We start from the raw sequence: 57,671 nt of genomic DNA, 5'->3' as shown, positions 1-57,671 counted from the left end.
GCAGACGCAGGCCCTGCAGACCACCGCGGACGCCGAGGGGCAGGCCGACTCCATGGTCGGAGCGGCCCGCAAGGAGGCCGAGCGGCTGGTCGCCGAGGCGACCGTCGAGGGCAACTCCAGGGTGGAGAAGGCCCGTACGGACGCCGACGAGCTGCTCGTCGGCGCGCGCCGGGACGCGACCGCCATAAGGGAGCGGGCCGAGGAGCTGCGCGACCGCATCACGGCCGAGATCGAGGCGCTGCACACGCGGGCCCGTCGTGAGGCCGCCGAGACGATGAAATCCACCGGTGATCGCTGCGACGCGCTCATCAAGGCCGCCGAGGAGCAGTTGGAGAAGGCGACGGCCAAGGCCAAGGAGATCGTTTCCGAGGCGAACTCCGAGGCGGGCAAGGTGCGTATCGCCGCGGTGAAGAAGGCCGAGGGCCTGCTGAAGGAGGCCGAGCTGAAGAAGTCCACGCTCGTCCGCGAGGCCGAGGAGCTGAAGGCCGAGGCGATCCGCGAGGCCCGCCGGACGGTCGAGGAGGGCAAGCGCGAGCTGGAGGTGCTGGTCCGCCGCCGCGAGGACATCAATGCCGAGATCTCCCGTGTCCAGGACGTCCTGGTGGCGTTGGAGTCTTTTGAGGCCCCGTCGGGCGGCAAGGACGGTGGAGTCAAGACGGGTGCCGCAGCGGGTGCGACTCGTTCGGGTGGCAAGTCGTCAGACGGCTAGCGGTGCCGGGGTGTTGCGGGTATCCTCCCGCCCCACCCTGGCGCTACGGACATCAATTTGTGCTCGTTCTGTGCTTGCCATCTGTGCCGTCTGTGCTTTCAGGGCCATTACGCAAAGTTTCTGGCAAGTATTTCGATGGTCGGCCACTCAAAAGGGGTGTCATTCTCCAGATCAAACGTGCATCTGCTCGATGACACGCCGCTTCGCCCCCTAGGATTCCACCTATCACCTCACCGGTCTCATTCGACAGGAACCCCATGAGCGACACTTCCCCCTACGGCTTCGAGCTTGTGCGGCGTGGATACGACCGCGCTCAGGTGGACGAACGTATCTCCAAGCTCGTCTCCGACCGTGACTCCGCTCTCGCCCGCATCACCGCTCTGGAGAAGCGCATCGAGGAGCTCCACCTCGAGACGCAGAACGCCCAGGCTGCGGTGACCGACGCCGAGCCGTCCTACGCCGGTCTCGGCGCGCGCGTCGAGAAGATCCTCCGCCTCGCCGAGGAGGAGGCGAAGGACCTGCGCGAGGAGGCCCGCCGCGCCGCCGAGCAGCACCGTGAGCTCGCCGAGTCGGCGGCCCAGCAGGTGCGCAACGACGCGGAGTCCTTCTCCGCGGAGCGCAAGGCCAAGGCCGAGGACGAGGGCGTCCGGATCGTCGAGAAGGCCAAGAGCGACGCTTCGCAGCTGCGTGCCGAGGCGCAGAAGGACGCGCAGTCCAAGCGCGAGGAGGCGGACGCCCTCTTCGAGGAGACCCGTGCGAAGGCCGCGCAGGCCGCCGCCGACTTCGAGACGAACCTCGCCAAGCGCCGCGAGCAGTCCGAGCGCGACCTCGCGTCGCGTCAGCAGAAGGCCGAGAAGCGTCTCGCGGAGATCGAGCACCGCGCGGAGCAGCTGCGGCTGGAGGCCGAGAAGCTGCGCACCGACGCCGAGCGCCGTGCCCGCCAGACGGTGGAGACCGCGCAGCGTCAGGCCGAGGACATCGTCGCGGACGCGAACGCCAAGGCGGACCGGATCCGTTCGGAATCCGAGCGCGAGCTGGCGGCGCTCACCAACCGCCGCGACTCGATCAACGCCCAGCTGACGAACGTGCGCGAGATGCTGGCGACCCTCACGGGTGCGGCGGTCGCCGCCGCGGGCACGCCGGTCACCGACGACGAGCCGATCTCCCGCGGGGTTCCGGCCCAGCAGTCCCGGTAACACGGTCGCCTGACGGCCACGGCCGGAAGAGGCACCTTCGGGCCCGCGTCTCCCCTCCGGGGGGCGCGGGCCTTTGGTGTTCGGGGGTGGTGACGGGCGCCGCCCAGCCGTGACGGCGATGCCTACGAGCTCGGGGGCTTCTGTTGTCGCGCGGCTCACGGCCGTACGTGGCTGGTCGCGCAGTTCCCCGCGCCCCTTGTGGGGGCTGGACCGTGGTCACCGGTACTCCGGTGGCAGGGGGTCTGCGGCCGTTCTAGCGTGGCCGCATGATCGAGCTCGACGGGCTGACCAAGCGGTATGGCGAGAAGGTCGCGGTGAACCATCTGACTTTCGCCGTGCGGCCCGGACTCGTGACCGGTTTTCTCGGGCCGAACGGCGCCGGGAAATCGACGACGATGCGCATGATCCTGGGGCTCGACCGCCCGACGGCCGGGGACGTCCGGATCGACGGCACGCACTACGACCGCCTGAGGGACCCGCTGACGTACATCGGCGCGCTCCTGGACGCGAAGGCCATGCACGGCGGCCGCAGCGCCTTCAACCATCTGCTGTGCCTCGCGCAGAGCAACGGGATCCCCAGGGCCCGCGTGCACGAGGTGCTGGACACGGTCGGACTGACGTCGGTGGCGCGGAAGAAGGCGAAGGGGTTCTCGCTGGGGATGGGACAGCGGCTCGGCATCGCCGGCGCGCTGCTCGGCGACCCGCGGATCCTGATGTTCGACGAGCCCGTCAACGGCCTCGACCCCGAGGGCATCCACTGGATCCGCAACCTGATGAAGTCCCTCGCGGCCCAGGGCCGGACCGTGTTCGTGTCGTCGCACCTGATGAGCGAGATGGCGCTGACCGCCGACCACCTCGTGGTGATCGGACAGGGCCGGCTCCTCGCCGACACCTCCATGGCGCTGTTCATCCAGCAGAACTCACGGTCGTACGTGCGGATCCGCACCCCGCAGCGCGAACAGTTGCTCGACGCTCTGCACACCGTCGGTGTCATGGTCGTGCAGACGGGCGACGGAGCCCTGGAGGTGGACGGCGGGAAATCGGAGCAGATCGGCGAGCTGGCCGGCCGGCACGGCATCGTGCTGCACGAGCTGAGCCCCCAACAGGCGTCACTGGAGGAGGCGTTCATGCGGCTGACCGCCGAGTCGGTGGAGTATCACGCGCACGACGGCACCCCGGTGGCGAGCCGGGCGCCCGCCCCCGCCTGGGGTGCCGACTGGAAGCGGGAGGGCTGACCATGGCCGCCGTCCAGGTCGTCCGCTCGGAGTGGACCAAGATCCGTTCGGTGGCGTCCACGGTGTGGACGCTGTCGCTCGCCGGGCTCGTCACCGTCGCGCTCGGCGTGCTGATCTCCCTGCTGTCGAAGAACGAGTTCGACCATCTGAGCCGCGACGACCGGCTCTCGTTCGACCCCACCTTCATCAGCTTCGCGGGCATGTCCCTCGGCCAGCTGGCGATGATCGTGTTCGGCGTGCTGGTGGTGTCGAACGAGTACAGCACCGGCATGATCCGGACCTCGCTCGCCGCCGTGCCGCAGCGCGGCACCTTCCTCTTCGGCAAGATCGCGGTGGCCACCGCACTCGCGTTCGCGGTGGGGCTCGTGACCAGCTTCGTGACGTTCTTCCTGGGACAGGCGATGCTCGGCCCGCACCGGGCCGAGATCGGCGATCCGGGTGTGCTGCGCGCGGTCTTCGGCGGCGGGCTCTACATGACCCTGATCGCGATGTTCTCGATGGGCGTCGCGGCGATGCTGCGCAGCCCGATGCTGTCGCTCGGCATCCTGATGCCGTTCTTCTTCCTGATCTCCAACATCCTCGGCAACGTCGGTGCCACGGAGAAGGTCGGCCGCTACCTCCCCGACCAGGCCGGCAGCAAGATCATGCAGGTGGTCACCCCGGTGGACGACGACACCCCGTACGGGCCCTGGGGCGGTCTCGCCGTCATGGCGCTGTGGGTGGCCGCGGCCCTGCTCGGCGGATATCTGACGCTGAAGCGACGCGACGCGTGATCGAGCGATCAAGCAATCAGGCGGTCAGGCGGTCAGGCGCCTGACCAGCGGTTACGTACATGCCAAAGCGACCGGCCCGTGACCTGCGAGGTTTTACTTCCTCTTGGGCGGAACCGTCAGCGTCCCGATAAGCTCCTAATCCTTACGGGGGCGTGCGCCCCGACGTCCTGAGACGAGTCCGAGACGTCACGAAACCGTTCGATGGGTGCGGAGCATGATCGAGGCAGTCGGCCTGACAAAGCGCTATGGCGCCAAGACGGCCGTGTACAACCTTTCCTTCCAGGTGCGGCCGGGGGCCGTCACCGGCTTCCTGGGCCCCAACGGCTCGGGCAAGTCGACGACGATGCGCATGATCCTCGGCCTGGACAATCCCACCTCCGGGCAGGTGACGATCGGCGGCTACCCGTACCGCAAGCTGCCGAACGCGGCCCGCCAGGTCGGCGCGCTCCTCGACGCCAAGGCGGTGCACGGCGGCCGGCACGCCCGCAACCACCTGCTGTCCCTGGCCCAGCTGTCGGGCATCCCGGCCCGCCGGGTGGACGAGGTGCTCGGGGTCGTCGGCCTCCAGGACGTGGCCAAGAAGCGCTCCAACGGCTTCTCCCTCGGCATGGGCCAGCGGCTCGGCATCGCCGCCGCCCTGCTCGGCGACCCCCAGGTACTGCTCTTCGACGAGCCGGTCAACGGCCTCGACCCCGAGGGCATCCTCTGGGTGCGCAACCTGATGAAGGCGCTCGCCGCCGAGGGCCGCACGGTCTTCGTCTCCTCGCACCTGATGAGCGAGATGGCCCTGACCGCCGACCACCTGATCGTGATCGGGCGCGGGCAGCTGCTGTCCGACCTGAGCATCAAGGACTTCATCTCGGCGAACTCCGCCGACTTCGCGCGCGTCCGCACCCCGGACAGCGAACCGCAGCAGCGCGAGAAGCTGACGGCGGCGCTGACCGAGGCGGGGGGCCAGGTGCTGCCCGAGCAGGACGGGGCACTGCGTGTCATGGGTCTGCCGCTCCCCCGGATCAGCGACCTCGCGCACGGCTCCGACGTACGGCTGTGGGAGCTGTCGCCGCACCAGGCCTCGCTGGAGGAGGCGTACATGCGGATGACGCAGGGCGCCGTCGACTACCGCTCGACGACCGACCAGAAGGCCGGCCTGCAGCAGCCCGTGCCGCCCGGCGCGCAGCCGCCGATGCCGGTGCCCGGGCAGGGCCAGCCTGGCTGGTACGCGCCTCCGGCACCGCAGCAGGGCGGCCAGCCGTACGCGCCGCAGGGCCAGCCCCCGGCCGGTCCCTACGGTGCTCCGACGCCCGGGGCGCCCGCTCCGGCGCCCGCGCAGCCCCAGCCGAACCCGTACGCCCAGTCCGCGCCCCAGTCCGCGCCCCAGGCACCCGCGCAGCCCGCCGCCGCACCGGCGCCGCCCCCGCCCTCCCCGCACCCGCGGCCCCGCGCCCGCCGCCGACCTGACGAAGTCCGAGGACGCCCGATGAGCACGCCCCAGCCGCACCTGGCCCAGCAGCCGCCCGCCCCCACCTGGCAGGGCGCGCCGGGCACTTCGTACACCTCGCCGATCCCGATCGTGCGCACCCACCTCGGGCACGCGATCTCCTCCGAGTGGACGAAGATCAAGTCGGTCCGCTCGACGCTGTGGACGCTGGGCGTCTTCGTCGTCCTGGTGGTCGGCCTCGGTCTGCTCTTCGCCATGATCGCCGCTTCCACGGACATGAACCTGGAGGGCGAGTCCCCGCTGGGCCTCGGTCTGTTCGGGCTGATGATCGGCAGCGTCTGCGTCATCACGCTCGGGGTACTGACGACCGCGTCCGAGTACGGCACGGGGATGATCCGGACTACGATGACGGCCTGCCCGAGCCGGGGCCGGGTGCTGTTCGCGAAGGCGATCGTGTTCTTCGCGCTCACCTTCACCGTCACCCTGGTCACCACCGCGTTCGTCGGCTTCGCCCAGGTGGCGATCCTGGAGGGCAGCGGCGTGGCGAGCCCCGACGGCGAGGAGTGGTTCAAGGCCACGGTCGGCGTGAGTCTCTTCCTCGCGCTCTTCGGGCTGCTGTCGCTGCTGATGGGCTCGCTGATCCGGCACTCCGCCGGCGCGATCACCATCATGCTCGGTGTCTTCCTCGCGCCGCTGGTCATCGCGATCTTCATGTTCTCGGAGTCGCTGAGGGACGTGCAGGAGTTCCTGCTGGAGTACTCGATCCCGAGTCAGCTCAGCGTCTTCTACGGTGCGGAGCTCAGCCAGTCCGGCCCGTCGGGCTGGGACCCGCTGTGGATCATGCTCGTCCTGGTGGCGGCCGGGTTCGTCGGCGCGTACGCCCTGCTGGAGAAGCGGGACGTCTGACCGAGGACGACGACGGGAGTCCGCGAGGTGTCAGAACCTCGGCGCGTTACGGGACCGCTGCACCCGCGAGGTGCGGCGGTCCTTCGCGTTCCAGCAGGCCTTGTGCCAGTGCCGACGCTCGTCGACGCCCGAGTGCTCGGGCCAGGCGACGACGTGCGGCACCCCGGAGGGGATCATCTGGTCGCAGCCGGGGCAGCGGTAGGTCTTGCCGGCCGCGCTCGCGCCCGCCACATGGCGCACGCTCCACTCCTCGCCTCGCCAGGGCTCGCTGGTCTGCCAGCCGCCGTACCGGTTCGCCCGGTCCTCCTCCGCACTGCGGCCTGACGGACCCGACAGCCCCGACGAGGCATTGTCCTTGGGGCGGTTGCGACGCGGGGACACGGGACACCTCACGGGGCTATACAGGGAGCAGGGTTGGTGTCCAGCCTACGCGGGCCCGGTGGGGGTACGCGTACGTCGCCAATCCCCTCAGAACGCCCTCCGTCCGGCGCATTCTGCAGACAATCCGCAAATCTCGTCGCCAGGCCGTGTCTTCGGCACGTGTCACGGGGTTATGCCGGTGGGGGAGCTCCCGAGTCGGAGCCGAGGAAGCAGGAAGAGCGATGCACGTAGGAACATTTGTACTGGGCGCCCAGTTCCCCGGCCAGGGCCAGGGGGAGGCGCTCCACCGGGCGGTACGGACCGCGGAAGTGGCCGACGAGGCGGGCCTGGACGCGGTCTGGCTGGCCGAGCACCACTTCGTGCCGTACGGCACCTGTCCGTCGGCGATCACCCTCGCCGCGTTACTGCTGGGGCGCACCCGGCGCATCCGGGTCGGCACGGCGGTCAGCGTGCTGCCCACCACGCACCCCGTGGCCCTGGGCGAACAGGCCGCGCTGCTGCACGTGACCTCCGGGGGGCGCTTCTCCCTGGGCGTCGGGCGCGGCGGGCCGTGGGTCGATCTGGAGGTGTTCGGCTCCGGTCTCGAGGCGTACGAGCAGGGCTTCCCGGAATCACTCGACCTGCTCATGCGCTGGCTGCGTGAGCCCTTGGTGTCGGCATCGGGGGAACGATTCAGCTTCCGCGAGGTCCCGGTCGTCCCGAGGCCCGCGGAGGACCTGGACGAGACCCCGGGTCCGGAGGTCGTCGTCGCCTGCACCTCACCGACAAGCGTGAAACTGGCGGCCGAGCGCGGCCTTTCGATGCTCCTCGGCATGCACGTCGGGGACGAGGAGAAGGCGGAGATGGTCGCGCTGTGGCGCAGTTGCGCCCGGGCGGCGGGCCGTTCGCCGGAGGAGATCTCCGGCGCGGCCCATGTCTCGGCCGGCGTCTGCCAGATCGCGGACCGGCGCACCGACGCCGTGGAGGCGCTCACCAAGGCGATGCCGGGCTGGCTGAAGCAGGGCCTCGACGCGCATGTGACCGTCGACGGCCGCGCCCGCGCGATGCGGGACCCGCTGGCCTACACCGAACTCCTCTGCGGGCTGCACCCGGTGGGCACCCCGCGGCTGTGTGCCGACCGGCTCGCGGCGACGAGCGAGCGGACGGGCATCTCCCGCTTCGCCCTGCTCGTCGAGGGCTCCGGCGATCTGGCGGCGACGGAGGAGAACGTACGGCGACTCGGTGCCGAGGTGCTGCCTCACCTCGGCTGAGCCACTGCGGAGAGCTTGCCGCCCCGGTTACCGATGCACCTCCCGCGATGGGAGCGGCAAGCTGTGGCGCGTCATGCCCTCAGCAGTCCCGGAGTTCCGGGGACTGGTTGAGGAGTTGGCCGCGGATCGAGGTGAAGCGGGCCAGCCTGTCGTCCACGGACGGGTCCAGTGGGAACACCGCCACCCGGTGGCAGTTCTGGAAGGCCAGCCGTACACCGAAGTGCCGCTGCAGCGCGCCGCGAATCGCGTCACTGGCGAGCGCGCGCAGCAACTGCCCGCGCGCCTGCTCGTCCGGCGGGGGCGTCTGGTTGTCGGCGAACTCTCCGCCGTCGACCTTCAGCTGGGCCACCAGGGAGCTGATCATCTCCCACGCGTAAGGCAGGGAGGTCCGGACGCAGTCGACGAAGGCGGCTTCGTCGACCTCGCCTCGCTCGGCCTGTTCGAGTAGGGCCGGTGAGACGTCGAGCGACATGGGTACTCCTCTCGCACCCCCACGACAACAGGGGTTGACGGACAAGGGCGGAGATCGGGTCGGCGAACACGCAGAGTGCACGCTTCGCGACCTCCAGTTTCTACGGTAGGCAACCGAACGTGACCGCACCAGGAGATTGCGCGCACCGACTGGGCGTGTGACGCACACAATCAGCCAATGCCGAACAGGAGTTGACAGCGGCACATGCCGGGGGACGACGAAGGCCCACGTGAGAGACGGGAGGACGTGACGGTGCGCGACAGGCGCCGGGCGGGGGCGCCGGGCCTGTCGAGCGGTGCCCGCCGTGGCGCGCCGGCAAAGGAGGGAACTCGGGCGCGGGCTGTTGCGGCGGTCGAATCGCGCGCACCCGCCGACGTCGAGTAGCGTTGCCGACCATGCGTCTCGTCATTGCCCGCTGCTCCGTCGACTACGCGGGCCGGCTCACCGCCCATCTCCCCTCGGCCCCCCGCCTGATCCTGGTGAAGGCGGACGGCAGCGTCTCGATCCACGCGGACGACCGGGCCTACAAGCCCCTCAACTGGATGTCGCCGCCCTGCACCCTGAAGGAGGGTTCCGGGGACGAGCAGGGCGTCTGGACCGTCATCAACAAGGCGGGCGAGAAGCTCATCATCACGATGGAGGAGGTCCTCCACGACTCCTCGCACGAGCTGGGTGTCGACCCCGGGCTGATCAAGGACGGCGTCGAGGCGCACCTCCAGGAACTCCTCGCCGACCGCATCGAGACCCTCGGCGAGGGCTACACGCTCATCCGCCGCGAGTACATGACGGCCATCGGCCCCGTCGACATCCTGTGCCGGGACGCCGACGGCGCGACCGTGGCGGTGGAGATCAAGCGGCGCGGTGAGATCGACGGCGTGGAGCAACTCACGCGCTATCTGGAGCTGTTGAACCGCGACCCGCATCTGGCGCCGGTCCGCGGCATCTTCGCCGCCCAGGAGATCAAGCCCCAGGCCCGCGTCCTCGCCACCGACCGCGGCATCGGCTGCGCGGTCCTCGACTACGACGCCCTGCGCGGCATCGAGGACGACAAACTGCGTCTGTTCTAGGGGCGGTCGCCGCCGCCGCCCGAGGAACGGCCGACGGGCCCTGAGGCCCCCGTCGGGGCCCACGTCGGCCCCGGGTGAAGCTGTGCGGCGGGTACTTCCACTCCGAGCAGCAGTTCCACGACCAGATCGGCCCGCACGGGGCCGGGCTCCCCTCCGGCCAGGAGCCGGCGCCCAACCGCTCCGCGGGCTGGGGGTCTAGTCGCCGGCGTACCGGCGGGCCGACTCGTTCTCCTGGGCCATGCGCCGTAGCGCCAGCAGCGCGGGCTCCAGGAGGACGGTCAGCAGCAGGGCGCGCTCGGCGGCCTCCAACGGGTCCTCGATCCCGTCGAGTTGGTCGAGGTCGAGGGTCGCCGTGCGCTCCGCGAGGCGGGCGTACGGCAGCAGCACCTGCCAGTCGAGCGGGGCGCCCAGGGTGCGCAGCGTGGACAGGGTCTCGGCGAGGACCGCGCGGGCGGGGGCGGCCTCGTGCACGTTCCACCCCAGTTCCTCGACCAGGGCGTCGACGTTCCCGGTCTCGGAGGGGGCCTCGGCGGGCTCCTCCGCGAGCCTGATGGCCCCGAGGGCGAGCCCGAGTTGGAGGTGGGTGTCCCCGGTGTGCTCCGCCAGGGCGCCCAGGAGCTCCCGGGTGGTGCTGACGGACAGCCCCCGGACCCCGATCAGCGCACGGATCAGCCGAAGCCTGCGCACATGGCTCTCGTCGTACTCGGCCTGCGTCGCCGAGATCTGCCGCCCGGCCGGGAGCAACCCCTCACGGAGGTAGTACTTGATCGTCGCGACGGAGACTCCGCTGCGGCGGCTCAGCTCGGAGATACGCATCGGTCGCCCCCCGCACTAGAAGTCGGATACCTTCACTGTCTAACATAGATAGTGAAGGTATCCAACATCTCCCCGGAGAGGGCCACAGCCATGCCCACCCTGCGCTGGACCACGGTCAGCACCCCCGCACCGGACACCGAGGCGTTCGTCATGGCCTCCCGGCTGGAGGTCCGCTCGTTCAAGGACGTACCGCGCTTCTTCCTCCACTCCCTGTCCGCGTGGAAGCAGGTCTCCCGCGCCCCCGGTGCCTACGGCGCCTCCCTGATAGCCGAGCCCCTGAAGCGCACGTTCTGGACCCTGTCGGCGTGGGAGGACAAGGACGCACTCTACGAGTACGCGAGGACCGAACCGCACCGGTCGATCATGATCGGCCTCCGGCCCACGATGAAGGACTCGGTCTTCACCTTCTGGCAGGCTCCCGCGGCCGAGCTGCCCATCGCCTGGTCGGACGCCCGCCGCCGCCTCGCCGAGGAGCAGGCGCGGAGCCGTTCCTGATCCCCGGCGCCTGATCCGTGGGAGACGGCCGAAGCCGTCAGGCCATCGTGTCGGCCGGAGGACCGGGGTCGCTCGCCGAGGTGCCGGCCCCCGTGGGAGCGGTCGCGGTGTCGGTGGTGCCGGGCGGCGGCGGGTCGCCGGTCGGATCGCCCGTCGGGTCGCCCGTGGGATCGCCCGTCGGGTCACCGGTGGGGTCGCCGGTCGGATCGCCCGTCGGGTCGCCCGTGGGATCGCCCGTCGGGTCACCGGTGGGGTCGTCGGACGGCGTCGGCTTCGGCGAGGTCTTCGACGGGGACGGCGTCGGCTTGCCCGACGGTCCCTTCGTCCCGCTCGGGTCGTCCGACGGCCCCGCCGTGTCGGTCGGTGTCGGGTCGTCCGACGTGCCGTAGGTGCCGTCGGGGCCCGGGTCCGTCGGTTCGGGCAGGGCGCCCGGGGTGTCGTCCTCGTCCCCGTCCTTGGGGCGGTCCGCGACGAGACCGCCGTCGTCGGCGCCCTCGCTGGCGGACGGGTTGACGCCGACCCGCTCGGCCGGGGTGTCGCCGTTGCGGTCGGAGGTCGCGCCGAGGGTCACGACGGTGCCGAGCACGGCCGCGAGGAGCGCACCGGCACCCGCCGCGACCATGTTGCGCCGGGCACCGCCGACAAGGCCCTTGAGGCTGCTCAGCCGGTGCGCGGGCGACGTGGAGCCGCCCCGCTGGGTGACGAGCGTCGTGTCCTTGGCCGCCGGCGCCGAGGCGGCTCCGCCGTTCCCGGCCGCGCCCGATCCCCACGCCCCCGATCCGGTCGGCGTACCGAAACCGGTCCCGTTCGACGCCGTGGCCCCGTAGCCGACCGCGCCGAGGCCCGTACCGAGTCCCGCGCCGGTCGAGCCGGGCGGCGGGTACGCGGACGGCACGCCCCCGGGCGGTGAGGCCGACTCCTCGTGACGGGCGTCCGGCACCTCCTCCCCCGCCGCCGTGCGCCCGCCGGGCGGTGTCGCCCCGGAGCGGTCGGCGACCAGGGCGAGGGCCCGGCGTCCGGCGACGGTGCCGCGCTTGTCGGCGAGGACGTTGCGCAGCCCGATGGAGGCCTCCAGCTCCGCCCGGGCCCGCTCCAGCTGCCCGGAGCAGAGCGCGAGGACGCCCAGCTCGTGGTGGAAGTAGGCCTGCTCGCCGGTCTCACCGGCGAGACCGGCGGCCTCGGCGCCGGCCCGCAGCGAACGCTCCCAGGCGTTCCAGCGCAGCCCGGCGGCGAACGCGGGCGCCGCCTGCCGGGCCAGCGCCACGGCGGCGCTCTCCTCGTCCTCGCCGGGCGGCACCGTCGTCGGCACGAGCGCGGTGAGGGCGGCCAGGACGGCGTCCGCCTCGGCCGAGACCCGCTCGGGGGTGACCGAGGGGTGCCCGGCCCACCAGGCGTAGTGCTGGGCGGCGGTGTGGGCGCGCGCCTCCGTGTCGTCGGCGTACCCGGCGGCCTCCAGCTGCGTCCGCACCCCGGCGGCGAGCCGGTAGCGGGCGCCGACAGGTGTCACCAGGGCGCAGCCGACCAGCTCGCCGAGAGCGGCGTCGGCGTGGGTGTCGCCCACCAGGGCCGGCAGGTGGGCCTGGTGCGGGATCTCGCCGCCGAGCGCGACGGCGAACCTGAGGGTCTCGCGGGCCGAGGCGCTCAGCCGGGAGGCGAGCAGCGCGGCGGGCGCGGCCCCCTCGGCGAGCGACGGCAGGGGCAGGTCGTGTCCGTCCGGGACGGCGTCGACGGGCAGGTCGACGGGCGGTGCCTCCTGGAAGACCCCGAACTCGTCGACGGCGTCCGCGCCGGCCCGCTGCCGGTCCCGCTGCCTGAGCAGCGCCCCGGCCTGGGTGAAGCGCAGCGGCAGGCCCTCGGACTCGAACCAGAGGTCACCGGCCCAGTTCGCCTCGTCCTCGGTGAGCGGCCGTCCGACAACACGCTCCAGGAGCTGTTCGCTGCCGGCGCGGTCGAAGCCGCCGAGGAGGATCTCCTCCAGGGGCGCGTCGTTGGAGGGCAGCGGGATGCCGGGGGTGGCAGCGATCAGGAAGGCGCACTCGGGGGTGGCGTCGAGCAGTTCGTCGAGCGCGATCCCGCCGAACTCCAGGTCGTCCAGGACGACGACCGCGCCGATGTCCTTCACGATGTCGAGGATCTGCTGCCGGGCGGGCCGGAACAGGGGTGTGCTGTACACGGCTGCGAACAGTTCGTACAGCAGGTCGTCGACCGTGCGCCGGAAACCGCTCAGCCGGACGACGCCGTCGGGGGCCAGATCCGCGCAGTCCTCGGCGACCGCGTCGAGGAGCGTGGTGCGACCGGAGCCGGGGGCTCCGGTGAGGCGCACGGAGCGGCCGCGCGCGAGCAGCCGTACGAGCCGTGCTCTCTCCTCGTCGCGGTGGAGCAGGGGCAGCTGGGGCAGCGAGGGGCCCGGGGGCACCGGCGGCCGGGCGGCGCGGTCGAGGGCGGCACGCTCGGCGGGTGTGTGTTTCACGGGCTGACCAGGCAGTTCGCCCGGTGGGTAGTTCTCTATCTCGCTGCCGTCGACGGGGTTGACGGTGAGCAGGAAGTCGCCCGAGACGAGCTGGACGGTGCGGGCGAGCGCCGGCGCGTGCCGGTCGAAGTCCTGCGTCAGCGCGTCCCGTGGTGGACGCTTGCTCGGCGTCTGTCCGTCGTCATGGCCGTGCTCTGCGGGTCCCCGGTTGTTCGGGTCCATTGGTCCTAGCCCCCCAAAAGCGTCTCGTGTGCTGGAGCCCCTCCCGGCCGTGTCGCACACCGCGCTGTCGCTTCTGGTCCGGAACCCGCTCGAGGGTAGCTGGCTACGGGCAGCCGAACCCTAAACCTTCGCACAGTATCTCCGACAGTCCGGGGTCCCGCGCCGTCCGAGACATCACAGTCTCGTGAGGATTGCGAGCGTGGTGCGTTTCGCCCTCATGGTCCACACTGGTCCACCAGGTCTCATGACCCCCATGACGACCGGAGGAGTCAGGCCGACCGGGTGTCCCGCACACACGGAGCCATACGTACGAACCCGCACGCGCGTTCACACGCGGGGCAATGACTCCAGACCGATTCCGCCCTCGATCGCGAGGATGCGGTGCAGCCGGGTGGCCACGAGCAGCCGCTGCATCTGCGGCGGCACATCGCGCAGCACGAGCCGCCGTCCGCACCGTCCCGCCCGCCGGTGGGCTCCCATGATCACCCCGAGTCCGGTGGCGTCCCAGGAGTCCAGCTCTGACAGGTCGAGCACCAGGTCGCCGGCTCCGTCGTCGACGGCCGAGTGCAGGACCGTACGGGCGTCCGCCGCGCTGCGTACGTCGAGGCGGCCCCCGACGACCAGCTCGGCGTGGTCGCCCCTGATGTACATAAGCGCTCCCCGTGAGTGCGTCTCGTACTCCGTGATGTGGGTGATGCAACGTCTGACGGCGTTTGACACCGACAGGTTGCCGTCTGTGAGCGAACCGATACCGAATTCACCTCAAGGGGTGAACCCGGAGAGGCTCATGCGTTCACATGCGTGGGAGGGGCCGCCCGTGACGCGTGGGCCGGCGTCAGCCGGATCCGCGTCAGTAGGTGTAGAAGCCCTGCCCGCTCTTGCGTCCGATGTCACCGGCGTCCACCATCCGGCGCATCAGCTCCGGAGGGGCGAACTTCTCGTCCTGCGACTCGGTGTAGATGTTGCTGGTGGCGTGCAACAGGATGTCGACGCCCGTCAGATCGGCCGTGGCCAGGGGCCCCATCGCGTGGCCGAAGCCCAGCTTGCAGGCGAGGTCGATGTCCTCGGCGGTGGCGACACCCGACTCGTACAGCTTCGCCGCCTCGACCACGAGGGCGGAGATGAGACGGGTCGTCACGAACCCGGCGACGTCACGGTTGACGACGATGCAGGTCTTGCCGACCGACTCGGCGAACTCCCGCGCGCTGGCGAGCGTCTCGTCACTCGTCTTGTAGCCGCGCACCAGTTCGCAGAGCTGCATCATCGGCACCGGCGAGAAGAAGTGGACGCCGACGACCCGCTCGGGCCGCTCGGTGGCCGCCGCGATCTTGGTGATCGGGATGGCGGAGGTGTTCGAGGCGAGCACGGTGTCCTCGCGGACGACCTTGTCGAGCGCCCGGAAGATCTCGTGCTTCACCTCCAGCTTCTCGAAGACGGCTTCGACGACGATGTCCGCGTCGGCCGCCGCGTCGAGGTCGGTGGTGGCGGTGATCCGCCCCAGCGCCGCCTCGGCGTCCCCGGCCGCCAACTTCCCCTTGCTCACGAACTTGTCGTAGGACGCCTCGATGCCGCCGATGCCACGGTTGAGCGCCTCGTCGGTGACGTCGCGCAGGACGACGTCCCAGCCCGCCTGTGCGGACACCTGGGCGATCCCGGACCCCATGAGTCCGGCTCCGATCACGGCGAGCTTCCGTGCCACTGTGCGACTCCCCTGGTACGCGCTGTTGATGTGTTGCCTCTCCGGCGGACACTAGCGCCCGTGAGGGGCCGTGTGACCGCTTAGTAACGCGAGTCACGTCTCAACAGACGGACATCACACCGGCGGCACGCACGCGAGGGCCCGCACGGCGCAGTTGGGCACCTCCTGGCCCAACAGGCCCTCTCCGCCCTCCAGGAGAAGAGGCACCTCTCGTGACACTTCGCCCGAATTGCACCCGGGGTGGGTCTCGCTCCCCATGACGGCCGTCACCGTCCGGTGAACCGAGCCGATCTGACCGGCGATCAGCGAGGGAGAGCAGTCGTGGCGGACGACATCCCGAGCGCGCTTCCGCCGCGGCACGGCGACGATGTCCCGGCGGCCCTCTCTCCCCCGCCACGACGACCTCCGTGACAGTGGGCACACAGGTCGTCCGCACGGCCCGGGCGTAACTACGCTGGTCACATGGTCAATCTGACGCGCATCTACACCAGGACCGGCGACCAGGGCACCACCAACCTCGGCGACATGAGCCGGGTGCCCAAGACCGATCCGCGGATCTCGGCGTACGCGGACGCCAACGAGGCCAACGCGGCGATCGGGACGGCGATCGCGCTGGGCGGGCTGGACGAGGAGGTCGTCAAGGTCCTCGTACGGGTGCAGAACGATCTGTTCGACGTGGGCGCCGACCTCTCCACGCCCGTCGTCGAGAACCCCGAGTTCCCGCCCCTGCGGGTCGAGCAGTTCTACATCGACAAGCTGGAGGCGGACTGCGACCGCTTCAACGGGGAGCTGGAGAAGCTGCGCTCCTTCATCCTGCCCGGCGGCACCCCCGGCGCGGCCCTACTGCACCAGGCCTGCACGGTGGTCCGGCGCGCCGAGCGTTCGACCTGGGCCGCGCTGGAGGATCACGCCGACGCGATGAACCCCCTCACCGCGACCTACCTCAACCGCCTCTCCGACCTCCTGTTCATCCTCGCGAGGACGGCGAACAAGGAGGTCGGAGACGTGCTGTGGGTCCCGGGCGGCGACCGGTAGCCACTCCCGGGCCGCGCAGGCGCGAAGCGGCAGCGGCGCGCGGAGCGGCCGCGGTCCCCACGGAACGGCAACGGCTTCGCGGAGCGGTCACCCGCCGCCCGTCGCTCCGCGAGCCCGTTGGCAGAGGCCCGTGGCGACGAGGACGCCTCCCACGCACATCATCACCACGCCGACCTTGGTCAGGGTGACCATCGGGACCTCAACCCCCTCGGTGAAGAGCCACAGCACCAGGCCGATCGCGAAGGTGGCGGCCCCTTCCACCAGGTTCCTCGTCGCCCGGCCGACCGTCCTGCCCGGCGTGCCGCTCATCGCCCGATCCTCTCCTTCGCGTACCCGGAGTCGCGGCCCTCCTCGGAGTCCCGGTTCCCGCCCCCCCGCACGTCCGGCTCCTTCTTCGGCCAGATCGTGTAGGCGAGGGCGATCAGGCCGTGGATGCCGGCGGCCCGCAGGGCGACCCACTGGAACGACCTCAGCGAATCGACGTTCCCGTCGTCGCCGACGTACCAGACGGCCAGCTGGAGCAGGGCCAGCGCCACCCCGGTCGCCACCAGCGTCCGGGTCCAGAGCCTGCCCTCGTGGCGGGCCCTGGCCAGGCCGTACTTCGGCGGCCCCGCCGGCTTCGGCCCGCCGGCCAGGCGATGCGCCGCGTGGCCGTCCAGCCACCGGATCATGTAGTGGCCGTAGCCCACGGTGAAGCCGATGTAGAGCGCCGCCACCCCGTGCTCCCAGCTCGGCTCGGCCCCGTTCTTCAGGTCGATCGCGGTGACGACGAACAGCACCAGCTCCAGCACGGGCTCGCACAGCAGCAGCACGACACTGGTCCGGCGCTTGTTCAGTAGGTAGCGGACGGCTAGGGCCAGGGCCAGCAGCACCCAGAAGCCGACCTCGCAGGCGATGATCAACGCGACGATCACGATGCGCTCCTCTCGTTCACCCTTCCAGGCTCCCGGCCGTCGCCCCCGGAATCGTCGTCGGCGGTGACGAGGTCGCGGTACATCGAAAGATGCAGTCCAGGACCGTTCGCGAGCACCAGGCGACGGGGGCGCGTGCCGTGTTGGATGGAGGGCATGGCCGTACGACCGCCCCGCCCGCACCGCGTGGACCTGTACATCGCCGCCGCCGGACTCCTCGGCGGTCTGCTGCTGTGGGGCCTCGGCCTCGACACCCGCACGCCCCAGGACGGCCTCGTGGTGCTCGAGAGCCCCTGGTGGGTGCTGCCGCCCCTCGTCGTGACGGCGGGCTGCGAGGCGCTGCGCCGCGTGATGCCCCGCACGGTTCTGCTGGTGGGATGGGCCGCGCTGACCCTGGACACCGTCACCCAGGGCAGCCTGATCACGGTCCTGATGTTCACCGACCTGGTCTACGCGGCCGTGCTGTACGGCCCACCCGCCACGGCCCGCCGGGTGCCCTGGGTCTCCGGGCTGGTGACCGTGGCCTTCACCGTGGTCCCGATCGCGGTCTTCCGGAAACCGGAGGCGCTGCTGATCGGGGTGGTGGTCGGCCTGGTCTCCCTCATGCCCGCCGCCACCGGCTGGATCGTGCGCAACCACCGCGACGCCGCCGAGGCCGCCCGGCTGCGCGCCGAGCAGACGGCCCTGCTGGCGGAGATGGACCGGGCCCAGGCCGTCGTCTCCGAACGGGCGCGGATGGCGCGGGAGTTGCACGACATGGTCGCCAACCATCTCTCGGCGATCGCGATCCACTCCACCGCCGCCCTCTCCCTCGACGACCCGGGCACATCCAAGGAGGCCCTCGGGGTCATCCGCGAGAACAGCGTCGCGGGACTCGCCGAGATGCGTCGGCTGATCGGCATCCTGCGGGATTCGAGCGACGACACCGAGCCGTCCGCAGCGCCCACGCTCGACGGCCTCGGCTCCCTGGTCGAGGGCGCCCGCACCAACGGTCTCGACGTCACCCTGGACGCCGACCACGCCGGCACCCTCCCCGCCCCCGTCGAGCTGGCGGCCTACCGCATCGTCCAGGAGTCGCTCACCAACGCCCTCAAACACGCCTCCCCCGGCCGGGTCTCGGTAGTCCTGCGACAACCGGACGGCTCCCTCGACATCTGCGTGACCAGCCCGTACGGCGACCGTGACGGGCCGAGCGCACCCGGTTCCGGCGCCGGTCTGGTCGGGATGCGGGAGCGGGTCGCCCTGCTGGGCGGCACCTTCGAGGCGGGCCCCGAGAGCTCGGTGCACGGCAAGATCTGGAGCGTCCGCGCCACCCTCCCCGTCGCCCAAGGAGAACCCGCATGATCCGTGTGCTCGTCGCCGAGGACCAGTCCGCCGTACGGGCCGGGCTGGTGCTCATCCTGCGCAGCGCGCCGGACATCGAGGTGGTCGGCGAGGCGGCGGACGGCGAACGGGCGGTGGCCCTGGCCCGGGAACTGCGGCCCGACCTGGTGCTGATGGATGTCCAGATGCCGCGCCTGGACGGGGTGTCGGCGACCCGGCAGGTGGTCGCCGAGGGGCTGGCCGACGTCCTCGTGCTGACCACTTTCGACCTCGACGAGTACGTCTTCGGGGCGCTGCGGGCCGGGGCCGCCGGGTTCCTGCTGAAGAACACGGAGGCGAGGGACCTCATCGAGGCCGTACGGGCGGTGGGGCGCGGCGAGGGTCTGATCGCCCCGGCGGTCACCCGGCGGCTGATCGCGGAGTTCGCCGCCAAGCCCGTACGGGAGCCGGCGGTCGATCCGTCCGTCCTCGACTCCCTCACCCGGCGGGAGCGGGAGGTCCTCTCCTGCCTGGGCGAGGGGCTGTCCAACGCGGAGATCGCCGGGCGGCTGGACATGGCCGAGGCGACGGTGAAGACGCACGTCAGCCGACTGCTGGGGAAGCTCGATCTGCGCAGCCGTGTGCAAGCGGCGGTACTGGCGCAGGAGTTGGGTGTCTGAGCCCGGCGGCCTCGCCCGGGGGTGTCCGGCGTGGGCGCAGTGGTCCAGACCCATTGACCTATGGTCCAGACCTTTCTATTCTCGGCCCACTGCGCCACGTCATGCTCATGCAACAAGACACCCCACAAGGAGGCGCACATGCGCTTCAGGCACAGAGCCACAGCGGGTCTCGCGACCCTGCTCCTCCCCCTCGCCGGCCTGGTCGGTCTCGCCACCCCCGCGCAGGCGGCCACGGAGGCGACCGCCACCTACGCCAAGCCCCAGGACTGGGGCTCCGGCTTCGAAGGCAAATGGACGGTGAAGAACACCGGCACCACGACCATCAGCTCCTGGACCGTCGAGTGGGACTTTCCCTCCGGCACGTCGGTCACCTCCGCCTGGGACGCGGACGTCACCTCGTCCGGCACCCACTGGACCGCCAAGAACAAGTCCTGGAACGGCACCCTCGCCCCCGGCGCCTCCGTCTCCTTCGGTTTCAACGGGAGCGGCTCAGGCTCCCCGGCCAACTGCAAGCTCAACGGCGGAAGTTGTGACGGCGGCCCCAGCGTCCCCGGCGACGCGGCGCCCTCCGCCCCGGCACCCCGACCGCCTCGGACGTCACCGACACCTCGGTGAAACTGAGCTGGCGCGCCGCCACCGACGACAAGGGCGTCAAGAACTACGACGTCCTGCGCGGCGGCACCAAGGTCGCCACCGTCACCGGCACCACCTACACGGACACCGGCCTGACCGCCGGCACCGACTACTCGTACACCGTCCAGGCCCGTGACACCGCCGACCAGACCGGCCCGGTCAGCGGCGCGGCGGCCGTCCGGACCACCGGCGGCGGCACGAACCCGAACCCCGGCTCGAAGATCAACCTCGGCTACTTCACCGAGTGGGGCGTCTACGGCCGCAACTACCACGTGAAGAACCTGGTCACCTCGGGCTCCGCCGCCAAGATCACCCACATCAACTACGCGTTCGGCAACGTCAAGAACGGTCAGTGCACCGTCGACGACACCTACGCCGCCTACGACAAGGCGTACACCGCCGACCAGTCCGTCAGCGGCGTCGCCGACACCTGGGACCAGCCGCTGCGTGGCAACTTCAACCAGCTCCGCCGGCTCAAGGCCAAGTACCCGCACATCAAGGTGCTGTACTCCTTCGGCGGCTGGACCTACTCCGGCGGATTCGGCCAGGCCGCGCAGAACCCGGCCGCGTTCGCCAAGTCCTGCAAGGCCGTCGTGGAGGACCCGCGCTGGGCCGACGTCTTCGACGGCATCGACATCGACTGGGAGTACCCGAACGCTTGCGGTCTGACCTGCGACACCTCGGGCTCGGCGGCCTTCCGCAATCTCTCCCAGGCACTGCGTGCCGAGTTCGGCTCGAACTACCTGGTCACCGCGGCCATCACCGCCGACGGCTCCTCCGGCGGCAAGATCGACGCGGCCGACTACGGCGGCGCCGCCCAGTACCTCGACTGGTACAACGTGATGACGTACGACTACTTCGGCGCCTTCGACAAGGACGGCCCGACCGCCCCGCACTCCCCGCTGACCTCGTACTCCGGGATCCCGCAGGCCGGCTTCAACTCGGCAGACGCCATCGCCAAGCTGAAGTCGAAGGGCGTCCCGTCCGCCAAGCTGCTGCTCGGCATCGGTTTCTACGGCCGCGGCTGGACCGGCGTCACCCAGTCCGCCCCCGGCGGCACGGCGACCGGGGCGGCCCCCGGCACCTACGAGGCGGGCATCGAGGACTACAAGATCCTGAAGAACTCCTGCCCGGTCACCGGCACCATCGCGGGCACGGCGTACGCCCACTGCGGCAGCAACTGGTGGAGCTACGACACCCCGTCCACCATCGCCGGAAAAATGACCTGGGCGAAGAACCAGGGCCTGGGCGGCGCCTTCTTCTGGGAGTTCAGCGGCGACACGAGCAACGGAGAGCTGGTGAACGCGATCAGCAACGGGCTGAAGTAAAAGCTAGGCCACGTTGACGCTCCCCCAGACTTCGTCCGGGGGACCCCCACCCAGCGAGTGAAAGTGGCTACGCCACATTCACTCGCTGGCCGGGCGGGGCTGCCTCCAGCCACGCGAGGAAACCGGTCAGCGCGTCCTCGCTCATCGCCAGTTCCAGCCGGGTCCCGCGGTGCAGACACGCGAGGATCACGGCGTCGGAGAGCAGCGCCAGCTCCTCCTCGCCCTCGGGGGTGCGGCGCCCGGCCACCTCGATCGAGGCCCGCTCCAGGACACGGCGGGGACGGAACGAGTACGAGAAGACGCGGTACCACTCGATGCGGTCGCCGTTGTAGCGGGCGACGCCGTACCCCCAGCCCTTGCCGTTCTCGTCGCCGCCGGGTTTCTCCGGGGCGTCCCAGCGGAGGCTGCAGTCGAAGGTGCCCCCGGAGCGCTGGATGAGTCGGCGGCGCAGTCCGAAGACGAAGAGCCCGACCACCACGAGCGCGATCACCGACCCGCACACAGTCAGAGCGAGGACCATCGACACCGACCTCCTCGTCTCCTAGGTAACGGAACGTAAAAAACACCCATATTCGCCTCAGCCGCGGCCGGGTCGGGATGAAGACATCCGGACCCGGCCGCGGCTGGGGTACAGCATCACACGGCGTCTGCGCTCAGCGCGCACCCGCCGTACGCAGTCGTACATCCGCGCGGCGCTCGGCGGCGGCGTCGCCCTCCGCCTTCGCGCGCTCCAGCTCCCGCTGGGCGCCCTGGACGTCGATCTCGTCGGCCAGCTCGGCGACCTCGGCCAGCAGGGACAGCTTGTTGTCCGCGAACGAGATGAAACCGCCGTGCACGGCGACGACGACCGTGCCGCCCTCACTCGTACGGATGGTCACCGGGCCCGACTCCAGCACACCGAGCAGCGGCTGGTGACCGGGCATGACGCCGATGTCGCCGGACGTGGTACGCGCGACGACCAGAGTGGCCTCGCCCGACCAGACCTCTCGGTCGGCCGCGACCAGCGCGACGTGCAGCTCAGCAGCCAAGGTGGCTCCTCGGGTCACCACCCGGCGCCTCGGCCGGGTGTTGGGTCAATTCTAGAGGGAGTACAGAGGGGGGCGGGACGCACCCCATCAGGTGTGGCCTCGCCCCCCGCTGTTCACGAGTCGCCGGGCGTCAGCTGACGCCGAGCTCCTTCGCGTTCTTCTTCAGGTCCTCGATACCACCGCACAGGAAGAAGGCCTGCTCGGGGAAGTGGTCGTACTCGCCGTCGATGATCGCGTTGAACGCGGTGATCGACTCGTCCAGCGGGACGTCCGACCCGTCGACGCCCGTGAACTGCTTGGCGACGTGGGTGTTCTGGGACAGGAAGCGCTCGACGCGACGGGCACGGTGGACGGTGAGCTTGTCCTCCTCGCCCAGCTCGTCGATACCGAGGATCGCGATGATGTCCTGGAGGTCCTTGTACTTCTGCAGGACCGTCTTGACGCGCATCGCGGTGTTGTAGTGGTCCGCCGCGATGTAGCGGGGGTCCAGGATGCGGGACGTGGAGTCCAGCGGGTCCACGGCCGGGTAGATGCCCTTCTCGGAGATCGGACGGGAGAGAACCGTCGTCGCGTCGAGGTGGGCGAAGGTGGTGGCCGGGGCCGGGTCGGTCAGGTCGTCCGCGGGGACGTAGATCGCCTGCATCGAGGTGATCGAGTGACCACGGGTCGAGGTGATGCGCTCCTGGAGGAGACCCATCTCGTCGGCCAGGTTCGGCTGGTAGCCCACCGCGGAGGGCATACGGCCGAGCAGGGTCGACACCTCGGAACCGGCCTGGGTGAAGCGGAAGATGTTGTCGATGAAGAACAGCACGTCCTGCTTCTGCACATCGCGGAAGTACTCCGCCATGGTCAGACCGGCCAGGGCCACGCGCAGACGGGTGCCCGGGGGCTCGTCCATCTGACCGAAGACCAGGGCGGTCTTGTCGATGACGCCCGAGTCGGCCATCTCCTCGATGAGGTCGTTGCCCTCACGGGTGCGCTCACCGACGCCGGCGAACACGGAGACACCGTCGTGGTTGTTGGCGACGCGGTAGATCATCTCCTGGATGAGCACCGTCTTGCCGACGCCGGCACCACCGAACAGACCGATCTTTCCACCCTTGACGTACGGGGTGAGAAGGTCGATGACCTTGACGCCGGTCTCGAACATCTCGGTCTTCGACTCGAGCTCGTCGAAGTTCGGAGCCTTGCGGTGGATGCCCCAGCGCTCGCCCGTGTACTGCTCGTCGGTGTTCAGCACCTCACCGAGGGTGTTGAACACCTTGCCCTTGGTGAAGTCGCCGACGGGCACGGTGATGGAGGCACCGCTGTCGGTGACCGGGGCCTGGCGGACCAGACCGTCGGTGGGCTGCATGGAGATCGTGCGGACCAGGCCGTCACCCAGGTGCTGGGCGACCTCAAGGGTCAGCGTCTTCTTCGCGCCGTCCTGGGCCGGGTCGGCCACCTCGACGTGAAGGGCGTTGTAGATGTCGGGCATGGCGTCGACGGGGAACTCCACGTCGACGACCGGGCCGATGACCCGGGCGACGCGGCCCGTGGCAGCGGCCGTCTCAACTGTCGTCGTCATTACTTGTCACTCCCCGCGTTCGCGTCGGCCAGGGCTGCGGAGCCACCGACGATCTCGCTGATTTCCTGGGTGATTTCGGCCTGGCGGGCCGCGTTGGCAAGGCGGGAGAGCGTGTTGATCAGCTCGCCCGCGTTGTCGGTGGCCGACTTCATCGCGCGGCGGGTGGCGGCGTGCTTGGAAGCGGCCGACTGGAGCATCGCGTTGTAGATACGGCTCTCGACGTAGCGCGGCAGCAGGGCGTCGAGGACGTCCTCCGCCGACGGCTCGAAGTCGTACAGCGGAAGGATCTCGCCCTTCGGCGTGGCCTCCGCCGCCACCTCGTCGAGGCTGAGCGGCAGCAGCCGGTCGTCGAGCGCCGTCTGCGTCATCATCGAGACGAACTCGGTGAAGACGATGTGGAGTTCGTCCACCCCGCCGTCCGCCGTGTCCTTCTCGATCGCCTCGATCAGCGGAGCAGCGACCTTCTTGGCGTCCGCGTAGCTGGGCTCGTCGGTGAAGCCCGACCACGACTCCACGACCTTGCGCTCGCGGAAGTTGTAGTGGGCCAGACCGCGGCGGCCGACGATGTACGTGTCGACCTCCTTGCCCTCCGCCTCAAGGCGCGCCGTCAGCTGCTCGGCGACCTTGATGGCGTTGGAGTTGAAGGCGCCGGCCAGTCCGCGGTCGCTCGTGAGGAGCAGCACCGCGGAACGGGTCGCCGTCTCCGCCTCCGTGGTCAGCGGGTGCTTGGTGTTCGAACCGGTACCGACCGCCGTGACCGCGCGGGTGAGCTCGGTCGCGTACGGCGTGGAGGCCGCCACCTTGCGCTGCGCCTTGACGACGCGCGAGGCGGCGATCATCTCCATCGCCTTGGTGATCTTCTTGGTCGCGGTGACGGATCGGATGCGACGCTTGTAGACCCGGAGCTGGGCTCCCATGAGTCAGGTCCCTTCCTTACGTCACTTGGAGACGTTGACGGCCGGGGCGTCCTCGCCGAGCAGCTTGCCGTCCGAGGTCTCGAACTGCTTCTTGAACTCGGCGATCGCGTCGGCGACAGCGGTCAGGGTGTCGTCGGACATCTTGCCGCCCTCCTTGATGGAGGTCATGAGGCCCTGCTCCTTGCGGTGCAGGTACTCCAGCAGCTCCTTCTCGAAGCGGCGGACGTCGGCGACGGGGACGTCGTCCATCTTGCCGGTGGTACCGGCCCACACGGAGACGACCTGGTCCTCGGTCGGCATCGGCTGGTACTGCGGCTGCTTCAGCAGCTCGACCAGACGCATACCGCGCTCCAGCTGCGCCTTCGACGCGGCGTCCAGGTCGGAACCGAAGGCGGCGAACGCCTCCAGCTCGCGGTACTGGGCGAGGTCGAGACGCAGACGACCGGAGACCTGCTTCATCGCCTTGTGCTGCGCGGAACCACCGACTCGGGAGACGGAGATACCGACGTTCAGCGCGGGGCGCTGACCGGCGTTGAAGAGGTCCGACTCCAGGAAGCACTGGCCGTCGGTGATGGAGATGACGTTGGTCGGGATGAACGCCGAGACGTCGTTGGCCTTCGTCTCGACGATCGGCAGACCGGTCATCGAGCCCGCGCCGAGGTCGTCGGAGAGCTTCGCGCAGCGCTCCAGCAGACGGGAGTGCAGGTAGAAGACGTCACCCGGGTAGGCCTCACGGCCCGGCGGGCGGCGCAGCAGCAGCGACACGGCGCGGTAGGCGTCGGCCTGCTTGGAGAGGTCGTCGAAGATGATGAGGACGTGCTTGCCCTCGTACATCCACTGCTGACCGATGGCCGAACCGGTGTACGGCGCCAGGTACTTGAAGCCGGCCGGGTCGGACGCCGGGGCGGCGACGATGGTCGTGTACTCCAGCGCGCCGGCCTCTTCGAGGGCGCCACGCACGGAGGCGATGGTCGAGCCCTTCTGGCCGATGGCGACGTAGACGCAGCGGACCTGCTTGTTCACGTCACCGGAGCGCCAGTTGTCGCGCTGGTTGATGATCGTGTCGACGGCCAGGGCGGTCTTGCCGGTCTGGCGGTCACCGATGATCAGCTGGCGCTGGCCGCGGCCGACCGGGGTCATGGCGTCGACGGCCTTGTAACCGGTCTCCATCGGCTCGTGCACCGACTTACGGGCCATGACGCCGGGAGCCTGCAGCTCCAGGGCGCGGCGGCCGGTGGTCTCGATCTCGCCGAGGCCGTCGATCGGGTTGCCGAGCGGGTCGACGACGCGGCCGAGGTAGCCCTCGCCCACGGCGACCGACAGCACCTCGCCGGTACGGCTGACCGGCTGGCCCTCCTCGATACCGCTGAACTCACCGAGGACGATGGCGCCGATCTCGCGCTCTTCCAGGTTGAGCGCGAGGCCGAGGGTGCCGTCCTCGAACTTCAGCAGTTCGTTGGCCATGGCCGAGGGAAGACCCTCGACCTTCGCGATGCCGTCGCCGGCAAGCGTGACCGTACCGACCTCTTCGCGCGAGGCCGCGTCCGGCTGGTACGACTGGACGAAGTTCTCCAGCGCGTCCCGGATCTCCTCCGGCCGGATCGTGAGCTCCGCCATCTGGGTTCCCTGCTCTCCTTGTTGGGCCCGAAGTTTCACTTTGGGGGGATGGGGACTCCCCCCTGAAAGAGGTGAATCCTCTGCACGGCCCAACCGGGCCGCAGACATACGTACGTACTGCTATGAAGTTGGTGCTAGCTCGCCAGGCGGCGGCCGGCGTCCTCGAGTCGGTCCGCGATCGAGCCGTTGATGACCTCGTCGCCGACCTGCACCCGGATCCCGCCGAGGACGCCGGGGTCCACGTCGAGGTTGAGGTGCATGGGACGGCCGTAGAGCTTCGCCAGGGCGGCGCCGAGGCGTCGCTTCTGGGGGTCGCTCAGCGGGACCGCGGAGGTGACGACGGCGACCATGCGGTCCCGGCGCTCGGCGGCGAGCTTGGACAGGGACTCGAGTCCCCCCTCCAGGCTACGTCCACGCGGCGCGGTCACGAGGCGTGTCACCAGACGCTCGGTGGTGGCCTTGGCGCGGCCGCCGAGCAGGCTGCGCAGCAGCTCGCGCTTGGCGGAGGTACCGGCGGCACGGTCGGTCAGCGCGGACCGCAGCTCCGTGTTCGAGGCGACGATCCGGCCGAAGCGGAACAGCTCGTCCTCGACGTCGTCGAGCGTGGCCGACTGCTGCGCGGCCGTGAGGTCGGCGACATCGGCCAGCTGCTCCAGCGCGTCCACAAGGTCGCGGGGCTGCGACCAGCGGGAACGCACCAGGCCCGACACCAGGTCGGCGGTGGTCGAGCCGACCTGCCCGCCGAGGATGCGGACGACCAGCTCGGCCTTGGCCTCGCCGGGCTGCGCCGGGTCGGTCAGGACCCGACGCAGCGACACCTCGCGGTGGAGCAGAGCGGTGACGGCGGCCAGCTCGTCGGCGAGCCGCGCCGCGTCCACGGACGTGGAGTCCGTCAGCGCGTCGAGACGCGTCCGTGCGGCTGCCAGGGCCTCGCGGCTCGCTCCGTTCATCGCGTGGCCTCGGCCTTCTCCTCGAGGTCGTCGAGGAAGCGGTCGATCACACGGCTCTGCCGGGCGTGGTCCTCGAGGGACTCGCCGACGAGCTTGCCGGCCAGGTCGGTGGCGAGCTTGCCCACGTCCTGACGCAGCGCGGAAGAGGCGGCCTTGCGGTCGGCCTCGAGCTGCGAGTGACCGGCGGCGATGATCTCCTCGCGCTGACGCTGGCCCTCGGCCCGCATCTCGGCGATGAGCGTGGCGCCCTGCTCCTGCGCCTCCTGGCGCAGACGCGCGGCCTCGTGCCGAGCTTCGGCGAGCTGAGCCTTGTACTGCTCGAGCACGCTCTGGGCCTCGATCTTGGCGGCCTCGGCCTTCTCCATCCCGCCCTCGATCGCCTCGCGGCGCTCCTCCAGAACCTTGTTGATGTTCGGGAGGAGCTTCTTGGCGAGGAAGCCGAAGACGATGACGAAGGCGAGCAGGCCGATGACGAGCTCGGGAATCGGCGGGATGAGGGGGTTCTGCAATTCCTCCTCAGCCGCGATAGTGAGCAGTGGGCTCATATCAGAGGGCCTTTCGTCTGGTGGTCTGGTCGTGAGTCAGATGATCACAGGCCGTAGACGAACGGCATGACCAGGCCGATGAGGGCGAGCGCCTCGCAGAAGGCGAAGCCGAGGATCTGGTTGGCGCGGATCAGGCCGGCGGCCTCGGGCTGACGGGCGAGGGCCTCGGTGCCCTTGCCGAAGATGATGCCGACTCCGATGCCGGGGCCGAACGCGGCGATGCCGTAGCCGATGGACGCGATCGAGCCGGTGACGGCGGCAAGGGTCTGGGACATGCCAGTTCTTCCTTTTCTTCACGGACCGGTGGGGGTTGGCCACCGGGCGACTGGGGGGTGAAGGGCACTCAGTGGTGCTCGGCGAGTGCGCCCTGGATGTAGGTGCAGGTCAGCAGTACGAAGACATACGCCTGCAGGGCCTGGATGAAGAGCTCGAAGGCGGTCATCACGATGACCATCAGGAACGAGACACCGGCGTAGGCGATGCCGATGCCGTTCAGCAGGTACCAGCTCGCGATGGTGAACAGCAGCAGCAGGATGTGGCCCGCGAACATGTTCGCGAAGAGTCGCACCGCGTGGGTGAAGGGCCGCACGAGCAGGTTCGAGAATGCCTCGATCAGCATGACGACGGGCAGCGCCCCGCCGAGTGACTTGTCGTAGCCGGTGAAGTTCTTCAGGGCACCGACGAAGCCGTGCCGCCTGAAGGTCAGCGAGACCCACAGGACGTAGACGATCAGCGCGAGTGCCATCGGGTACGCGACGATCGACGTCACCGGGAACTGGGCGACCGGAACGATCGACCAGATGTTCATCATCCAGACGAAGAAGAACAGAGACACCACGAGCGGGACGTACTTGTCACCCTCGCGCTTGCCCATCGTCTCGTAGACGATGCCGCGCCTGACGAAGTCGTAACCCGCCTCGGCGACCATCTGGAGCTTGCCCGGAACGACCTGGGGCCGGCGGAAGGCCGCCCAGAAGAAGCCGATCACGATGAGCGAGCCGAGCAGCGCCAGAAGCATCGGCTTGTTGAAGTACACGCTGCTGTCCGCGTCGCCCAGGAGAGGCTCGTACAGGAACGAGTGCAGCCCGGGGGACGGGAAGCCACAGCCGTCGAAGATGTGGCAGTCGATCTCGAAGGCGAGCACCTGCGTGTGGTCAGCACTCACCGCGGGCTCCTTCAGCGTGGCGCATGGATTCGGCAACCTCGTGGTGTCGGCGCGGCGCGGAGCCGCGGATCGGCACGGGACTGGTGTTACGGATGTGGGGTCGAGTGGGGGGCATCTCGCCCGGCGGTACGGCAGGCGTCAGAACAGATGCCCGCGCCCGCGATGCCGCAGTTGACACCGGACGGTAGCAGGGTCTGCCATGCGCCTTTATTCCGGCCCTACGCCTCACGCCGAATGCCCCGATTTTTCGTTCTTCGCATCCGTCGTCGACTCGGGGTCGACGTAAAGGATCTTGGCCTTCATCTGAGCACGCGCCTGCGCGGCGACCCAGGTGAGAGTGCCGGCGACCAGCGTGAGCGCGAAGACCTTCGGGTCGAACAGTGTCGTGTCCTTGAAGAGCGCGATGAACATGAACATCAGCAGGATCTGCGCCAGGTACAGCATCAGACCCATCGCCTGGAAAAGGTGCGGAAGTGATTTGGCGGTCCACTGCAGGACATACAGGCCGATCCCCATGAACAGGAGCACGACCAGGATGGCGATGCCCGCCCCGATCGCACCCTTCCCACCGACGACGAGCCCGCCGACGACAGCGGCGATCGCGCCGACGGCAGCCGTGGGCGCGGCGGCCTGAAGGAGGATCCGGACGTCATTGGACGGCATGGCGGCAACTCCGCTTTCACAGGGGGGAGGGGTGTCGTCATGGACGAGCGTAGACCCCGGGAACGAGCGGAAAACTCACGCCAATGGACCGTCGCACTGCGGTCCTTCGACTCTGCCCCGGGTTCTCGTGAACCGTATCACAAACTATTTGATGAGGACTTTACCTGAACGCCGTGCCAGACGTCACACATGAGAGTGAACCGGCCCACCTGCGCGGAATCAGTGCCGAGTTGTCTGCTATAAGGCCGTTTGCTCCGTCAGGCTCTTGTATGGCATCGGCAAAGTGTTAGTCAGATTCTTACCTTGCCGTCAGCGCGACGCCCGCCCCTCCGCCCTCGCGACGGACAGCCGGAGGCCGTGTGCGGCGTACCGCACACGGCCTCCGGCCCGGTTTCTGGAGCAGTGCGACGAGGGCCCTGAAGACGGCCCCGGTTCAGCGGCGCGCGCCCGCCGGGCTGCGTTCCGCTTCGTGGTGACGGCCGCCGATCGCCGTCGCGCCGTCGAGGGACGGCGTCCAGTCGGGGACGGGCTCCGCGGCGACGGCCGGGACCGCCCGGCGGCGGTAGCGGGGCGGTACGAAGCGCTGCGCCCAGCGCGGCGCACGCGGCGTGAAGCGGGGCAGCAGCAGCAGGAAGAGACCCACCGCGCTGAACATGGCGATGGCGAGGACGATCCACATGGACGCCGAGTTCACCGTGTACGCCAGGGTGCCGAACGCGATCACCGCGGACCAGAAGTACATGATCAGCACGGCCCGGCTGTGCGAGTGCCCGACCTCCAGGAGCCGGTGGTGCAGATGCCCCCGGTCGGCGGCGAACGGCGACTGTCCGCGCCAGGTGCGGCGCACGATCGCGAGGATCAGGTCGGCCGCCGGGATCGCGATGATGGTCAGCGGCATCAGCAGCGGGATGTAGACCGGGACCATTGCGTAGACCGTGCTGCGCTCGGAGCCGTACAGGCCCATCACGTCCGGGTCGACCTGCCCCGTGATGGAGATCGCGGCGGCCGCCAGCACCAGGCCGATCATCATCGAACCCGAGTCGCCCATGAAGATCCGCGCCGGATGCATGTTGTGCGGCAGGAAGCCCAGGCACATGCCCATCAGGACGGCCGCGAACAGGGTGGCCGGGGCCGCGGCCTCGATGCCGTAGCTGTACCAGAGGCGGTAGGCGTACATGAAGAACGCGGCGGAGGCGATGCAGACCATGCCGGCCGCGAGACCGTCGAGTCCGTCGACGAAGTTGACCGCGTTGATGGTGATGACGACCAGGGCGACCGTGAGCAGGGTGCCCTGCCACTGGGTCAGCGCGACGATCCCCACGCTGGGGATGGGCAGCCACAGGATCGTCAGACCCTGCATGACCATCACACCGGCGGCGATCATCTGGCCGCCGAGCTTGATCAGGGCGTCGATCTCGAACTTGTCGTCCAGGACGCCGATGAGCCAGATCAGCGCGGCCCCGGAGAGCAGGGCGCGCGGTTCGTTGGACTCGGCGAAGACCTGGCTGAGATTGGTCAGGTGGTCGGCGACCAGCAGACCGGCGCACAGCCCGAAGAACATCGCGATGCCGCCGAGGCGGGGCGTGGGTTCACGGTGGACGTCACGCGCACGGATCTCCGGCATGGCTCCGGCCACGATCGCGAACTTCCGCACCGGCCCTGTCAGCAGGTACGTCACCGCGGCCGTGATGCAGAGCGTCAGGAGGTATTCACGCACGGGCTTCCCCACAGGTCTCGCTGGCCATCACAGCCTCACACCCTAGCGATGCGCGGAGCGATACACGCATACGGTGGAGGACATCCGGGTAGCGACGATGGTTGCACGTGATGCTGTGCCTGGTGGTGCGCCTACCCCACCTCAGCGCGGATACGGCGGAAATCTTCCAGCCAGGTCCCGCACTTCTTCACGGGTCCGCTTGCCGTCGCCGCCGTCCCGCAGGACCCCGGCGAACAGCGCCGCGAGCCGCGCCATCTCCGGCTCGCCCATGCCCTGGGTGGTCAGCGCGGCCGTGCCGAGCCGCAGGCCACGGGCGTCCCCGTGCGGAAGCGCGCAGCAGTCCAGGACCATCCCGGCCGCCGCGAGCAGCCCCTTGGCCGTGCGGCCGTCGACACCGAGTGGCGCGGGATCGACGGTCAGCAGGTGCGTGTCGGTGCCGCCGGTGACGACCACGAGCCCCTCCTCGGCCAGCCCCCGGGCCAGCACGCGGGCGTTCGCGACCACCTGATGGGCGTACGCGGTGAACGCCGGGGTTGCCGCCTCCCCGAACGCGACGGCCTTCGCGGCGATGGTGTGCATCTGCGCGCCGCCCTGGGTGAACGGGAACACCGCCCGGTCCACCCGCTCGGCCAGCTCGCTCCCGCACAGCAGCATCCCGCCGCGCGGGCCCCGCAGCACCTTGTGCGTGGTGGCGCACACGATGTCGGCGTACGGCACCGGGTTGGGCGCCGCTCCCCCGGCGACCAGCCCGATCGGATGGGCCGCGTCGGCGATGAGATAGGCGCCCACCTCGTCGGCGACCTCGCGGAAGAAGGCGTAGTCGAGGTGCCGGGGGTAGGAGATGGATCCGCACACGATGGCCTTGGGGCGGTGGGTGCGGGCCAGGGTGCGCACCTGCTCGCGGTCGACCAGCCCCGACTCGGCCTCCACGCCGTACCCGACGAAGTCGAACCAGCGGCCGGAGAAGTTGGCGGGTGAGCCGTGGGTGAGATGGCCGCCGAAGTGCAGGCCCATCGCGAGGACGGTGTCGCCGGGGCGCAGCAGGGCGGCGTAGGCGGCCAGGACGGCCGAGGAACCCGAGTGCGACTGGACGTTGGCGTGCTCGGCCCCGAACAGTGCCTTGGCGCGCTCCACGGCGAGCCGTTCGGCGACGTCCACCATCTCGCAGCCGCCGTGGTGCCGGGCCCCCGGATACCCCTCCGCGTACTTGTTCGCGAGCGATGATCCCAGCGCGGCCAGTACCGCCGGCGAGGTGAAGTTCTCCGCGGCGACGAGCTGCAGCGTCGTCGCCTGCCGATCCCGCTCCCCGAGCAGGATGTCGGCCAGCTCGGGGTCCTGCCGCCGCAGGACATCCGCCTCGAGAACAGGGGTGACCGACATGATGCGCTCCGGGGCGTCGACGATGACGTAGCACCAATGTAGGCCCGGGACGCCCGGGATGCCCGGTGTCGTGCCGTACGGACCGGAGCCCGGCGCCGGCTACGCCCTGGCCGGCACCCCCGTAAGCGCCGTCACCACCGGATCCAGCGCCTGGTGTATCTCGTCGCCCACCGACCGGAAGAACGGCAGGGGCGCGCCGTACGGGTCGTAGACCTCGTCGGCCTCGGCGGTCGGAGCGAGGAGCCACCCGCGTAGAGCCGCCGCCGCGCGGACCAGCGCACGCGCGCGGACGACCATGCCCTCCTCCAGGGGAGGCAGCGTGGTCGGGTCGATCGCGCGGACCAGGCGGGTGAACTCCTTCAGGGTGAAGGTGCGCAGCCCCGCGGAGTGCCCCATGGAGATGACCTGCGCCCGGTGGTCGCGGGTGGCCGTCAGCACCAGGTCGGCGCGGATGACGTGCTCGTCCAGCAGCTCACGCCCCGTGAAGCCGGAGGCGTCCGCGCCGAAGTCCGCGAGGACCGCCTCAGCGTTCGCCTCCATCGGCGCCCCCTCGTGCCCCACGTCCCCGCGCTCTCGACGACCAGCCCGCCCCACAGCGGGTCCCCGAGCCGGTCCGCCAGGGCATGCCGGGTCAGCCGCTCGGTGATCGGCGAGCGGCACACGTTGCCGGTGCTGACGTGGAGGATGCGGAAGGTGTCCCGCGGCAGCCCCGTGAAGGTCCGCGTCTCTTCCCCGTCCCATATGCCACGCCCCGCGTCAGGGGCCGTCAATTCGCCACCTCAAGGTCGGGTACGACCTTGCGGAGCTCCTCCGCCGACAGGGCCCCGGCACGCAGCAGCACCGGCACCTTGCCCGTGACGTCGACGATCGACGACGGCTCGTTGCTCGGGGTCGGGCCGCCGTCCAGGTAGACGGAGACGGAGTCGCCGAGCATCGCCTCGGCGGCGTCGCAGTTCTCCGGCGCCGGGTGACCGGTCAGGTTGGCCGAGGAGACCGCCATGGGGCCGACCTCGGTCAGCAGCTCGATCGCGACCGGGTGCAGCGGCATGCGCACGGCGACGGTGCCCCGGGTGTCGCCGAGGTCCCACTGGAGCGACGGCTGGTGCTTGGCGACGAGCGTGAGCGCGCCCGGCCAGAACGCGTCGACGAGCTCCCAGGCCATCTCGGAGAAGTCCGTGACGAGGCCGTGCAGGGTGTTCGGGGAGCCGATGAGCACGGGCGTGGGCATGTTGCGCCCCCGGCCCTTGGCCTCCAGCAGGTCGGCCACGGCCTCCGACGTGAACGCGTCCGCGCCGATGCCGTACACGGTGTCCGTCGGCAGCACCACGAGCTCGCCCCGGCGAATGGCGGACGCGGCCTCGCGCAGACCGGTGGCGCGGTCGGTCGCGTCGTTGGTGTCGTATCGCCGTGCCATCTAGCGGGCCTCCTCGTACACGTACTGCTGCTGGGGGGTTGTCGTCGGGCGCGTGCTCATCAGGGCAGCGCCTTGCGGGCGGTCGCGAACCGCGGCCGGTTGTTGAGGTCCGGGTGGTCGGCCGCGTCGGCCCAGCCCCGCTCCTCGGTGAAGATCCAGGGCACCTGGCCGCCCTGGGTGTCGGCGTGCTCGATGACGACGACACCGCCGGGACGGAGGAGCCTGTGCGCCGTGCGTTCGAGGCCTCGGATCAGATCCAGGCCGTCCTCCCCTGAGAACAGGGCGAGTTGGGGATCGTAGTCGCGTGCCTCGGGTGCCACGTACTCCCACTCGGTGAGCGGGATGTACGGCGGGTTGGAGACGACGAGGTCGACCTGGCCGTCGAGGTCGCGGAAGGCGTCCAGGGCGTTGCCCTGGCGCAGGTCGACACGGGAGCCCTCCATGTTCTTGCGGGTCCACGTCAGCGCGTCCTCGGACAGCTCCACGGCGTGCACGCGCGAGCGCGGCACCTCCTGGGCGAGGGCGAGGGCGATGGCACCGGAGCCGGTGCACAGATCGACGATCAGCGGCTCGACGACATCCATCGCGCGGACGGCGTCTATGGCCCAGCCGACCACCGACTCGGTCTCCGGCCGGGGCACGAACACTCCGGGCCCGACCTGAAGTTCGAGGTAGCGGAAGTAGGCCAGCCCGGTGATGTGCTGGAGCGGCTCGCGCTGCTCGCGCCGGGCGATGACCTCCCAGTACCGGGCGTCGAAGTCGGCGTCCTTGACGGTGTGCAGCTCGCCCCGCTTGACGCCGTGCACGAACGCGGCGAGCTCCTCCGCGTCGTTGCGCGGCGAGGGCACGCCGGCGTCGGCCAGGCGCTGGGTGGCCTGGGCCACTTCCGCGAGCAGCAGGCCGCGGGGGTTTGGGGGTCGCCCCCCAAGATGATGCTGCACGCAAGTCCTCCGTCGTACTCTTCGTGCCCGTAACGGCCCTACGCGGCTGCCAGCTTCGCGGCCGAGTCCGCGTCGACACAGGCCTGGATCACCGCGTCGAGTTCCCCGTCCAGCACCTGGTCCAGGTTGTAGGCCTTGAAGCCGACGCGGTGGTCCGAGATGCGGTTCTCCGGGAAGTTGTACGTGCGGATCTTCTCGGAGCGGTCGACGGTACGGACCTGGCTGCGGCGGGCGTCGGCGGCTTCCTTCTCCGCCTCCTCCTGTGCCGCGGCGAGCAGCCTGGAGCGCAGGATACGCATCGCCTGCTCCTTGTTCTGCAGCTGACTCTTCTCGTTCTGGCAGGAGGCGACGACTCCGGTGGGAATGTGCGTGATGCGCACGGCGGAGTCGGTGGTGTTGACGGACTGGCCGCCGGGCCCGGAGGAGCGGTAGACGTCGATCCGCAGGTCGTTCATGTTGATCTCGACGTCGACCTCCTCGGCCTCGGGCGTGACCAGCACACCGGCGGCGGAGGTGTGGATACGGCCCTGGGACTCGGTGGCCGGCACGCGCTGGACGCGGTGCACGCCGCCCTCGTACTTCAGCCGGGCCCAGACGCCCTGCCCGGGCTCGGTGGCGCCCTGGCCGCCCTTGGTCTTCACGGCGACCTGGACGTCCTTGTAGCCGCCCAGCTCGGACTCGGTGGAGTCGATGATCTCGGTCTTCCAGCCGACGCGCTCGGCGTACCGCAGGTACATGCGCAGGAGGTCACCGGCGAACAGGGCGGACTCGTCGCCGCCCGCGCCGGCCTTGATCTCCAGGATGACGTCCTTGTCGTCGCTGGGGTCGCGCGGGACGAGGAGCAGCCGCAGCTTCTCCGTCAGTTCCTCGCGCTGCTTCTCCAGCTCCTTGACCTCGGCGATGAAGTCCGGGTCGTCCGCGGCGAACTCGCGGGCCGTGTCGATGTCGTCGCCGGTCTGCTTCCAGGTGCGGTACGTGCCGACGATCGGGGTCAGCTCCGCGTAGCGCTTGTTCAGCTTGCGCGCGTTGGCCTGGTCCGCGTGGACCGACGGGTCGGCGAGCTTCTTCTCCAGGTCGGCGTGTTCCCCGACCAGTTCCTCGACCGCCTCGAACATCTTCTCCGGCTCCCTGTACGACGTACGACGTTGTGAGTGGGCTGCACTCCTGGGCTGCGCAGCTGTGTGCCGCACCGCAAAGCGCCGGTCCCGACGCCCCCGATGGGGGCGCCGCGGACCGGCGCTGGGGGCTCGCTACTTCTTGGCAGCGGCAGCCTTGCCGAAGCGGGCCTCGAAGCGGGCCACACGGCCACCGGTGTCGAGGATCTTCTGCTTGCCCGTGTAGAACGGGTGGCACTCGGAGCAGACCTCGGCACGGATGGTGCCGCTCTCGATCGTGCTGCGGGTGGTGAACGACGCGCCACAGGTGCAGCTGACCTGCGTCTCGACGTACTCGGGGTGGATGTCGCGCTTCAAGGTGTCTCCTAGTTTCGGGAGGGCGCCGGGTCGCGTCCGCGGGGTGCGAGCGCGTGAACCGGAGCCGACGTACCAGTCTGCCAGCACTGGCGCCATCTCCCAAAACCAGGGGGTGGCGCCAGGTATTCCCCCGGGGCTTCATCGGCTGCGGGCAGCCGTGCCGCTGGGGCGATGGGGGCACCTCCCGCTCGAGCGAAGCCGAGAGTGGGGGAGGGTGGGCGCAGGCGGCACCCCGTAAGCGCCGGGCCGTGCGACTTGACTGCGGTCGGCACGCGCCAGGGCTGCCTCGTAACCGCCGTACGCGACCGCAGGGCCGTACGGGGCTGGTCGCGCAGTTCCCCGCGCCCCCAAAAACCAAAGACCCGCAGGCACCCTCAGGAGGAAGCCACGACCCCGTCGGCCGAACCCGTCGCCGTCCCCTTCGTCGCCGACTTCGGGATCGCCTTGTCGGCCTTCAGCGCCGCCCACACCCGCTTCGCCTTCGCCTCGTCCACCAGCACCCGGTTCAAGTCGTCGGGGTCGTACTGCACCGGCATCGTGACCATGGTCATGTTCTTGGAGCTGATGCCCTTCAGACCGTTCGCGAAGGACGCGAGGTCCTTGACGTCCTTCAGCTCGGAGTCGGTGGTCACCGCGTCGGTCGCGGTGTCGGCGAGATCGTAGAGCTTCGTCGGGTTGCTGAAGATCCCGACCGACTTGACCTGCTCGATCAGCGCCTTGATGAACGCCTGCTGGAGCTGGATGCGCCCCAGGTCCGACCCGTCGCCCACCCCGTGCCGCGTCCGCACGAGCCCGAGCGCCTGCTTGCCCGTGAGCGTGTGCTCCCCGGCCTTCAGGTTCAGATGGCTGTCGGGGTCCTTGATGTCCTTGGTGGTGGTGATGGGCACCCCGCCGAGGACGTCGATCAGCTTCTCGAAGCCCGCGAAGTCCACCTCGATGTAGTGGTCCATCCGGATCCCGGTCATGGACTCGACGGTCTTCACCGCACACGCCGCGCCGCCCGTCGAGTACGCGGAGTTGAACATCGCGTACGAGGCCGCCGGGTGCGCCGTACCCTTCGCGTCCGTGCACTCGGGCCGCTCGACGAGCGTGTCGCGGGGGATGGAGACCACGCTGGCCCGCTTGTGGCCCTCGTAGACGTGCACGACCATCGCCGTGTCGGAGCGGGCGCTGCCGTCGTCGACGCCGCCGCCGAGCTTCTTGTTGCTGCCCGAACGGGTGTCGGAGCCGAGGACCAGGATGTCCTGCGAGCCGTTGTCGACGTCGAGGGGCCGGTCGGTGCCGAGGGCCTGGTTGATGTCGACGCTCTTGATGTTGCCGTTGAGCTTGAAGTAGAGGTAGCCGATCCCGGTGCCACCCAGCACCAGGACGCCCGCTGCGGTCCAGACGACGGCGAGCGCCGCTCTGCTGTGCCCCTCGCGTGTCTTGCGGCGGCGGCCCTTGGCCGCGCGGTGGCGCGGGCCGGTGGTGCCGGTCTTCCCCGGTATGCCGGCGTCCGGCGTGCTGTCGGCGGACATCTGCTCCTCGTTCTCTCTCCGGTCGGTTACCCCCTGCGCTCAGGCCCAGGCCTGTCAGGTCGGACACGGCCATGACACGACGTCGACGCCCCATGGCCGCTCCGCCCGGTCAGACGGGATATGCCGGGAAAGGGTTGCACAACCAACGCCCGACGAACGGTGCCCACCGCGTGAAGCGCGATGGGCACCGTGTGTGACGGATGAGCCCGGCGGGACCGGGCTCATCTGGTGTTTCAGCCGAGCAGGTCGTACTGGGCGTAGCTGGTGCCGACCGAGACCCGTGTGCTGAAGATCTCGCTCGTGGCCTTGCCGGTGCCCTTGTAGAGGTACATCGTGCCGGACGGCTTCCGGGCCAGCAGGTCCGCCCTGCCGTCGCCGTTCACGTCACCGGGAGTGATGAGCGTGTTGTAGGCGCTCCAGTTCGAGCGGACCTTGATCCGGGTGGCGAAGGCGCCCGTGCCGGACTTGCCGGTGCCCTTGTAGAGGTAGACGTTCGAGCCGGTCTTGGTGCGCGCGATCAGGTCGGCCTTGCCGTCACCGGTGAAGTCGCCGTGACCGAGCACCGCGTTGTACGTGTTCCAGCCCGTGCCGACCTTGACGCGGGTACTGAAGGAACCCGTGCCCTTGCCGGGGTAGATCCACAGGGCGCCCGCCGAGTCGACCGAGAGCAGGTCGGGCAGCGCGTCGCCGGTGACGTCACCGGGGGTGAGGATCCGGGTGCGGGTCTTCCAGTTGTCGAAGATCTGCGTGGTCGACCAGGTCTTGGACGAGGGCACGTACCGCCGCCAGAAGACGTCACCGTCGGAGGAGCGGCGCAGGACGTAGTCCTGGTAGCCGTCCCGGTTCAGGTCGGTCTGCTGGACCAGGTTGTAGCCCTTCCAGCTGCCCTCGGCGGTCAGGGCCTTGCGGTCACCGAGCTTGGAGCCCGTGGAGGCGCGGACGTAGCCCTTGCCGGTCTCCTTGTTGCGCAGGAAGACGTCGGCCTTGCCGTCCCGGGTGATGGCGGCGTCGTCGACCCTCGGGGAGACCGCGCCGACGTAGGTGCTGACCTTGGCGAAGACCGGGTAGGCGCCCTTGTACACGCAGTCCTCGACGCCCCATGAGACGACGCCGACGACCTTGCTGTTCACGACGAGCGGGCCACCGGAGTCACCGTTGCAGGTGGCGGTGGTCGTGGCGTCGGTGCCGCCGGCGGGCTTGCCCGCGCAGACCATGTGCCCCTTGACGAACCAGGGGCTCCAGGTGTTCGCGCAGGTCGTGTCGCTGACGATCGGCAGGGTGGCCGTCTTCAGCGTCTGCGAGATGTCCTGGTTGGTGGAGCTGGTACGGCCCCAGCCGTAGGCCCTGGCGCTGGTGCCCGCCGCGTACGAGGCCGTGTCGCCGGACGTCGTCATCTTGATCGGCGTGGCCTTGACGGGGGCGGACAGCGTGAGGACCGCGACGTCGTTGTCGATCGCCTCCTCGTCCCACGAGGAGTGGTTCCACTGGCGCGAGACCTTGCTGGGGGTGCCGCCGTGGTAGTCGAGGTGGTCGAGGCTGCCGTCGGACTTGTAGACGGCCGTGGGCAGCTGGTCGGTGCCGGTGACGACCTCGCCGTACTTGACCCAGTTGTAGTGGTTCTTGTCGACGCAGTGCGCGGCGGTGAGGATCTTCGTCGGCGAGACGACCGTACCGCCGCAGAAGAAGCCGAGGTCCTGCGTCTCGTCGTAGTACCAGAGCTGCGCCATCCAGGGCGCGTTGGCGATGGTCGTCTCCGAGCCTCCGATGATCTGGGCGGACGGCTTCAGGCCGCTGTCGCTGTCGGTGTCCGCGCTCTCGGTCGAGGACGGCTCCCGCGTCACGGCCACGGTGTCGTCCGCCGCCATCGCCTTGGCGATCCGTACATCCGCCTCGTCCGGTGAGGAGGTGCTGTCGGCGCCGGCCGCGCTCGCGGACGACATCAGCAGCGTCCCGGCTATCGCGGCGGCTATGGCTCCGGACAAAGGTCTGGCCACTCAATTCCCCCCTGGGAGTGCATGGATCAAACAGATTGATCAGATTGCTTCAGATCATGCAGAAGCTGATCGTGGAAGACCGTGATCGTACACGTGTCGCATACAGAAAACTGGGGCCACCCTCACAAAGAGGGTGGCCCCAGTGCTTGCAGAGGTACGAGACCTAGTCGCCGTTACCGGGCGTCGGCGTCGTCTTCTGGATCTGCATCAGGAACTCGATGTTCGACTTGGTCTGCTTCATCTTGTCGAGGAGCAGCTCGATGGCCTGCTGCTGGTCGAGCGCGTGCAGCACCCGGCGCAGCTTCCAGACGACCGCCAGCTCCTCGTTGCCGAGCAGGATCTCTTCCTTACGGGTACCGGACGCGTCCACGTCCACCGCCGGGAAGATGCGCTTGTCGGCGAGCTTGCGGTCGAGCTTGAGCTCCATGTTGCCGGTGCCCTTGAACTCCTCGAAGATCACCTCGTCCATGCGGGATCCGGTGTCCACCAGGGCGGTGGCGAGGATGGTCAGCGAGCCGCCGTCCTCGATGTTCCGGGCCGCACCGAAGAAGCGCTTCGGCGGGTACAGGGCGGTCGAGTCGACACCACCGGACAGGATGCGGCCGGAGGCCGGCGCCGCCAGGTTGTAGGCACGGCCCAGACGCGTGATCGAGTCGAGGAGCACGACCACGTCGTGACCCAGCTCGACAAGGCGCTTGGCACGCTCGATGGCGAGCTCGGCGACCGTCGTGTGGTCCTCGGCCGGGCGGTCGAAGGTCGAGGAGATGACCTCGCCCTTCACCGACCGCTGCATGTCGGTGACCTCTTCCGGACGCTCGTCGACGAGGACGACCATCAGGTGGCACTCGGGGTTGTTGTGCGTGATCGCGTTGGCGATCGCCTGCATGATCATGGTCTTACCGGTCTTCGGCGGGGCCACGATCAGACCGCGCTGCCCCTTACCGATGGGCGAGACCAGGTCAATGATGCGGGTGGTGAGCACGCCCGGGTCCGTCTCCAGACGGAGGCGGTCCTGCGGGTACAGCGGCGTCAGCTTGTTGAACTCGGGGCGGCCGCGCCCGGAGTCGGGCGCCATGCCGTTCTGGGAGTCCAGGCGGACCAGCGCGTTGAACTTCTCGCGGCGCTCGCCCTCCTTGGGCTGACGCACGGCACCGGTGACGTGGTCGCCCTTGCGCAGGCCGTTCTTGCGGACCTGGGCGAGGGAGACGTAGACGTCGTTCGGGCCGGGCAGGTAGCCCGAGGTGCGGATGAAGGCGTAGTTGTCGAGGATGTCCAGGATGCCCGCGACGGGGATCAGGACGTCGTCGTCGGCGAGCTGCGGCTCGGGGGCGCCCATCTCGTCACGGCCACGGCGGCCACGACGGTCTCGGTAGCGGCCGCGACGGCCACGGCGTCCGCCGTCGAAGTCGTCGTCGTCCTGCGGGCCGTTGTCACGCTGACGGTCCTGACGGCCGCCACTCTGCTGCTGGCCCTGCTGCTGGCCGCGGTCGCGCTGCTGCTGGCCGCCGCCCTGCTGCTCGTCGCCCTTGCCGCGGCGGCCGCGGTCGCCGCGCTCACCGCGGTCCCCACGCTCGCCCCGGTCACGGCCACGCTCGCGGCGGCCCTGACGGCCCTCGCCACCCTGGTCACCGGCGTCGGCCCTGGTCTCGGCAGGCGCGGCCGGGGTCTCGGCCTTGGGCTCGCTCTTCGCCTCGGCGGCGACCGTCTCGGGGCTGCCCGCGTCGGCGGTGGCACGGCGCCGACGGCGCTCGGTGGGCGCCTCGTCGCCACCGGCCGGCTGGCCGGGGATCTCGATCTGCTGCTGTGCCACGGCCTTCTCGGCCTTCTCGGCCGACGCAGCGGTCTTCTTGGCGGTGGCGGTGGCCTTCTCGGCCGGGGCGGCGTCGTCGCCCGTGCGCGCCTTTGAGGTGGCGCGGCGCTTCGGCTTGGTCTCGGCGGCGGCCTCGGCCTTCGCCGGGGCGCCCCCTCCCGCCTGCGCCTCCTTGATGACCTCGATCAGCTGGCTCTTGCGCATCCGCGCGGTGCCCCTGATGCCGAGGCCGGATGCGACCTGCTGCAGCTCGGCCAGCACCATGCCCTCGAGGCCGGTGCCACGGCGCCGCCGGGAGCCGGCACCGCTGGCAGGCGCGGCGTCCGTGGCGGGCGCGGCAGCGGTGTCCTCGACACGTGCGCCCATCAGATCGGTGGTGTCGCTCACGAAGGGTCCTTCCCTGGAGCGGACGTCGGCCTTCTGGCTCGGCGACCGTTTGTGCTGTCCGGCTTCGGTCCTGTTCGGGTGGACCGTGCCGGGGCGGTGGTCCGCCAAAGGCGGCGGAGGGGAATTTCTGGTGATTCGGCGCTTTCCGGGCCGTGGCACTGAATGTCTGTGTCACGCGGCTCGGCAACGCCGGTTCCGGAGCCTGCTCGGCAGACCGCTCAGTGCCTGCGTACGGCGTACAGCTTGACGTACGAAGCACAGTGCGGCTTGGGAGACTCCCGGAAGAATGGTTGTCCCGGACGGGGACGATAAGCACCTCGCCATGGCTGGGGCAGGTGCAGACTTGAGGTTAACACTACCGGATCCAACAAACATTCCCCCTCTCGAAATCCGGCAACCGCGCCCCTACGCGTCGCCGGTGTCGACGCCGCGTTCGGCGACGGTGGTGGTGAGCGGCAGGACGCACGCCCCTCGGGCGTCGAGGTCCAGCCGGTTCGCGGCCCATCCCGCACCCGCGAGATCGGCCACCTTGTCGGCACTGGCCTCGTCGGCCAGGGCCAGGACGGTGGGTCCGGCGCCGGAGATGACCGCCGGGACGCCGTCGGCCCGCAGTCGCTCGACCAGGGCCGCGCTCTCCGGCATGGCGGGCGCCCGGTACTCCTGGTGCAGCCGGTCCTCGGTCGCGGGCAGCAGCAGTTCGGGGCGCCTGGTCAGGGCCTCCACGAGGAGGGCCGCCCGGCCCGCGTTGGTGGCAGCGTCGACGTGCGGGACGTTGCGCGGGAGCAGTCCGCGCGCTGTCTCCGTCAGAACCGGCTTCCCGGGCACGAAAACCACCGGAACGATGGAATCCGCGGGGTCCATCCTGATCGCCCGCGCGGCGCCGCCCTCCATCCAGGAGAGGGTGAAACCACCGAGGAGGCAGGCCGCGACGTTGTCGGGGTGGCCCTCGATCTCCGTGGCCAGTTCGAGCAGCGCGGCGTCGTCGAGCCGGTTGTCCCCGCCTATGGTCACGGCACGGGCGGCGACGATGCCGGCGCAGATGGCGGCGGAGGAGGAGCCGAGACCGCGGCCGTGCGGGATGCGGTTGGCGCAGACGATCTCCAGGCCCCGGGGCTGTCCGCCGAGCAGGTCGAAGGCGGTGCGCAGGGAGCGGACGAGCAGATGCCGCTCGTCGCGCGGGAGCGTCTCGCTGCCCTCCCCCGCGATGTCGACGTGCAGGCCGGAGTCGGCCACCCGGACGACCACGTCGTCGTAGAGCCCCAGCGACAGACCCAGGGCGTCGAAGCCCGGACCGAGGTTGGCGCTGGTGGCGGGGACGCGCACCCGTACGGCGGCGGCGCGGAACGCTGGACCGGCCATCGCTCGATGACTCTCCTTGAGCTGCGAGATTGACGATTGTCGAATGACATTCGATTGGCGTTCGACAGGTACCTGGAACCCTGCGGCCGCTCAGGACGGCGCGGCGCCGCACCCTTGCGGGGCATATGCAGCGGGCGGGTTCACCACAGCCTATCGAAGGAAGGTTCTGTGGCGACATAGGGCGCACAGGAGGCGCACGATGCGTGTCGTAAGCCCCCTGTGCACCCCCTGTCGGGTCCTGTCAGGGTTATCCCCCGAGAATCGACGTCTACGCGCGACTCCCAGGTCTTTTCGAACGGCTGGGCGAGAGGATACGCGAGCAGCCGTCCGTGTCGTTACGCGAGGCCGAGGCGCTCGGCCGCCGTCGCCGCGTCCACCGGGACCGTGACGGGCTGCGGGGCGCCCGCGACGGCCCAGTCGGGGTCCTTCAGGCCGTTGCCGGTGACCGTGCAGACGATGGTCTGGCCCGGGTCGACCTTGCCGGCCTCGGCGGCCTTCAACAGACCGGCCACGGAGGCGGCGGAGGCAGGCTCCACGAACACACCCTCCTGAGCGGCCAACAGCCGGTAGGCGCGCAGGATCTCACGGTCCGTCACCTCGTCGATGAAGCCGCCGGACTCGTCCCGCGCGGCCAGGGCGTACTGCCAGGACGCGGGGTTGCCGATCCGGATCGCGGTGGCGATCGTCGACGGGTCCTTGACGACCTCGCCGCGCACGATCGGCGCGGAACCGGAGGCCTGGAAGCCCCACATCCGTGGCGTCTTCGCGGCGATGCCGTCGGCGGCGTACTCCTTGTAGCCCCTCCAGTACGCCGTGATGTTGCCCGCGTTGCCCACCGGCAGGACATGGATGTCGGGGGCGTCGCCGAGCATGTCCACGATCTCGAACGCGGCGGTCTTCTGGCCCTCGATCCGCACCGGGTTGACTGAATTGACCAGCGCCACCGGGTAGTTGTCGCTCAGTTCACGCGCGAGGGTGAGGCAGTCGTCGAAGTTGCCGTCGACCTGGAGGATCTTCGCGCCGTGCACCAGGGCCTGGCCCATCTTGCCCAGCGCGATCTTGCCCTGCGGGACGAGCACGGCCGAGACCATGCCCGCGCGGACGGCGTAGGCGGCCGCGGAGGCAGAGGTGTTGCCCGTGGAGGCACAGATGACGGCCTTCGCGCCCTCTTCCTTCGCACGCGAGATGGCCATGGTCATACCGCGGTCCTTGAAGGATCCGGTGGGGTTCGCGCCCTCCACCTTGAGGTGGACCTCGCAGCCCGTGCGCTCGGAGAGCACCTGCGCGGGTACGAGGGGCGTGCCGCCCTCGCGGAGCGTCACGACCGGCGTGCTGTCGGAGACGGGCAGCCGGTCCCGGTACTCCTCGATGATTCCGCGCCATTGGTGGGTCATTGCTGGTTACTCTCCTTCAACCCGCATGATGCTGGCGACACCCCGCACGGTGTCGAGGTTGCGCAGCGCCTCGACGGTCCCGGTGAGGGAGGCGTCGGAGGCGCGGTGGGTGACGACGACGAGAGAGGCCTCGCCGTCCTTGCCCGTCTGCCGAACCGTATCGATCGACACACCGTGCTCCGCGAACACGGTCGCCACCTGGGCGAGAACTCCCGGTTTGTCGGCGACGTCGAGGCTGATGTGGTAGCGCGTGACGACCTCGCCCATCGGCGAGACCGGCAGGGCGGCATAGGCGGACTCGCCGGGTCCGGTGGAGCCGGCGAGGCGGTTGCGGCATACGGCCACGAGGTCACCGAGCACGGCGGAGGCGGTGGGGGCACCGCCCGCGCCCGGCCCGTAGAACATCAGCTGACCTGCGGCGTCCGACTCCACGAACACCGCGTTGTAGGCGCCGCGCACGGAGGCCAGCGGGTGGGTCAGCGGGATCATCGCGGGGTGCACGCGCGCGGTGACGGACCCGCCGTCCGCGGCCCGCTCGCAGATGGCGAGCAGCTTGATGGTGCAGCCCATGTTCTTGGCGGAGGCGAAGTCGGCCGCCGTGACCTCGGTCATGCCCTCGCGGTACACGTCGTCGAGCCGCACGCGCGAGTGGAAGGCGATACCGGCGAGGATCGCGGCCTTCGCGGCGGCGTCGAACCCCTCCACGTCCGCGGTCGGGTCGGCTTCCGCGTACCCGAGGGCGGTGGCCTCGTCGAGGGCCTCCTGATAACCGGCCCCGGTGGTGTCCATCTTGTCGAGGATGAAGTTGGTCGTCCCGTTGACGATGCCCATCACCCGGTTGATCTTGTCGCCGGCGAGGGACTCGCGCAGCGGCCGGATCAGCGGGATGGCACCGGCGACGGCGGCCTCGTAGTAGAGGTCCGCGTCGTGGTCCCCGGCGGCGGCGTGCAGGGCGGCGCCGTCCTGGGCGAGGAGGGCCTTGTTGGCGGAGACGACGGAGGCGCCGTACTCGAACGCGGTGGTGATGAGGGAGCGGGCGGGCTCGATACCGCCGATGACCTCGACGACGACGTCGATGTCCCCCCGTTTGACCAGGGCGGTCGCGTCGGTGGTGACGAGCGCCGGGTCGATGCCCTCACGCACCCGCGAGGGCCGCCGGACCGCCACGCCCGCGAGCTCCACCGGGGCGCCGATGCGCGCGGCGAGATCGTCGGCGTGCGTCGTCATGATGCGCGCCACCTCTGAGCCGACAACCCCACAGCCCAGCAGCGCCACCTTCAGCGGACGCGTACGCATCATCCGACCTCGTTTCCTCACATACCGACATACCGAACACGGTGGGACCAGTCTCACTCACCGGACGGGAGTTTCTATCCCTGGTCCGGATCGTGAGACATCTATTTCATTTTCTCAGCGCCGGAGGACGGAGATCTTCCGGCTCTGAGGTTCTTCATCCTCTATTGCCGCCGCGCTTCAGCCGACGTCGAGCCGGAGAAGATCCTCCTCCGTCTCGCGGCGGACGATGACACGGGCCTCTCCATCATTGACGGCGACGACCGGCGGGCGCAGGACGTGGTTGTAATTGCTCGCCATGGAACGGCAGTACGCGCCCGTCGCCGGCACGGCGATCAGGTCACCCGGTGCCAGGTCCGCAGGCAGGAACGCGTCCCTCACCACGATGTCACCGCTCTCGCAGTGCTTGCCGACCACACGCGCGAGCATCGGCTCGGCGTCGGAGGTCCGGGACACCAGCGCGACGCTGTACTCGGCGTCGTAGAGCGCGGTCCTGATGTTGTCCGACATTCCCCCGTCGACGGACACGTACGTCCGCAGCCCGTCCAGCGGCTTGATGGTCCCGACCTCGTAGAGCGTGAAGGCGGTGGGCCCGACGATGGCCCGCCCCGGCTCGACGGAGATGCGCGGGGCGCGCAGCTTGGCGGTGTCGCACTCCCGGTTGACGATCTCGGTCAACGCCTTGGCGATCTCGTGGGGCTCACGGGGGTCGTCGTCGCTGGTGTAGGCGATGCCGAGCCCGCCGCCGAGGTCGATCTCGGGCAGCTCGACGCCGTGCTCGTCACGGATCTGCTTGAGCAGCCCGACGACACGGTGGGCGGCGACCTCGAACCCGGAGGTGTCGAAGATCTGCGAACCGATGTGGCTGTGGATGCCGATGAGTTCGAGCCCGTCGAGCTTGAGCGCCCGCCGCACGGCTTCGGCGGCCTGCCCGCCTGCGAGCGGAATCCCGAACTTCTGGTCCTCGTGGGCGGTGGCGATGAACTCGTGGGTGTGGGCCTCGACGCCGACGGTGACGCGGATCTGCACCCGCTGCCGCGTGCCGAGCGACTGGGCGATGTGCGCGACGCGCACGATCTCCTGGAAGGAGTCGAGCACGATCCGCCCGACGCCGGCCTCGACGGCCCGGCGGATCTCGCTCTCGGACTTGTTGTTGCCGTGGAAGGCGATGCGGTCGGCGGGCATACCGGCGGAGAGCGCGGTGGCCAGCTCGCCGCCGGAGCAGACGTCGAGGTTGAGCCCCTCCTCGTGCAGCCAGCGCACGACGGCCCGGGACAGGAACGCCTTGCCCGCGTAGAACACGTCGGCGTCCTGCCCGAACGCGGTGCGCCAGGCGCGCGCCCGCGCGCGGAAGTCGGCCTCGTCGACGAAGTACGCGGGCGTACCGAACTCCTCCGCGAGCGCCTTCACATCGATCCCGCCGACGCTGACGACTCCGTCGGGGGTACGGGTGACGGTCTGCGCCCACACCTTCGGGTCCAGCGTGTTCAGGTCGGCAGGCGGGGCGGAATAGTGCCCCTCGGGAAGCACGTCGGCGTGACGGGGCCCGGCGGGGTGTGCGGAACGACTCATTTTCCTACGGCTTTCTGTGTGCTCTCTGGGCGGGCGGCGCGGGGGCTTTGGCCGGGTGCGGTGTGGTGCGGGCGGATGGGCGGGCGGGCGGCGGTGACTGTCGGCTCGACTGCGCTTCGCTTAGCTCGCTTGCGGCTTGCGGTCGGCGGCTCGGCTTGCGGTTCGGGCTCGGACCTGGCTTGGACCTTGGTTGGACCTGGGCTTGGGCTATGGCCTCCGGCTCGCTCGCTCCTCGCTCCTGGCTTGCTCCCTCGCTCGCTCAGAGATATTCGGGTGCGTCGATGCCGAGCAGGGACAGGCCGCCGGCCAGCACCGTCCCGGCGGCTTCGGCAAGGGCCAGCCGGGCCCGGTGGGCGGCCGAGGGTTTCTCGTCGCCGCGCGGCAGCACCGTGTGCTGGAAGGCGAGCAGGGCGTCGGCGAGGACGACCAGGTGCCGGGCGAGACGATCGGGAGCGCGGTGCGTGGCCGCTCGGGCGAGGACGGAGGGGTACTCGGTGAGGGCGCTGACGAGGGGGTGGCCACGTCTGGGGCGGTGACGTCGGGGTGGTGACGTCGCCTGTGAACCCGAGGCCCGCGGCGTTGCGGGTGAGCGCGCGGGCCCGGGCGTGGGCGTAACGGACCCGGGGTTGGCGGCCCGCTGCACGAGGAGGTCCGCCGTGATCCGGGGCCGGTCGTGGGCGGCCGGTGCAGCAGGGCCCAACGGAGGGCGTCGGGGCCGAGGGGGTGGGGTCCTCCGGGGCGGGGACGGGGCGGAGGTCGATGGGGTGGAGGAGGTGAGCGCGCTGGTGAGGGCCGTTTCCGGAGCGCCGAGCGGCGTGGCCCGGCTCCGGTCATCGGCACCAGGCTTCAGAAGTGGACCGGACACGTGATCGACCTCGACCCGACCACCCTGACTGGCGATGATCCGTACGAGCGCGTCGGCGACGACCTCGGCGCGGATGTCGTACGGGATGCGCAGCCGGACGACGTGCCCGGCGAGGGTGTCGCTGTGACCGTAGGGAAGAGCACTCGTCGTGTCCGGAGCACCCCCGTTGCCCTGGATCCGGCGCACGAGGGCGGTGACGGCGGCCCGGTCGAGGTGGATGTTGAGGAAGCCGGGGCCGGTGATCTCGACGGCGGCGACTCCGTCGGTGCGGCTGAGGTGGGGTCGCAGTATCTCGGCGACTTGCAGGGGAGGCCGACCGGCGGGCCGGGCCAGCTGCAGGGCGATGTTCGTGGCGTAGTCCCCGCGCCCGCCGGGCCCCGGCGGGGTGACGACGGCGCGTGCGGGCACGGCCACGCTCAGCTCCCCGTCGTCGACAGCACGACGCACCGCGCGCAGCACGGTACGGGAGAGCTCGACGGGGGTCACGGGGACAAGCGTATGGGAGGAGGGAGGTGGGTATGCGAGCCGGTTTACCTCGGGGTCCGCGATGTGGACGGGCGGGGCTTCTGGCGAGGCCGAAGCACAAAGAGAAGGAGAAGGAGTCCGTGGAGACACCTGACACCTGACGCGTCACGCGTCACGCGTCAGGTGTCAGGTGTCACGCGTCAGGTGTCAGACGTCAGGTGTCGCGCCCTCGAATCAACTTCCGGTACGGCCTGCGCGCTGGGCACGCTCGGGTTGGTCGCTCCCGTTGCCCGAGCCGCCAGCCGTGGACCCGGCGGTGGAGGAGGGAGCGATGGCAGCGTTGGGGGCGGTGGTGGACGTGGCGGTGCCGGAGCCGAGGGTGGTGGCGGAGGCGACTGGACCGTCGGCTGCGACGCCGCCGCCCCCGTCAGACGCGGCCACACCGCTCCCGAGCCGCGCCTGCTCGACCAACTGCCGGACCAAGGAGACGAGTTCGCTCGGTTCGAAGGGCTTGGCGAGGAACGCGTCGACGCCGACGTCGAGCCCGGCCTCGACCTCGTGTTGGGTACAGGCGCTGACGATGGCGAGTGGCAGACGCCGTGTGCGCGGGTCGCCGCGGAGCTGGGCGGCGGTACGGAGACCGTCGAGCCGAGGCATGACGACGTCGAGGGTGATGAGGTCGGGCCGCACCTGATGAACGACGTCCAGGCATTCGGCACCATCAGCCGCGGTCACCACCTCGAAGCCCTCCAGCTCGAGGTTGACCCTGATCAGCTGCCGGATGACCTTGTTGTCGTCCACAACAAGCACCCGGCCGGACGCGCCTGGCACAACTCGAGAGTAGGTCGACACCCACCGCCGCGTCCGGGTTTTCCCCACTTCCACCCCCTGCGGGCGGTCCTGGGCCGCTCAACCCCACTCCCTCCCCCACGAAAACCGTTCATGATCTCCCTCGGGGAGCTGGTAGGGTTCTACCCGTCGCCGCCAAACAAGGCGCCCGGCACGCCCCCGTAGCTCAGGGGATAGAGCAACGGCCTCCGGAGCCGTGTGCGCAGGTTCGAATCCTGCCGGGGGCACCCTGCATGAGGTGCCCAAAGACCCCGTCACCAGCGGAAACGCTGAGGCCGGGGTCTTCGCGTATGTGCAGCCGTGTGCCGCTCGGAGCGGCTGTATGTCGGGTGCTGTGGACTATGTGTGGACTGGCCGCAGAGCACGAACCCGCAGGTGGGACCCGGGAAACGACGAGGCCCCCGGACCTGAGTCCAGGGGCCATCATGCCGCAGGTGTGCGTGAGGAGCGCGTGGATCAGGGCCCGGCGCCGGGCCCGTTCTCCTGGTCGTCATCCTCGCCGAGGAGTTCGGCGATCCGCCGATTGGCGACGTCCTGCCGACCGTCGAGGCACTTGGCGTACCGGCTCAGGAGCACCTCAACGCTGTTGCCCGCCCGCTCGGCAACCTCGGTGGGGTCCACACCAGCGTTGAGCCAGGAGGAGAGCGCGGCGTGCCGCAGGTCGTACGGTCGAGCCGCCAACGGCGAGGCCACCTGCTCCGGCGTGAGCGCCAGGTGTCGAGCCTCGTCCCAGACACGCCAGTAGGTGGTAGAGGCGACCACTCCCCCGCGTTCGTTGGCGAACATCCGTCCGTCCTTGGCGGTGCCGAATTCCTTGATGTGGGCGAGGAGTACGCGGACGAGGCGAGGCGGGATGGGGACGATCCGGGTTTCGTTCGCGGGGCGGTTCTTGAGGCCCCGGTTGTCGTGCACTTCCCCCGTTCCGGTCCAGCGCTTTCCGACGGTCGGGCGGGTCTTCTCCAGAATCAGCGAACCCCAACCCGCCTCCGGCAACGTGCAGTCCAGGCGTCGCAGACCCACAGCTTCCGCCGGCCGCAGCCCACCGAAGTACATACAGGCGAAGAGGGCGACGAGGCGGCGTCCACGGGCCCGGCGGTAGCCGCCCACGTACGAGACCGCAGCGAGGAGATCCCGGGCTTGCTGAGGGTTCACCACAACCCGGCGGTCCACTTCCTTGGTGACCTTGGGCAGCTTCCACTTCACGAGCGTCACGGGGTTCTCAGGCAGCTCCCCCAGTTCGACCGCGTAGGCCAGGGCGTTGAAGAGGACCGCCCGCTTTCGCCTCACCGTCTCGGCAGCCGCCGGATCCCCGGAAAGCCTGAGCTTGAGCGAGTCGAGGACACGGCGAATGTCCGCCGGATTCTTGAGCGTGGCCAGCGGCAGCGAGGCTTTGGCCACCCAGCGAAGAGCGTTTCCGATGTCCACCGGGGGTTCGTTCCCGTCCCCGGTCTGGACGACGAAGGCCCAGCCGCGCAGAGCACGCCGCAAGATGTCGTCGGCCGGGCGCCCAGACCGATCACCCAGGAGTTCAGTCGTGACGAGGGTCATGGTCTCGTTCAGACTGTCGCGGGAGTTCGGAGCGGCGTGCGGCCACTTCATGGCGACGTACGCCCGCGCGAAGTCGTACCAGGTACGAGACTCCTTGGCAGGTGCCATGGAGTCTGGCAGCCCGGTTTCCATGTCGAACGCCTCCCCCTTCTGAGCAGCCCGGAGAAGCTTCGCGCGGAAGTTGTCGGCGAGCGCCCATCAACGGTGCTACCGGCGCTCGGAGTTGTGCCCGCTGCTTGTTGATCAGCGCCCGGAGCGGCCATCACGGCGTACAGCAGCTCACGGACCTCACGAGCGGTCGACTCATCGAGGCCGAGGGCCCGCGAGAGCCGGTCGAGCACATCAATGCTCGGAACCATGCGCCCGGTCTCTACCTTGGACACGGTCGGCTGCCCCACCCCAGCGCGCTGCGCCAGCACAGCACCGGTCAACCCGGTTTCTGCCCGCAGTTCCCGAAGACGCGCACCAAGCGCCCGCATCCGCTCCCGCCGCTCACTCCCCATGCTCAGGGTTCTACACCACAGGGCAGCACGATGTCGGATCCCAGTTGATGCCTGACGTTCTGGTCCCAGCAGTCGTTTGACGGTGGGCCTAGACAACATGGGAAGCCCTCCGGTGCGTCCGTGCGGCCGCTCCGTGGGCCCTCTTCACCGCCGGGGATGCCAACGGCTCAGGGGCGAAGTAGGGCCCGTCGGGCGGATGCTGCCGCAACGAGCATGCCCGGCAGCTAGAGGTTGTCCCGTAACCGGTGGGGCAGTTGGTGCGTTGCCTGGGCATGGGTGGGGCGATCTCAGCGGATGATCCGAAGCGCGGCCGTCCCTGGCGGCTGCCGCTGGAGAACCGGGTGTTGCTGGTCGCTACTGGCGCACGAACCTGACGTTGCGGCAGGTGGCGCCGTTGTTCGGGGTCTCGAAGCCTGCGGCCGACCGCATCCTCGATCACTTGGCGCCCTTGCTGGCCATCTCGCCGGCCCGCCGACCGCGCAAAGACACCGTCTACATCGTCGACGGGACTCTGGTGCCCACCCGTGATCGCAGCGTGGCCGCGTCCAGTAAGAACTATCGGTACTCGACGAACGTGCAGGTCGTGATCGATGCCAACAGCCGCTTGGTAGTGGCGATCGGCCTGCCGCTGCCCGGCAGCCGCAACGACTGCCGGGCTTTCACGGAGTCCGGCGTCGACCGGGCCTGCCGCGGCGCACCGACCATCGCCGACGGTGGACACCAGGGCACCGGCCTGCTCATCCCGCACCGCAAACGACGAGGTCAGACGCACCTCAGCCCGCAGCAGGAAGCGGAGAATGCCGTCCACCGACGGGCGCGAGCCCGGGTGGAACCCGCCCTGTCGCGGTTGAAGAACTGGAAGATCCTGCGGGACTGCCGGCTCAAGGGCAACGGCGTTAACCAGGCCATGCTGGGCATCGCCCGGCTCCACAACCTCTCCCTCGCCGGATAACTCACACCTCATACGGGACAACCGTTAGGAGTGGTTCCCGCTGTTCGAGTTGTGCGACCAGGTCGCCACCCCGGCGACCGTCGAGTAACCAGCGACGGACACAACTCCGTGGCGAGCGGTCCAAGAACTACCGGTACCACGCAGTGGCGGGATCACGGATCCCCCTCCCGCCGCCCGCCGGTTCGTCCCGTCGAGGGGCCACGGCTACGCGTAGACGTAGTGGCCCGCGGTGCAGACCTCCTCCGAGCCCTTCACCAGGCAGCCCGTGAGTATCAGCTTGGTCCACTCATCGAGGTTGCCGGTCTTCCACGGAGTCGTGTAGGGGGACGGGTATCCCTGGGTGGAAGCCGTACGGGACCAGCCGAGCGTGACCGTACGGACCGTCGCCTCGACGCCCCACCCGTCTGCCGTGCTGTCACGCGCCCGCAGCGCGTCACCAGGGGTGGAGCCCACCGGGTCAGCGTGCCATTCCACGAATCCGGCGTAGGCACCGTTGGCGTAGAGGTAGTAGATCGCCGATTTGTTGGTCTGAGACCAGCTCACGTCGTAGGTCAGCGTGGGAGCAGCCGCGGCTGTGCCCGCGCCGGAACCAAGGGAGATGCTGACTGCCATACCGGTCGCGGCCAGAAGCGTGGCGGTCCGTTTCGCGAAAATCGACACCGTAATCCCGTCTGTAGCAAGAATGATCATGGGCGGACGCGATTCTAGAGCCATCGTGAGGCAGGCGAACCCACATCGACGGGTTGTCCGCAGTCCGCTGCGGCTGGAAGGCCACCCAGCGACGTTCGGCCGCACCGCGCGAAAGGCGCGGCGGCACTCCCGAACGGCCCCGGGTCGTTCGCACCGATCGACCCGACCCTTCCAGCCGGCCGACTTGCTCGCCGACGCTGGCCACACCCTTCCCCCGTCCCTGTTCGCCGGCTGGGCAATGGCTCGCGCCCGTCGGTGGACGGCATTCTCCGCTTCCTGCTGCGGGCTGAGGTGCGTCTGACCTCGTCGTTTGCGGTGCGGGATGAGCAGGCCGGTGCCCTGGTGTCCACCGTCGGCGATGGTCGGTGCGCCGCGGCAGGCCCGGTCGACGCCGGACTCCGTGAAAGCCCGGCAGTCGTTGCGGCTGCCGGGCAGCGGCAGGCCGATCGCCACTACCAAGCGGCTGTTGGCATCGATCACGACCTGCACGTTCGTCGAGTACCGATAGTTCTTACTGGACGCGGCCACGCTGCGATCACGGGTGGGCACCAGAGTCCCGTCGACGATGTAGACGGTGTCTTTGCGCGGTCGGCGGGCCGGCGAGATGGCCAGCAAGGGCGCCAAGTGATCGAGGATGCGGTCGGCCGCAGGCTTCGAGACCCCGAACAACGGCGCCACCTGCCGCAACGTCAGGCAGCAAAGTCCTGCTGGACTCCTGGATCAGACAAGGGAGTTCTTGTAGAACAAGTTTGAGCGGCGGTCGCCCGACGAACCCGAGGCGAAGCCGAGGAAGAGACGGACCTCGCCGGCGGCCGTCTGGTAGACAGCCAGGCCCTCCGGCTCCCGGAAGTCGAGGGACTCGCCGGCCTTGGTGAGTTCCGGCCCCTGCTTGATCGCACCGGTGTTCATGTCGATGCTGGTGATCTCGGAGTCGACGACGCCGCCGTTCGCCTCGTAGGAGGTCCCGGTCATGGCGTAAAGGTACTGGCCGTACGCGGCGTAGCCCTGGAAGGTCGGCGACAGTGTGGGCAGGCTCGGCTGCTTGAAGTTCGCGAGAGGCGAGCTGAAGTCGCCGTTCGACGCCGCCGAGAGGCCGTAGACCGCTATGTGCTTGCCGTCACTCAGGTGGTAGCGGACGATCAGGCGGTTGTTGACGGGGTCGATGCAGCAGGTGTGCTCTGTAGCCGCCGACACCGGGGTGTACTTCGTCAGCGCGGATGACGTGTTCGCCAGTGTCGTACCGCTGGTGAACTTGAACCGGGCGAGCCGCCTGCCGTAGCCGCCCGCGTTCGCCTCCACTTCGGTCCAGAGGTACGTCGACGAGCCCACGCCCTGCGCTCCGAAGGCGACCCCGTGTCCGAAGCCCGTCAGGTACATGTGTCCGACGTAGTTGCCGGAGAAGTCGAGCTGCGTGACGCAGAGATCGCCGGCCGTCTCGGACGTGCCGTTGCGGCGCTGCGCGACGAACAGCCGCCGGTTGACGTTGTCGAACGCGAAGCCCTGCTGAACCGTCGCGTCGCGCAGCGACTTGCCGCGGTACAGGTCGTGCGAGGGTTGCGTCAGGTCGAAGCGCTGCGACACCGGCACCGCGGCCGCCGCAGTCCCCGCACCGTAACCGAGACCCACTGCGGCGATGCCGAGTCCGGTGCCCACGCGCAGCAGTCCCCGCCTGGTCAGGATGGTCTGCGGCTCTTGTGACATGGGTACTCCTGTAGCGACTAGGGACGACCGGATCGCGGGGCACACTGCGCTCCGATCGAACGATCAACGTACAGCGACCCTATGCGAAGAACCCCGGAGAATGATCACGGGTCCGACCGGCAGCAGACGTCCGCGCTCTGGCGGAATCCTCGTCCTACATCTCTGGCTCGAGCTTGTTCTCGGCGTCCTCAGAACTGAGAGGACCTTTCGGGGTGGTGAGGAGGTCGTACGCGTAGGCCTCCAGGGCTGTGGGGGTGGGTTGGGCGGTTCCCCGGCCCGTCGTATGCCAAGTGCTCATCCCGGCTGCGCCGGCAGGGGGCACACAGGCGAGTCCATGAGCGTGGGCCCGGCCTACTAAGACGTCGTTTCAAATGGTGAGGTGAGAGTGATCGCTGGTGTCATGCGTCGGTCCACCCAGCAGTGTTGGAATACGACTCGTAGCTGTATCGGGTGTTGCGGTCCCATTCGTCACCGGTGAGGTGCCTGTAAGTGTTGTCGGGCACGTAGAGCAGGGCCTCGGCCCAGATGAGGTCGTTGGCGTACGGCGTGAACCTCTGTGGGTCGCGAAGTACGCTCTCGTACTCCTCACGTCCAGCTGCGACGACCGCCGCTCGGGTGTAGAGGAACTGGTCGCTCGACAGGTCATCGCCGTATTCCCTACGGTCCAGCCTGTACAGGGCCCAGGAGAGCTGCTCAGCGAAACCGATCACGTCGGATACCGAGCCGTTCGTCAGGTGGGCTGTCAGGGCAGCGGCAAGCTCATCCCCCTCGGGGTCGGGGATGGAGGAGCTACACGCTTCGATGAGCTGCCAGAAGGCGTTTTCGTTCATGCTGGCGAGCATGGCGGATGGGTGTGACACACCAAGCCGTCAAACGCCTGCCCCCGCTAGCCTCCGGTATCCGATGAGAGCCCGGCTCTCCAGTGATCACGGCGTGGGTGATCTGGCCGTTCGTGCCTCGTGGATACGGTCATGGCAGGCAGCGCAGGCCACAAGGGTCTTGCGCCGCCGGTCGAGCATGACGCGCGCCCAGTCGGACGGCGGCCATCCGGCACGGGCGAGATCGGCAAGGGCTCGGACGTGATGCACCTGGACATCACCGGTGGCCCCGCAGACCTCGCACGTGTCCGCCAGGAGCCGGGTGATCAGCTCCTTCTGCGGATAGTCCACCCAGACAGGCCGACGGTCGACGACCTTCGCCGACCGCTGCTGCTGGAGAGGGATGCCACCGAACCGCGCCACCAGCGGCTTCCTGTTCTCCCGCTCGATGCGGGCCTCGAAGCAGACTCGGGGCCCGTTGGGCGTGTCGATTCTGGCCTTGTGCCTGGCGGCCATCTTCGTCACGGTCGAACGGTGCTTGCCCGCAAGGGTCTTGAGCATGGAGGTCTCCATCACCCATTGCAGCCGGTGCAGCCGGAAGACGTCTCCGGCAAGCAGGTAGTACTGGACGATGCCCCGGTAGACGGCTCCGAACGTGGCGACGATCGCGTGATCGCTGCCGTTGGTCAGTTCCGTTCGCTTCGCGGGCTTTCCGCGGGCGAGGTAGGGATCGCATTTGGCTTTGATCACGTCCCTGGGGACACGAAGGGCGATCTGGCCATTCACCCTGCGGTAGCGGCCGGTCTTCTTCGTGTCGTTGTGCTGGGTCGTGATCTCGTAACCGAGAAACCGTGCCGCCCGGGTACGGGCGTGGGTTACCAGCGTCTTCTCCTGGGAGAGTTCCAGCTTGAGTTCGTCACGCAGGAACTCGGCCAGGCGATGCTGATCTGCTCGGCCTCGGCTTTCGGTCCGGTAAATCCGAGGAGGTGGTCGTCTGCGTAGCGGACATAGCGAAGCCTGCGATATGACGGATCGTTGGGATCCGCGCTCGGCAGGCTCACCATCCGCTGACGCAATGTCCGGGCCTCAGGCCGGTCACCGCGCAAGCGGGCTTTCGCCAGCAGATTTTGCAACTCAAATACGCCGGGTTACGAGCCCGGCGCTCTCCACGGGTGCACTCCGGGATCAGAACCTTCTCGACGAACTCGTCCAACTTGTGCAGATAGATGTTGGACAGGATCGGGGAGCCACTCCGCCTGCGGCGCTCCGAGAGCGTGGCTCCCCATTTCCAGTCCTCCAGGTATCCGGCTGTCAGCATGTTGCGCACCAGCCGCAGGAACCGCTGATCTTCTCGCCGAGGATCGACAGCAGGACCTGGTGATCCAGGCTGCCGAAGCGGTCGGCGATGTCCCCTTCGATGAACCAGGACGTCCCGGTCCAGGTGTGGGCCACCTCCCGCAGCGCGGTGGCAGCCTTCGGGGACGAAATCCATGCGATCGGTCGGAGAACGTCGGCTCGTAGTACGCCTCCTCAAGAGCAAGCGGACCACCTCCCCGACGA

At 69.6% G+C, this 57,671-nt stretch carries 45 protein-coding genes, 1 tRNA gene and 9 pseudogenes (1 of these 55 running past the window's edge); 15 read left to right on the top strand and 40 right to left on the bottom strand.

Features of this window, described 5'->3' with window-relative positions; translation table 11 throughout:
* The 6 genes and pseudogenes from scy to E4N62_RS33265 form a co-directional block, all read left to right on the top strand.
* Positions 1–709: the final stretch of a polarized growth protein Scy gene (gene scy, locus E4N62_RS33290; RefSeq protein ID WP_230220433.1), read on the top strand. The gene continues 3,143 nt to the left of window position 1, outside the view; only the last 709 of its 3,852 coding nucleotides appear in the window; its start codon lies off the left edge, out of view; its stop codon occupies positions 707–709.
* A gap of 257 nt (positions 710–966) precedes the next feature.
* Positions 967–1,905 carry a cellulose-binding protein gene (locus E4N62_RS33285; protein ID WP_013000631.1) on the top strand — a complete coding sequence of 313 codons (939 nt, stop codon included), beginning with the start codon at positions 967–969 and terminating at the stop codon, positions 1,903–1,905.
* 266 nt (positions 1,906–2,171) lie between these two features.
* Entirely contained in the window at positions 2,172–3,140 is a 969-nt protein-coding gene (locus E4N62_RS33280) for an ATP-binding cassette domain-containing protein (RefSeq protein WP_230220431.1), read from the top strand.
* A gap of 2 nt (positions 3,141–3,142) precedes the next feature.
* Positions 3,143–3,913 carry an ABC transporter permease gene (locus E4N62_RS33275; RefSeq protein WP_230220429.1) on the top strand — a complete coding sequence of 257 codons (771 nt, stop codon included), beginning with the start codon at positions 3,143–3,145 and terminating at the stop codon, positions 3,911–3,913.
* Positions 3,914–4,127: 214 nt separating this feature from the next.
* Positions 4,128–5,394: pseudogene (locus E4N62_RS33270) on the top strand (ABC transporter ATP-binding protein).
* Positions 5,391–6,257, top strand: a complete 867-nt coding sequence (locus E4N62_RS33265; protein ID WP_308185987.1) for an ABC transporter permease subunit — start codon at positions 5,391–5,393, stop codon at positions 6,255–6,257. Before E4N62_RS33270 ends, E4N62_RS33265 begins: the two are co-directional and overlap by 4 nt.
* Before the next feature lie 30 nt (positions 6,258–6,287).
* On the opposite strand, the gene E4N62_RS33260 is transcribed toward E4N62_RS33265, so the two are convergent.
* The gene (locus E4N62_RS33260) at positions 6,288–6,638 is read right to left on the bottom strand and encodes an ATP/GTP-binding protein (protein ID WP_230220428.1); all 351 of its coding nucleotides are present in this window, start codon (positions 6,636–6,638) and stop codon (positions 6,288–6,290) included.
* A gap of 221 nt (positions 6,639–6,859) precedes the next feature.
* On the opposite strand from E4N62_RS33260, the gene E4N62_RS33255 reads away from it, so the two are divergent.
* Positions 6,860–7,888, top strand: a complete 1,029-nt coding sequence (locus E4N62_RS33255) for an LLM class flavin-dependent oxidoreductase (RefSeq protein WP_230220425.1) — start codon at positions 6,860–6,862, stop codon at positions 7,886–7,888.
* 79 nt (positions 7,889–7,967) lie between these two features.
* Here E4N62_RS33255 and E4N62_RS33250 read toward each other — a convergent pair whose 3' ends face one another.
* The gene (locus E4N62_RS33250; RefSeq protein WP_005480204.1) at positions 7,968–8,360 is read right to left on the bottom strand and encodes an SCO5389 family protein; all 393 of its coding nucleotides are present in this window, start codon (positions 8,358–8,360) and stop codon (positions 7,968–7,970) included.
* 395 nt (positions 8,361–8,755) lie between these two features.
* On the opposite strand from E4N62_RS33250, the gene nucS reads away from it, so the two are divergent.
* The gene (gene nucS / locus E4N62_RS33245; protein ID WP_184899481.1) at positions 8,756–9,427 is read left to right on the top strand and encodes an endonuclease NucS; all 672 of its coding nucleotides are present in this window, start codon (positions 8,756–8,758) and stop codon (positions 9,425–9,427) included.
* 195 nt (positions 9,428–9,622) lie between these two features.
* Here the strand turns inward: nucS and E4N62_RS33240 are convergent, their stop codons facing one another.
* Positions 9,623–10,243: a MerR family transcriptional regulator gene (locus tag E4N62_RS33240; RefSeq protein ID WP_230220423.1), complete on the bottom strand. Its 621-nt coding sequence runs from the start codon at positions 10,241–10,243 to the stop codon at positions 9,623–9,625.
* A 90-nt stretch (positions 10,244–10,333) separates the two neighbouring features.
* On the opposite strand from E4N62_RS33240, the gene E4N62_RS33235 reads away from it, so the two are divergent.
* Complete coding sequence (locus E4N62_RS33235; RefSeq protein ID WP_230220936.1) at positions 10,334–10,738, top strand: DUF3291 domain-containing protein; 405 nt, start codon at positions 10,334–10,336, stop codon at positions 10,736–10,738.
* Positions 10,739–10,775: 37 nt separating this feature from the next.
* Here the strand turns inward: E4N62_RS33235 and E4N62_RS33230 are convergent, their stop codons facing one another.
* The 3 genes from E4N62_RS33230 to E4N62_RS33220 form a co-directional block, all read right to left on the bottom strand.
* The gene (locus E4N62_RS33230) at positions 10,776–13,430 is read right to left on the bottom strand and encodes an ATP-binding protein (protein WP_230220421.1); all 2,655 of its coding nucleotides are present in this window, start codon (positions 13,428–13,430) and stop codon (positions 10,776–10,778) included.
* Positions 13,431–13,757: 327 nt separating this feature from the next.
* Positions 13,758–14,081, bottom strand: coding sequence for an STAS domain-containing protein (locus tag E4N62_RS33225; protein ID WP_033526497.1), 324 nt, complete (start codon positions 14,079–14,081; stop codon positions 13,758–13,760).
* A gap of 199 nt (positions 14,082–14,280) precedes the next feature.
* Positions 14,281–15,129, bottom strand: a complete 849-nt coding sequence (locus E4N62_RS33220) for a 3-hydroxyacyl-CoA dehydrogenase family protein (protein WP_230220419.1) — start codon at positions 15,127–15,129, stop codon at positions 14,281–14,283.
* A 462-nt stretch (positions 15,130–15,591) separates the two neighbouring features.
* Here E4N62_RS33220 and E4N62_RS33215 point away from each other — a divergent pair, with 462 nt between their 5' ends.
* The gene (locus E4N62_RS33215; protein WP_184899471.1) at positions 15,592–16,164 is read left to right on the top strand and encodes a cob(I)yrinic acid a,c-diamide adenosyltransferase; all 573 of its coding nucleotides are present in this window, start codon (positions 15,592–15,594) and stop codon (positions 16,162–16,164) included.
* Between the two features lie 87 nt (positions 16,165–16,251).
* On the opposite strand, the gene E4N62_RS33210 is transcribed toward E4N62_RS33215, so the two are convergent.
* Positions 16,252–16,473, bottom strand: coding sequence for a DUF5708 family protein (locus E4N62_RS33210; protein ID WP_230220417.1), 222 nt, complete (start codon positions 16,471–16,473; stop codon positions 16,252–16,254).
* Positions 16,470–17,078: a hypothetical protein gene (locus E4N62_RS33205; protein ID WP_230220415.1), complete on the bottom strand. Its 609-nt coding sequence runs from the start codon at positions 17,076–17,078 to the stop codon at positions 16,470–16,472. Before E4N62_RS33205 ends, E4N62_RS33210 begins: the two co-directional genes overlap by 4 nt.
* Positions 17,079–17,231: 153 nt before the next feature.
* On the opposite strand from E4N62_RS33205, the gene E4N62_RS33200 reads away from it, so the two are divergent.
* The 3 genes and pseudogenes from E4N62_RS33200 (at position 17,232) to E4N62_RS33190 (ending at position 21,018) form a co-directional block, all read left to right on the top strand.
* The gene (locus tag E4N62_RS33200) at positions 17,232–18,419 is read left to right on the top strand and encodes a sensor histidine kinase (RefSeq protein WP_230220413.1); all 1,188 of its coding nucleotides are present in this window, start codon (positions 17,232–17,234) and stop codon (positions 18,417–18,419) included.
* The gene (locus E4N62_RS33195; protein WP_184899463.1) at positions 18,416–19,057 is read left to right on the top strand and encodes a response regulator transcription factor; all 642 of its coding nucleotides are present in this window, start codon (positions 18,416–18,418) and stop codon (positions 19,055–19,057) included. Before E4N62_RS33200 ends, E4N62_RS33195 begins: the two co-directional genes overlap by 4 nt.
* Positions 19,058–19,195: 138 nt before the next feature.
* A pseudogene (locus tag E4N62_RS33190) lies at positions 19,196–21,018 on the top strand (glycosyl hydrolase family 18 protein).
* Positions 21,019–21,085: 67 nt separating this feature from the next.
* Here the strand turns inward: E4N62_RS33190 and E4N62_RS33185 are convergent.
* The 26 genes and pseudogenes from E4N62_RS33185 to E4N62_RS33060 form a co-directional block, all read right to left on the bottom strand.
* A complete protein-coding gene (locus E4N62_RS33185) occupies positions 21,086–21,538 on the bottom strand; it encodes a DUF2550 domain-containing protein (RefSeq protein WP_184899455.1) in 453 nt (150 codons plus the stop codon).
* A gap of 133 nt (positions 21,539–21,671) precedes the next feature.
* Positions 21,672–22,046, bottom strand: coding sequence for a F0F1 ATP synthase subunit epsilon (locus tag E4N62_RS33180; RefSeq protein WP_230220410.1), 375 nt, complete (start codon positions 22,044–22,046; stop codon positions 21,672–21,674).
* A gap of 130 nt (positions 22,047–22,176) precedes the next feature.
* Positions 22,177–23,613 (bottom strand): F0F1 ATP synthase subunit beta, encoded by a 1,437-nt coding sequence (gene atpD, locus E4N62_RS33175; RefSeq protein ID WP_230220408.1) that lies wholly within the window; start codon positions 23,611–23,613, stop codon positions 22,177–22,179.
* Positions 23,613–24,530 carry a F0F1 ATP synthase subunit gamma gene (locus E4N62_RS33170; RefSeq protein WP_184899449.1) on the bottom strand — a complete coding sequence of 306 codons (918 nt, stop codon included), beginning with the start codon at positions 24,528–24,530 and terminating at the stop codon, positions 23,613–23,615. The genes atpD and E4N62_RS33170 overlap by 1 nt, the downstream gene beginning before the upstream one ends.
* 21 nt (positions 24,531–24,551) lie before the next feature.
* Entirely contained in the window at positions 24,552–26,147 is a 1,596-nt protein-coding gene (gene atpA, locus E4N62_RS33165; RefSeq protein ID WP_184899448.1) for a F0F1 ATP synthase subunit alpha, read from the bottom strand.
* A 134-nt stretch (positions 26,148–26,281) separates the two neighbouring features.
* Positions 26,282–27,097, bottom strand: coding sequence for a F0F1 ATP synthase subunit delta (locus E4N62_RS33160; RefSeq protein WP_230220406.1), 816 nt, complete (start codon positions 27,095–27,097; stop codon positions 26,282–26,284).
* On the bottom strand, positions 27,094–27,642 hold the full coding sequence (locus E4N62_RS33155; protein WP_230220404.1) for a F0F1 ATP synthase subunit B: 549 nt from the start codon (positions 27,640–27,642) through the stop codon (positions 27,094–27,096). Before E4N62_RS33155 ends, E4N62_RS33160 begins: the two co-directional genes overlap by 4 nt.
* Before the next feature lie 44 nt (positions 27,643–27,686).
* On the bottom strand, positions 27,687–27,917 hold the full coding sequence (atpE, locus tag E4N62_RS33150) for an ATP synthase F0 subunit C (RefSeq protein ID WP_230220402.1): 231 nt from the start codon (positions 27,915–27,917) through the stop codon (positions 27,687–27,689).
* A 68-nt stretch (positions 27,918–27,985) separates the two neighbouring features.
* Positions 27,986–28,807, bottom strand: coding sequence for a F0F1 ATP synthase subunit A (atpB, locus tag E4N62_RS33145; RefSeq protein WP_230220400.1), 822 nt, complete (start codon positions 28,805–28,807; stop codon positions 27,986–27,988).
* 225 nt (positions 28,808–29,032) lie between these two features.
* Entirely contained in the window at positions 29,033–29,470 is a 438-nt protein-coding gene (locus E4N62_RS33140; protein ID WP_230220398.1) for a hypothetical protein, read from the bottom strand.
* Between the two features lie 433 nt (positions 29,471–29,903).
* The gene (locus E4N62_RS33135; protein ID WP_230220396.1) at positions 29,904–31,187 is read right to left on the bottom strand and encodes an MraY family glycosyltransferase; all 1,284 of its coding nucleotides are present in this window, start codon (positions 31,185–31,187) and stop codon (positions 29,904–29,906) included.
* A gap of 141 nt (positions 31,188–31,328) precedes the next feature.
* Entirely contained in the window at positions 31,329–32,567 is a 1,239-nt protein-coding gene (gene glyA / locus E4N62_RS33130) for a serine hydroxymethyltransferase (protein WP_230220394.1), read from the bottom strand.
* A gap of 99 nt (positions 32,568–32,666) precedes the next feature.
* A pseudogene (locus E4N62_RS33125) lies at positions 32,667–33,337 on the bottom strand (protein-tyrosine-phosphatase).
* Positions 33,334–33,981 (bottom strand): L-threonylcarbamoyladenylate synthase, encoded by a 648-nt coding sequence (locus tag E4N62_RS33120; protein WP_184899436.1) that lies wholly within the window; start codon positions 33,979–33,981, stop codon positions 33,334–33,336. Before E4N62_RS33120 ends, E4N62_RS33125 begins: the two are co-directional and overlap by 4 nt.
* Before the next feature lie 59 nt (positions 33,982–34,040).
* Complete coding sequence (gene prmC / locus E4N62_RS33115) at positions 34,041–34,880, bottom strand: peptide chain release factor N(5)-glutamine methyltransferase (protein WP_230220934.1); 840 nt, start codon at positions 34,878–34,880, stop codon at positions 34,041–34,043.
* 80 nt (positions 34,881–34,960) lie between these two features.
* Positions 34,961–36,037 carry a peptide chain release factor 1 gene (prfA, locus tag E4N62_RS33110; RefSeq protein WP_230220392.1) on the bottom strand — a complete coding sequence of 359 codons (1,077 nt, stop codon included), beginning with the start codon at positions 36,035–36,037 and terminating at the stop codon, positions 34,961–34,963.
* 135 nt (positions 36,038–36,172) lie between these two features.
* Positions 36,173–36,394: a 50S ribosomal protein L31 gene (gene rpmE / locus E4N62_RS33105; protein ID WP_028804216.1), complete on the bottom strand. Its 222-nt coding sequence runs from the start codon at positions 36,392–36,394 to the stop codon at positions 36,173–36,175.
* A 374-nt stretch (positions 36,395–36,768) separates the two neighbouring features.
* The gene (locus E4N62_RS33100; protein ID WP_230220390.1) at positions 36,769–37,911 is read right to left on the bottom strand and encodes an LCP family protein; all 1,143 of its coding nucleotides are present in this window, start codon (positions 37,909–37,911) and stop codon (positions 36,769–36,771) included.
* 233 nt (positions 37,912–38,144) lie between these two features.
* Positions 38,145–39,851, bottom strand: coding sequence for a trypsin-like serine protease (locus tag E4N62_RS33095; protein WP_230220932.1), 1,707 nt, complete (start codon positions 39,849–39,851; stop codon positions 38,145–38,147).
* A 217-nt stretch (positions 39,852–40,068) separates the two neighbouring features.
* Positions 40,069–42,102, bottom strand: a complete 2,034-nt coding sequence (rho, locus tag E4N62_RS33090) for a transcription termination factor Rho (RefSeq protein WP_230220388.1) — start codon at positions 42,100–42,102, stop codon at positions 40,069–40,071.
* 405 nt (positions 42,103–42,507) lie between these two features.
* Entirely contained in the window at positions 42,508–43,461 is a 954-nt protein-coding gene (gene thrB / locus E4N62_RS33085) for a homoserine kinase (protein WP_184899428.1), read from the bottom strand.
* A gap of 335 nt (positions 43,462–43,796) precedes the next feature.
* Positions 43,797–44,855: a threonine synthase gene (thrC, locus tag E4N62_RS33080; protein ID WP_230220386.1), complete on the bottom strand. Its 1,059-nt coding sequence runs from the start codon at positions 44,853–44,855 to the stop codon at positions 43,797–43,799.
* A 6-nt stretch (positions 44,856–44,861) separates the two neighbouring features.
* Entirely contained in the window at positions 44,862–46,154 is a 1,293-nt protein-coding gene (locus tag E4N62_RS33075; protein ID WP_230220384.1) for a homoserine dehydrogenase, read from the bottom strand.
* Positions 46,155–46,328: 174 nt separating this feature from the next.
* Positions 46,329–47,720 carry a diaminopimelate decarboxylase gene (gene lysA, locus E4N62_RS33070; RefSeq protein WP_230220382.1) on the bottom strand — a complete coding sequence of 464 codons (1,392 nt, stop codon included), beginning with the start codon at positions 47,718–47,720 and terminating at the stop codon, positions 46,329–46,331.
* Between the two features lie 259 nt (positions 47,721–47,979).
* Positions 47,980–49,071 (bottom strand): ArgS-related anticodon-binding protein NrtL, encoded by a 1,092-nt coding sequence (gene nrtL / locus E4N62_RS33065; protein WP_230220380.1) that lies wholly within the window; start codon positions 49,069–49,071, stop codon positions 47,980–47,982.
* Between the two features lie 357 nt (positions 49,072–49,428).
* A pseudogene (locus E4N62_RS33060) lies at positions 49,429–49,929 on the bottom strand (response regulator); the annotation flags it as partial.
* Positions 49,930–50,054: 125 nt separating this feature from the next.
* Between E4N62_RS33060 and E4N62_RS33055 the strand changes: the two are divergent.
* Positions 50,055–50,126 (top strand) — tRNA-Arg (locus E4N62_RS33055).
* A 229-nt stretch (positions 50,127–50,355) separates the two neighbouring features.
* On the opposite strand, the pseudogene E4N62_RS33050 reads toward E4N62_RS33055, so the two are convergent.
* Positions 50,356–51,642, bottom strand: a pseudogene (locus tag E4N62_RS33050) (tyrosine-type recombinase/integrase); the annotation flags it as partial.
* 104 nt (positions 51,643–51,746) lie between these two features.
* Positions 51,747–51,926, bottom strand: a pseudogene (locus E4N62_RS33045) (helix-turn-helix domain-containing protein); the annotation flags it as partial.
* A 269-nt stretch (positions 51,927–52,195) separates the two neighbouring features.
* Here E4N62_RS33045 and E4N62_RS33040 point away from each other — a divergent pair.
* A pseudogene (locus E4N62_RS33040) lies at positions 52,196–52,902 on the top strand (transposase).
* A 915-nt stretch (positions 52,903–53,817) separates the two neighbouring features.
* On the opposite strand, the pseudogene E4N62_RS49760 reads toward E4N62_RS33040, so the two are convergent.
* The 4 genes and pseudogenes from E4N62_RS49760 to E4N62_RS48895 form a co-directional block, all read right to left on the bottom strand.
* Positions 53,818–54,285: pseudogene (locus tag E4N62_RS49760) on the bottom strand (transposase); the annotation flags it as partial.
* A gap of 27 nt (positions 54,286–54,312) precedes the next feature.
* Positions 54,313–55,293, bottom strand: coding sequence for a teichoic acid biosynthesis protein C (locus E4N62_RS33030; protein WP_230220374.1), 981 nt, complete (start codon positions 55,291–55,293; stop codon positions 54,313–54,315).
* Between the two features lie 398 nt (positions 55,294–55,691).
* A complete protein-coding gene (locus tag E4N62_RS33025; protein ID WP_230220372.1) occupies positions 55,692–56,123 on the bottom strand; it encodes a DUF4240 domain-containing protein in 432 nt (143 codons plus the stop codon).
* Positions 56,124–56,219: 96 nt separating this feature from the next.
* A pseudogene (locus E4N62_RS48895) lies at positions 56,220–57,671 on the bottom strand (group II intron reverse transcriptase/maturase); the annotation flags it as partial.

This window comes from Streptomyces sp. MNU76 (genome assembly GCF_020982545.1).
Classification (GTDB): Bacteria; Actinomycetota; Actinomycetes; order Streptomycetales; family Streptomycetaceae; genus Streptomyces.
The sequence above is the reverse complement of the archived record's forward strand: the minus strand, read 5'-3'. Positions and strand labels throughout refer to the sequence as shown.

Coding starts and splice junctions, on each gene's coding strand:
- E4N62_RS33160 (WP_230220406.1), bottom strand. CDS start 27,097: ATGAACGGAGCGAGCCGCGAGGCCCTGGCAGCCGCACGGACGCGTCTC.
- E4N62_RS33025 (WP_230220372.1), bottom strand. CDS start 56,123: ATGAACGAAAACGCCTTCTGGCAGCTCATCGAAGCGTGTAGCTCCTCC.
- E4N62_RS33100 (WP_230220390.1), bottom strand. CDS start 37,911: ATGTCCGCCGACAGCACGCCGGACGCCGGCATACCGGGGAAGACCGGC.
- E4N62_RS33215 (WP_184899471.1), top strand. CDS start 15,592: ATGGTCAATCTGACGCGCATCTACACCAGGACCGGCGACCAGGGCACC.
- E4N62_RS33095 (WP_230220932.1), bottom strand. CDS start 39,851: ATGTCGTCCGCGAGCGCGGCCGGCGCCGACAGCACCTCCTCACCGGAC.
- E4N62_RS33140 (WP_230220398.1), bottom strand. CDS start 29,470: ATGCCGTCCAATGACGTCCGGATCCTCCTTCAGGCCGCCGCGCCCACG.
- E4N62_RS33210 (WP_230220417.1), bottom strand. CDS start 16,473: ATGAGCGGCACGCCGGGCAGGACGGTCGGCCGGGCGACGAGGAACCTG.
- thrB (WP_184899428.1), bottom strand. CDS start 43,461: ATGGCCGGTCCAGCGTTCCGCGCCGCCGCCGTACGGGTGCGCGTCCCC.
- E4N62_RS33255 (WP_230220425.1), top strand. CDS start 6,860: ATGCACGTAGGAACATTTGTACTGGGCGCCCAGTTCCCCGGCCAGGGC.
- E4N62_RS33285 (WP_013000631.1), top strand. CDS start 967: ATGAGCGACACTTCCCCCTACGGCTTCGAGCTTGTGCGGCGTGGATAC.
- thrC (WP_230220386.1), bottom strand. CDS start 44,855: ATGACCCACCAATGGCGCGGAATCATCGAGGAGTACCGGGACCGGCTG.
- E4N62_RS33155 (WP_230220404.1), bottom strand. CDS start 27,642: ATGAGCCCACTGCTCACTATCGCGGCTGAGGAGGAATTGCAGAACCCC.
- E4N62_RS33240 (WP_230220423.1), bottom strand. CDS start 10,243: ATGCGTATCTCCGAGCTGAGCCGCCGCAGCGGAGTCTCCGTCGCGACG.
- E4N62_RS33195 (WP_184899463.1), top strand. CDS start 18,416: ATGATCCGTGTGCTCGTCGCCGAGGACCAGTCCGCCGTACGGGCCGGG.
- glyA (WP_230220394.1), bottom strand. CDS start 32,567: ATGTCGGTCACCCCTGTTCTCGAGGCGGATGTCCTGCGGCGGCAGGAC.
- atpE (WP_230220402.1), bottom strand. CDS start 27,917: ATGTCCCAGACCCTTGCCGCCGTCACCGGCTCGATCGCGTCCATCGGC.
- E4N62_RS33030 (WP_230220374.1), bottom strand. CDS start 55,293: ATGTCACAAGAGCCGCAGACCATCCTGACCAGGCGGGGACTGCTGCGC.
- lysA (WP_230220382.1), bottom strand. CDS start 47,720: ATGAGTCGTTCCGCACACCCCGCCGGGCCCCGTCACGCCGACGTGCTT.
- E4N62_RS33170 (WP_184899449.1), bottom strand. CDS start 24,530: ATGGGAGCCCAGCTCCGGGTCTACAAGCGTCGCATCCGATCCGTCACC.
- E4N62_RS33075 (WP_230220384.1), bottom strand. CDS start 46,154: ATGATGCGTACGCGTCCGCTGAAGGTGGCGCTGCTGGGCTGTGGGGTT.
- nucS (WP_184899481.1), top strand. CDS start 8,756: ATGCGTCTCGTCATTGCCCGCTGCTCCGTCGACTACGCGGGCCGGCTC.
- E4N62_RS33280 (WP_230220431.1), top strand. CDS start 2,172: ATGATCGAGCTCGACGGGCTGACCAAGCGGTATGGCGAGAAGGTCGCG.
- E4N62_RS33250 (WP_005480204.1), bottom strand. CDS start 8,360: ATGTCGCTCGACGTCTCACCGGCCCTACTCGAACAGGCCGAGCGAGGC.
- E4N62_RS33185 (WP_184899455.1), bottom strand. CDS start 21,538: ATGGTCCTCGCTCTGACTGTGTGCGGGTCGGTGATCGCGCTCGTGGTG.
- E4N62_RS33120 (WP_184899436.1), bottom strand. CDS start 33,981: ATGGCACGGCGATACGACACCAACGACGCGACCGACCGCGCCACCGGT.
- E4N62_RS33230 (WP_230220421.1), bottom strand. CDS start 13,430: ATGGACCCGAACAACCGGGGACCCGCAGAGCACGGCCATGACGACGGA.
- E4N62_RS33265 (WP_308185987.1), top strand. CDS start 5,391: ATGAGCACGCCCCAGCCGCACCTGGCCCAGCAGCCGCCCGCCCCCACC.
- prfA (WP_230220392.1), bottom strand. CDS start 36,037: ATGTTCGAGGCGGTCGAGGAACTGGTCGGGGAACACGCCGACCTGGAG.
- atpA (WP_184899448.1), bottom strand. CDS start 26,147: ATGGCGGAGCTCACGATCCGGCCGGAGGAGATCCGGGACGCGCTGGAG.
- E4N62_RS33275 (WP_230220429.1), top strand. CDS start 3,143: ATGGCCGCCGTCCAGGTCGTCCGCTCGGAGTGGACCAAGATCCGTTCG.
- atpD (WP_230220408.1), bottom strand. CDS start 23,613: ATGACGACGACAGTTGAGACGGCCGCTGCCACGGGCCGCGTCGCCCGG.
- E4N62_RS33235 (WP_230220936.1), top strand. CDS start 10,334: ATGCCCACCCTGCGCTGGACCACGGTCAGCACCCCCGCACCGGACACC.
- E4N62_RS33200 (WP_230220413.1), top strand. CDS start 17,232: ATGGCCGTACGACCGCCCCGCCCGCACCGCGTGGACCTGTACATCGCC.
- E4N62_RS33225 (WP_033526497.1), bottom strand. CDS start 14,081: ATGTACATCAGGGGCGACCACGCCGAGCTGGTCGTCGGGGGCCGCCTC.